Here is a 57,048-nt window from a genome sequence, read left to right as displayed (position 1 = left end):
AAGCTGGTGCGCGAGCCGATCGGCGGCGCCCACCGCAATCCGCGCCAGATGGCCACGCGCCTGAAGGCCGTGCTGCTCAACGAGCTCGACATGCTCGAGGCGCTGCCGGTCGAGGACCTGCTCGACCGTCGCTACCGTCGCCTGCGCAGCTACGGCGCATACGAAGCCGCCTGAGGTCTGTCGTCGTCCCTTCATCGGGACGACGTCTTCACGCCGGCACCGCCCGGCGGCCGGTATTACTCGCGCCCGGGCCCGGCCTGCCGCCGGGCGGGAGCGTTGCCATGGTCATCACCCGCGTCCGCGTGATGTCGGTTGCCAAGATCTTCGCCATCATCTCGGCCGTGTTCGGCCTGATCGCCGGCGTGCTGATGTTCCTGTCGTTCTCGGTCGGCGGCATGGCCGAAGCGGCGCACGCCGATCCCGGCCTGGAATGGGTGGCCGGCCTCGGCGCCCTGGCCATAGTCGTGCTGCCGATCTTCTACGGCGTGCTGGGCTTCATTGCCGGCGCGCTGTACGCGTGGATCTACAACGTTGCCGCGCGCTTCGTCGGCGGCATCGAGATCACGACCAGCGAAGGCACGACGCGCTGACGGCTCACCACGCGCGCAGGTACTGCTCCGGCGCGTGCAGCTCGGCGTCGAGTTCGCGCGCGGCGCGGCGCGGGAAGTACGGGTCGCGCAGCAGTTCGCGCGCCAGCAGCACCACGTCGGCATCACCGCGTTCGATCACCGATTCGGCGTGTCCGGGTTCGGTGATCAGTCCGACCGCGCCCGTCGCAATGGAGGCTTCGCGACGGATGCGCGCCGCGAACGGCACCTGGTAGCCAGGCTCGAGCGGAATCTTCGCCCCATGCAGCAGGCCGCCGCTGGACACGTCGATCAGGTCGACACCGCGCGCCGACACCAACCGCGCCAGTTCGACACTCTGCTCGACATCCCAGCCGCCGTCGGCCCAGTCGGTGGCGGAGATGCGCAGCCATAGCGGCAGTCGCTCCGGCCACACCTTGCGCACGGCGTCGAGCACTTCCAGCAACAACCGCGTGCGGTTTTCGAAGCTGCCGCCGTAGGCATCGTCGCGCTGGTTCGACAGCGGCGACAGGAACTGGTGCAACAGATAGCCGTGCGCGGCATGCAGCTCGATCAGGCGGAAGCCGGCGGCATGCGCGCGCCATGCGGCCGCGGCGAAATCGTCGACGAGGGTCTTCAATTGCGCTTCGTCCAACGCGGCCGGCATCGGCGAGGTCTCGCTGAAGGGCAGCGCCGAGGGCGCCACCGGGGTCCAGCCACCGTCGGCATGGCTCACCGTGATGCCGCCCAGCCACGGCGGCGCGACGCTGGCCTTGCGCCCGGCATGGCCGAGCTGGATGCCGGGGACGGCGCCCTGGCAGGACATGAAGCGGGCGATGCGCGACCAGGCTTCGGCCTGGCGGTCGTTCCAGATGCCGGTGTCGGCCGGCGAGATGCGGCCCTCGGCCGATACCGCGGTGGCCTCGGCGATGATCGCCCCCGCGCCGCCGACGGCGCGGCTGCCCAGGTGCACCAGGTGCCAATCGTTGGGCACCCCGTCGACCGCCGAGTACTGGCACATGGGTGCCACCACCAGGCGGTTGCGCAGGGTCAGCGAACGCTGCTGGAAGGGCTCGAATAACCTGGCCAAGACCGTCTCTCCACAGAATGTGCATGCGAAGGTGCATGCGGGTGCAGGCAAATGGTGCGTCCATTGCCTCGGCAACACAGCACCATCGGTAGGTTGCTGCATTCCAATGCCGTGGCACCATCGGCACATGCCCCCTTCACCCCCCTCCTCGTTGCCTGCAGCCCTGCATGACCGGCCCGACGCGCTGCTGTGCGTGGGCTACAGCGGCGGCTTGGATTCAGCCGTGCTGTTGCACCTGCTGGCGACCACGGCCGGCACTGCGACGCTGCGGGCGCTGCACGTGCACCACGGCCTGCATCCACAGGCCGACGCATGGGCGGAACACTGCGCGCGGACCTGCGCAACGCTGGGCGTGCCGCTGACGGTGGTGCGGGTCGACGTGGTCCGTGATGGCGATGGCCCGGAAGCGGCGGCCCGCGCCGCCCGCCATGGCGCCTTTGCCGAAGCGCTGGCGCCCGGCGAAGTGCTGGTGCTGGCGCACCACCGCGACGACCAGGCCGAGACGCTGCTCCTGCGCGCGCTGCGCGGCTCCGGCAGCGACGGCCTGGCGGCGATGCGGCGCTGGCGAGAGTTCGGCGTCGGCCGGCTCTGGCGGCCGCTGCTCGACCATGGCCGCAACGACCTGCTCGCCTACGCGCAGGCGCATGGCCTGGCCTGGATCGACGACCCCAGCAACAGCGACACGAGCTTCGACCGCAATTTCCTGCGCCAGCGTGTGATGCCGCTGCTGCGCGAGCGCTGGCCGCATGCCGATGCGGCACTGGCCCAGTCGGCGGCCCTGTCGGCACAGGCACGCGACCTGCTCGACGCCGGCGATGCCCAGGCCTTGGCCAGTGTCGCCACCGCCGATCCGCATTGCCTGTCGCGCCAGCGGCTGCTGGCGATGCCGGCAACGCGACGCGCGCGCGTGCTGCGGCGCTGGATCGCCGAGCTCGGCCTGCCCGCGCTGCCAGCCAATGGCGTTGCCCGCATCGAGTCCGAAGTGATCACGGCCGACGACGACGCACAGGCATTGTTCGCCTGGCAGGGCGCTGCCGTGCGCAGCTGGCGCGATCTGTTGCATGCCGATGCCATCCGCCCGCACATGCCGCTGGACTGGCGCAGTGCGTGGAGCGGACACGCGCCGTTGCCACTTCCCCACGGCGGGCAACTGAGCCTGGAGGGCGCAACGTCCCTCGACGGCGACGTGATCGTGCATGCCCGCCATGGCGGCGAGCGCTTCGTCCAGCCCGGCCGCAGCCATTCGCACGCGCTCAAGCATGTGCTGCAGGACCTCGGCGTGCCTCCGTGGCAGCGCGAGCGCCTGCCGCTGCTGAGCGATGCCGCCGGGCAACTGCTCGCGATTGCCGACCTGGCGTATTCGGCGCCGTTCGACGCCTGGCTGCGCCAGCGCGGGGCACGGCTGGTCTGGGGCGACCACTGACGCCACCCGCGCCCGCGAACCGCGCCACGCGGCACGCGCCCCGCAGCACATTGGCCCACCGTGGCAATTGACCCCCGCCGGGCCCGGTCGCAAACTTCGCCCATGTCGCGCAAAACCACCCAAGAAGCCGCATCCGCCTCACCCGTCAGCGATTTCGAGCAGTCGCTCGATGCGCTCGAACAGCTGGTCGAGAAGATGGAACACGGCGAGATGAGCCTGGAAGACTCCCTGGCCGCGTACGAGCGCGGCGTGGGCCTCTACCGCCGCTGCCAGAGTGCCCTCGAGCAGGCCGAGCTTCGCGTGCGCCTGCTCAGCGACCCGCAGAATCCGGCTGCCGCCGAGCCGTTCGCCGCACTGTCGCCGCAGGCGCCGACGCGGTCCGACTTCAGCGATGACTGACGTCGGCGATGTCTGACCTGACCGGCTGGCGCGAGCGCGCCGACGCCGCGCTCGCGCGAGCCCTGCCCGACCCTTCGCTGCCACCGCAGCGCCTGTCTGCCGCCATGCGCCACGCCGTGCTGCTCGGCGGCAAGCGCATGCGCCCGCTGCTGGTGTACGCCAGCGGTGTCGCGCTGGGCGCCAACGTCGAATCGCTGGATGCGCCGGCGGTGGCGGTCGAACTGATCCACGCCTATTCGCTGGTGCATGACGACCTGCCGGCGATGGACGACGACGCCCTGCGCCGCGGCCAGCCGACCGTGCACGTGGCCTTCGACGAAGCCACCGCGATCCTTGCCGGCGATGCATTGCAATCGCTGGCGTTCGAAGTACTGGCGGATGCGCCGGTCTCCGATGCCATCCGGGTTTCGTTGCTGCGCACGCTGGCCATCGCGTCCGGGGTCGGCGGCATGTGCGGCGGCCAGGCGCTCGACCTCGCGGCGACGGGCAACGGCACTGCGATATCCGTCGCCGATCTCGAACGACTGCACGCACTGAAGACCGGTGCGCTGATCCGCGCGGCAGTGCGCATGGGCGCGCTGTGCGGCGGTGCGTCTTCAACCGAACTCGATGCGCTGGACCGCTACGCCGATGCACTCGGCCTGGCGTTCCAGGTGCGCGACGACATCCTGGACATCGAGGGCAACAGCGCCACCCTCGGCAAGACCGCGGGCAAGGACGTGGCGCAGGACAAGGCGACCTTCCCGGCGTTGATCGGCCTGGAGGCATCGCGTGCCCGCTTGCAGGAACTGGGCGCGGCGATGACGGCCGCGCTGGCGCCGTTCGGCGCGCGCGCCGATGCGCTGGCCGCGTTGGGCCGGTTGGCGATCGAGCGCGATCGTTGAGGCGTCCCGGGTGCGGCCTGCGGCCTTACCCGGGCTACCGTCAGAGGGATGTGCGCGTAGCCCGGGTAAGGCCAAAGGCCGCACCCGGGGCCCCGACGCGCCGGCTTACTTCACCAGCCGCAACGTAAACGGATAGCGGTAAGCCACGCCCTCGTTCGACTTCACAGCGGCGATGATGGTGAACACCAGCCATGCCACGCCGATCACCACCCAAGCCGGGATCGCGATCAGGAAGCCGATGCCAAGCGTGATGAACACCAGCACCCACAGCGCGAAGAACACGATCGCCACGGTGATGTTGTAGTTCAGCGCTTCCTTGGCCTGGTCCTCGACGAAGGGCATGGTGTCCTTCTTCAGCAGCCAGATGATCAGCGGGCCGAGGAACGTACCCCAGCCACCGATGCCGGAGGTGAGCACCGCGCCGGCGATCGCCGACAGGTGCGCGAACATCGCCCACTGGCGTTGCTCGGCCGGGATGCCGCCGGCATGACTTTCCGGCGGCGGCGGCGGCGCGGAGTACGGGCTCGGATCGTTCGGGTTTTCGCTCATGACGGTCTGCTCCCTTGACTGTTGAAGGTCACTTTCCGCCCGCGACCGGGCCGGGTCAAGCCTGCCCCCGCCGCCTCACTCGACCGTTTCGCCCGCCACCGTCATCCGGCCGACCAGGATCGAGCCGGTGCGCAGGTGCGACCGCGGGTCGACGTCGCTGCCGACCGCCTCGATCGCGGCGAACATCGACTTGAGGTTGCCGGCGACCGTGATGCCGTCGACCGGGTACTGGATCTGCCCGTTCTCGATCCAGAAGCCGGCTGCGCCGCGCGAGTAGTCGCCGGTAACGGTGTTGACGCCCTGCCCCATCAGCTCGGTGACCAGCAGGCCGCGGCCCATCCCGGCCAGCATCGCCTCGAAGTCGCCGGCATTGGCCTCGACCTGGAGGTTGTGCACGCCGCCGGCGTTGGCGGTGGTCTGCAGGCCGAGCTTGCGCGCCGAGTAACTGCCCAGGATGTAACGCTGCAGCACGCCGCCCTTCACCAGCGGCGCCTCGCGCGTGGCCACGCCTTCGGCGTCGAACGAACTGGAGCGGAAACCGCGCTGCAGGAACGGCAGCTCGTCGATGGCGAACCAGTCTGGGAACAACTGCGTGCCGGCCGAGTCGACCAGGAAGCTGGCGCGACGGTACAGCGCACCGCCGGAGACCGCGCCGAGCAGGTGGCCGATCAGCGAACGCGACATCTCGGCGGCGAACAGCACCGGATACTCGCCGGTGGCGATCTGTCGCGGCTGCAGGCGCGAGGCGGCGCGCTGGGCCGCCTTGCGGCCGATGGTTGCCGCCGACTCGAGGTCGTCGGCGGACAGGCCGATGCTGTACCAGCCATCGCGCTGCATGGCGTCGCCGCGGCCGGCGATCAGGGCGCAGCCGAGGCTGTGCTGGGTGCTGCGCTCGCGGCCGATGAAACCGTGCGAGTTGGCATACACGCTGATGCTCTCGCCAGTGCCGACCGAGGCGCCATCGGAGTTTTCGATGCGCGCGTCGGACTCGCGCCCGGCCTGCTCGCAAGCCAGCGCCAGGTCGATCGCGCGGTCGGCGTCGATCACCCACGGGTGCCAGGAGTCGAACTCGCGCAGGTCGCGCGCCATCAGCGCGGCTTCGGCCAGGCCGGCGGCGGCATCGTCCTCGGTGTGGCGGGCGATGGCGCAGGCCTGCTCCACGGTGGCGCCCAGGCTGTCCTCGCGCAGGTCGGCGGTGCTGGCACTGCCCTTGCGCTGGCCGAAATAGACGGTGACGGCGATGCCGCGGTCGCGGGTCGACTCGACCGTCTCGACCTCGCCCATGCGGACGTTCACGTTGAGCCCGGATTCCTCCGAGCACGAGACCTCGGCCTGGGTGGCGCCGCTGGCGCGGCAGCGCTCCAGCAGGCGCTGCGACAGCTCCGCCAGGGACTCCAGGCGGGCATGGCTGTCACCCAGGGAAGCGGCGTATTGGGGAGTCAGTTCGTTCAATGGCTTATCCTTGTGGCCTGCCGTTCCAGGGGCCTGGCCCCGGAACCTGTTGTTGCAAGTGAAATTCAGGAAGAAGTGTCATGCGTGGTAGAGACGAAGAAACCGGCGAGTTCCTCAGCCCCAGCCGCAGCCAGAACCGGCGCGAGGCGCTGGAGGTGTTGGCCCTGGGCGAGAAGCTGGTGGCGCTGACCGAGTCGCAGCTGGCGAAGCTGCCGGTGCCCGAGTCGCTGCTGCCGCACATCCGCGAGTGCAAGCGCATCACCGCCAACATCGCCCACAAGCGCCAGCTGGCGTTCCTGGCCAAGCAGATGCGGCGCGAGGACGATGAAGTCCTGGACGCGCTGCGCGATGCGCTCGACGAGGACGGCGAGGCGGCGCGGCGCGAAGTCGCGGCCATGCACCGCATCGAAGCCTGGCGCGAGCGCCTGATCGCCGACGGCGACCCGGCCCTGGCGCAGCTGCTCGACGAATACCCGACGGCCGACCGCCAGCGCCTGCGCCAACTGGTGCGCAACACCATCGACGAGCGCAACCGCAACAAGCCGCCGCATTCGTTCCGCGAGCTGTACCGCGAACTGCGCGGGCTGATCCTGGGTGGTAACGGCACGGGTGGTGGCGACGCGGGCGACGACGAGTCCGACGACCTCGAATAACCGCAGCCTCCCTTTCACCGTTCGCCCTGAGCGTAGCGGCGCAGCCGCGAAGTCGAAGGGTCGCCGTGGCAGCGCTGCGTGGCCGGTGCTGATGCCCTTCGACTTCGCTGCGCTACGCTCAGGGCGAACGGCTGATTTGAGCAAGCGCGCTGTCATCACGCCTGCGTGCCACCCACCGTCAGCTGGTCGATCAGCAGCGACGGCTGGCCGACGCCGACCGGCACGCTCTGGCCGTCCTTGCCGCACACGCCCACGCCTTCATCCAGCGCCAGGTCGTGGCCGATCATCTTCACCCGCTGCATCGTTTCCGGGCCGTTGCCGATCAGCGTGGCGCCCTTCACCGGCGCGGTGATCTTTCCATCCTCGATCAGGTACGCCTCGGTCGCCGAGAACACGTACTTGCCGCTGGTGATGTCGACCTGGCCGCCGCCGAAGTTGACCGCGTACAGGCCCTTCTTCACCGAACGGATCATCTCTTCCGGATCGTGCTGGCCGGCCAGCATGTAGGTGTTGGTCATGCGCGGCATCGGCAGGTGCGCGAACGATTCGCGACGGCCGTTGCCGGTTGGCGCCATGCCCATCAGGCGCGCGTTGAGCGTGTCCTGCATGTAGCCGACGAGCACGCCGTCTTCGATCAGCGTGGTGCAGTGGGTCGGCGTGCCTTCGTCGTCGACGTTGAGCGAACCGCGACGGCCCGGCAGCGTGCCGTCGTCGACGATGGTGACGCCCGGCGAGGCGACGCGCTGGCCCATGCGGCCGGCGTAGGTCGAGGTGCCCTTGCGGTTGAAGTCGCCTTCCAGGCCGTGGCCGACGGCTTCGTGCAGCAGCACGCCCGGCCAGCCACTGCCGAGCACCACCGGCATGATGCCGGCCGGCGCATCGATCGCTTCCAGGTTCACCAGCGCCTGGCGCAGTGCTTCGCGCGCGAGCTTCTCGGGCTTGTCGCCATCGAGCAGTTCGGCATAGCTGTAACGCCCGCCGCCACCGGCGTAGCCGCTTTCGCGACGGCCGTTGTGCTCGACGATCACCTGCACGTTGAGGCGCACCAGCGGACGCACGTCGGCCGCCATCACACCGTCGCTGCGCGCGACCAGGATCGTGTCGACGCCACCGGACAGGCTCACCATCACCTGCTGCACGCGCGGATCGGCGGCGCGCAGCATGCGGTCGATGCGACGCAGCGCTTCGACCTTGGCTTCGTTGGCGTAACCGTCGATCGGATCTTCGGGCACGTAGAGTTCACGACCGCCGTTGCGCACCAGTGAGTGCGGTGCCTGGGTCGTGCCATCGCGGGCAATGGCACGCGCCGACTTCGATGCGGCCAGCAACGCCTGCGTGTTGATCTCGTCGGAGTAGGCGAAGCCGGTCTTCTCACCGCTGATCGCGCGCACGCCCACGCCCTGCTCGATCGAATGCGCACCGTCCTTGACGATGCCGTCCTCGACCGTCCAGCTCTCGCGGCGGGCGTGCTGGAAATACAGGTCGCCGAAGTCCACGCCCGGTCCGAGCAGCGTGCCGAATGTGCGTTCAAGGCCGCCGGCATCGAGCCCGGCGGGCAGCAGCAGGCGGGTTTCGGCGATCTGGATGGGCAGGGTCATCGGGTCGGGGGTTCCGGGCTGGGCGTGAGTCGAAAAACTGAGGTTATACGCTGGACTAGATGCGGGCGAAGTGTCCGTCTTCCAAGGCAGGAAGCACGGGGAGACCCGCAGGAGGGGCCCGAGGCCCCCGAAGTCCCGACCGGCTCAACGCGAGGGCGGGACCGTCGTCTGCGCCCTGCCCTGTTCGCTGCCGACCACTTCGACCTTGGGCTCTTTCCACGGCCCGGTCACGTGGTAGGTGCGCGAGGCCATCTGACCCAGCGGTTTCTGCAGCACCGCGTTGGCGGCGGCACCGATCGCCGCACCGACGGGACCTGCGGCAATCGCGCCGGCCACGGTCAAAAGGTTGCCTGCCTTGGGCCGCACTTCGATGGTCTGGTCGAAGCTCTGCGCGCGCAGGTTGGCGCTGCCGCTGATGCTGATCTGCGCGGCCGGGCCGTCGATGGAAATGGCATCGCTGTGGGCCGTGCCCGCGGTGAAGCGCACCTTGCCGCCGGCGCGGTTGAAGGCGAAACCCTTGGAGAAGAAATCGCGGAAATCCAGCATCAACCGACGCGGCAGCTGCGCCAGGCTGAGCAGGCCGAGCACGCGACCGGCGCCGGGCTCGACTTCGAGCAGGCGGCCGTCACGGATGTCGGCATCGAGCGAACCTTCCAGCGTGGCCAGGTTGAAATCGGCCGGACTGCCGTTCCAGCCGGCGGCGAAATGCATCGTGCCGACACCACCGGCGAGCTGCTGGCTCATGCCGAAGCCGCCGAGCAGCGCGCCCAGGTCCTTGCTGTCGATCTTCACGTCCATCTGCGTGCGCGCGGCGGTGCCCCGCCCGCTCCAGTCGCCGCTGATGTCGAGGCTCTGGCCGGGGCCGCGCATGCGCAGTTGTTCGAAGCGCATGCCTGTGCTGCTCGGGCGCGTGCGCAGGTTGGCTTCGCCGAGCTGCGCATCGGCGACGCGCAGTTCGGCGATGTCGATGGTCAGTGGCGGAATCTTCGCCGGATTGAAACCGTCATTGCCGGCTACGGGCGGTGGCGTCGGTGCCGGAGTCACTGGTGTCGCGACCGATGCAGCCGTGGCGCCGGTCGGCGTCTTTCCGCCAGGCGCCTTGGGCGAACGCCAGTACACGCGATCGAAGCGTCCGGCGATCGGCGCGCCATCGCCGGCCGGAATCAGCACGGCACCCTGCAGCGCCGCGCCTTCCACCTGCACCGCGGTGGCGCCCTGAGGCGCCGGCACCACCACCAGGTGGGTATCGGCGAACGCGCCGCCGATCAGGTTGAGCCGTTGCGCGGTGACGTCGATGCGCTGCAGCGCAAGGCCGCCGCCACTGCCGCCATACATCATGGCGACCCAGTCGATGGCATCGAGCACCGGCGCGCGTCCCGTTGCCACCAGTCCGTGCGCCGGAGGCGCTTCGTCGACGCGCGAGCTACCAAGAGCGATGCGCACGCCGGTCTGCGTCTTGCCGGTCGCATCCTCGCGGCTGCGCGCGCGCACGCCGAGCAGGTTGCCGAGGCTGACGCGGATGTCATCGCTGCCCATCGGCAACGGTGCATCGATCGAAGCGGCCAACGCATCGCTGGCCGGCTTGCGCAGCGGTGCCGGCAGGTTGAGCGCGGTGCCGACGAGGTCGGACCGCAGCTGCAGCGTCGTCGGCGCGGTGCGTCCCTTCGCCGCCTTGGCAATGTCGATGCCCACCGTCCAGCGCGAACGGCCATCGACATAGGGCTTCAGCCAGGCCATCTCCGGTGCCCGGTCGAGCAGGCTGGCGATGGTCATGTCGGCATCGAGCCCGGCCTCGAACACATGCGACTTGTCGCTGACGTACGGGTCGCCTGCAAGCAGCGTCAAGCGTGCTGGCTGGCCCTCCAGGCGCACGCGCAGGTCCTTGGCGCCGAAGCCGCCGTTCGCGTATTCGGCGCGGCCGTTGACCTGGTCGAAGGCCAGCTTCCAGCGCGGGTCGGCGAGCTTGGCGTCCTTGAGTTCGACCGTGCCGTTGATGGCGTTCACCGAACCGGGCGCCAGCGGCATCTTCATGTCGAAGCCGACCCGGGCCGCGCCACTGGCGACGACGTTGTTGAGCGTGTCGGCGTGATCGGCCTGCAGCGGGCTGTTGCGCAGCAGTTCCACCAGCTGCGCGGCATCGGCGCCGCCTTGTGCCTTGATCGTGAGCGCGCCACCACCGTAATGGTCGATGCCCGCGTGCACCTGGTCGATCTCGACGCCGGCCAGCTTGCCGCGACCCTCGATCGTGAAGCCATCGGCGATGAAGGCGACGTTGGCGCTGAGGCCTTCCACTGCAGGCCAGGCGGGCTGGAACTTCACCACGCCTTCTTCAATCTGCGCCACCGCTTCGAAACGACCGTTGCGGTCGCGGAACGGCCAGTCGTCCAGGTCGCCCGACACCACGGCGTGGCCGTTGCGGAGTACGCCGCCGACCAGGGCCGAGTCGAGCCATCCGGTCAGGCGCGGCGACATCTTGTGGTGGATCCAGAAGCCCCTGGCAACTGGGACCTGGGTCGGGTCGATATCGGCGGCAATGTCGATCCACGGGCGCGAACCATCGCCCTGCCACCACAATCCACCGCGCGCCTTCAGGCCGAAGTCTTCGCCCTTGATCGCCAGTGCCGGCGTGCCGACGCGCCAGCCGGCTCCCTCGCGCCAGCCGCTGACCAGGCCCTGCAGGGAAACGGTGTGGGCAACGCCAAATCCGCGCGGCCAGTCGAACACCATCGGCGACTTCGGATCGAGCACGAAGCTGAAACCGTCGGCATCGCCGTCGAACTCACCGGCCAGTCCACTCAGGCCGGGCGCGTTGCCGGCGGCCCCGAATCCAAACGCGGCGATGCGCGCATGCGTGCGCATCGGCCCGCCGCGCACGCCGGCCACTTCGATTCGTTGCAGCGACACCTGCGGCGTCGTGCTGTACAGCCACTGGCGAAGACCGGGGTCGAGGCGGTCGCTGAGCGCGGCGGCGGCGAGCAGCGGACCGGCGTCGATGCGATCGGCCATCAGTGCGTAACGGGCACCGCCGGCGACGGCCAGGCCGTCGAGTTTCTGCGCGTGGCCGGCACTGTCGATGCGCAGCTTCGGTGCGTCCGCGCGCCAGCCGCCATCGACCAGGCGCCAGCGCGCGCGGGCTTCCAGGTGCGGGAACATCACCCGCGGCACCGAACCGTCGGCCAGTGCCGCACCACGCAGGCCGACGCGGTCGAGCGCAGCGTCGACGATCACGTCGGTGATGCGGTGGCCACGCAGCTGCGCCCACGCTTCGGCGCGTCCCTGCCCGGACTCGCTACCGACGCCGGCCAGTTGCAGCAAGGGCCCCCAAGCCGCCAGGTCGGCGCGGCGCGTGCCGAGGTAGGCCCGGCCATCGCCCTGCTTGCGGTCGAAATCGAACACCGCGTCCAGCGGCGACATGGCGGCACCGGGCACGCCCACGCTCGGCCAGGCGCGCACGCCGGCGCGCACGCGCGGACCGTCGACACGCAGGCGCAAATCGATCCGCGGAATCCGCGCATCGATGCCCAGCTGCGGCGCCATGATCGTCAGCTTGCCGCCGATCACCTGCAGTTCGCCCAAACCTTCCAGCGCCGCCAGCGGATCACGCGAAGGCTGTTCCTGGCCCGGCAGGCCGCGCACCTTCCAGCGCGCGTCGTCGCCGCGCTCCAGGGTGAGGTCGAGGTCGCGCAGGCGCAGTTCCGAGAACGCATGGCCGGGAAGCAGGCCGGCATACACCGACACCAGCATCTCGGTGTCGCCGACGGTGAACGCCTGGTCGCCCGCGCCGACGCGCAGGTTGTCCAGTCGCAGCAACGGTCCACGCCGGGTCCAGTCGGTTTCGACCTTGTCGAACGACACCGGCCGGCCAGCACGCTCGGACAGCCATTCCGCGACGCGCTTGGGGTTGCTCTCCGCCAGCGGCAACAACTGGCTGGCGATCGCCAGCACCAGTGCGATCAGCACCAGCACCAGCGCGGTGGTATAGAGCAGGCCGCGGCGGGCGATGCGCAGTCGGCGGCGCATGGGCGTCGGCATCAACCGGCTCCGTGCGCGTGCTTGCCTGTCGCCCCGTCCCGGCCCAGGCGCTCGTCAGAGCAGGACAACATCGAACTGCTCCTGCGCATACTGGTCGTCGGCCTGGAAGCGGATCGACTTGGCGAGGAACTCCTCCAGTTCGGCCACCGCCGCCGACTCCTCGTCGGTGATGCGCGCGACCACCTTCGGCGAAGCGATCACCAGCAGGCGTTGCGCGTCGAACTGGCGCACCTGGCGGACGATGTCGCGGAAGATTTCGTACGTCACCGTCTCCGGCGTCTTCAGCGTGCCGCGTCCGCCGCATTCGTGGCAGGGCTCGGACAGCTGGCGCTCCAGGCTTTCCGTGGTGCGCTTGCGCGTCATCTCCACCAGGCCCAGCGGCGAGAACTCGTACACCGTGGTCTTGGCGTGGTCGCGGGCGAGCGACTTCTCGAGCTGCCGCAGCACCTGCCGCTTGTGCTCGGAGTCGGTCATGTCGATGAAGTCGATGATGATGATGCCGCCCAGGTTGCGCAGGCGCAGCTGGCGCGCCACCGACTGCGCGGCCTCGAGGTTGGTGCGGTACACCGTCTCCTCGAGGTTGCGCTGGCCGAGGAACGAGCCGGTGTTGATGTCGACCGTGGTCATCGCCTCGGTCTGGTCGATGACGAGGTAACCGCCGGACTTGAGCGGCACCTCCTTGTCGAGCGCACGCTGGATCTCGTCCTCGACGCCGTACAGGTCGAAGATGGGACGCGCGCCGGTGTAGTGCTCGATCTTCTCGTCCAGGCCCGGCATGTACTGCGCCGCGAACACGCGCAGGCGCTCGCAGGTCTCGCGCGAATCCACGCGCACCTTCTCGACGTCCTTGCGCATCAGGTCGCGGACCGCGCGCAGCGGCAGGTTGAGGTCTTCGTACACGCGTTCGCCAACACGGGCCGTGCGCGAGCGCTCCTCGATCAGGCCCCAGACCCGGCCGAGGTAGGCCACGTCCTCGGCCAGCTGTTCCTCAGGCTGGCCTTCGGCATTGGTGCGCACGATGTAGCCATGGCTGTCGCTGGACGGCGCCAGCGAGGTGATGTGCGCCTTCAGGCGGGCGCGCTCGGCCTCGTCCTCGATGCGCGCCGACACGCCGACCACGCGCGTGCGCGGCAGCAGCACCAGGTAACGCGAGGGAATGCTCAACTGCGTGGTGAGGCGCGCGCCCTTGCTGCCGATCGGGTCCTTGACCACCTGCACGATGATGTCCTGGCCTTCGCGCAGCAGTTCGGCGATGGGTCGTGTAGGCGCGGGCGGCAGCGGGGCCTCCTCGCCTTCGCTCGCTCCCTCTGCAACGGGCACCGGCTTGATGATGTCGGCCGCATGCAGGAACGCTGCGCGCTCCAGCCCGATCTCGACGAACGCCGCCTGCATGCCCGGCATGACCCGCTGGACCTTGCCCTTGTAGATGTTGCCGACGACGCCGCGGCGCCAGCCGCGTTCGATGTGCAGTTCCTGGAGCATGCCGTTTTCGACGACGGCAACGCGGGTTTCGCGGGGCGTAACGTTGACCAGTATTTCTTCGGTCACTTCAACACTCCGAACTGGCGCAGCAAGGTGGCGGTTTCGTACAACGGCAAACCCATCACGCCGGAGTAGCTGCCGGAAAGACGCGTGGTGAACGCCTCGGCCAGTCCCTGGATCGCATACGCGCCCGCGCGCCCGTGCGGCTCGCCGCTGGCAACGTAGTCGTCGATCTGCGCCGGACTGAGCTGCGCGAAGGTGACTTCGGAAATCGAGACGGCCTGCAGCTCGCGCGACGGCGAAACCAGCGACACTGCCGAGATCACCTGGTGGGTGCGTCCGGACAGTCTGCGCAGCATCGCCGCGGCATCGGCATCGTCGGCCGGCTTGCCGAACACTTCATCGTCGAGCACGACCTCGGTGTCGGAGCCGAGCACGACCGCGGTGGGGTTGCCGACCACCTTGAGCAGGCCGGCACCGGCCTTCTCGCGGGCGACCCGGCGCACATAGGACTCGGCCGGCTCGCCGGGCTGCGGGTGCTCGGGGATGTCGAGGTCGAGCACGCCGAACTCCAGGCCGGGCTGGCTCGACAGGAGCCGGCCCAGCAATTCGTGCCGGCGGGGGGATTTGGAGGCGAGGTAAAGCATCGGCGAAAGCATAACCCGCGCTGACTGCGCGGCAGCGCGCGCGGCGTCACTCAACCCCGACCAGGCTCACGAATCGTTCACTGCACCATCCAGACCCTAGCCCCAACCTCAAGGAGTTGTTCATGCACCTGACGTCTTCCCGCTTCGCCCTGCGCCCGCTCGTGCTGGCCGCCGCCCTCGCCTTTGGAGCCTTCCCCGTCGTGAGCCCCGCCCAGACCACCCCGTACGTTGCAACCGACGGAACCCTGCTGTCGGTGTCGGCCCAGGCCGAGGCCCGTCGCGCGCCGGACATCGCCACCCTCTCCACCGGCGTGGTGACCCAGGCCGCCGACGCCAATTCGGCGATGCGCGCCAATGCCGAGCAGATGACCAAGGTGGTGGCGGCGATCAAGGCCGCCGGGATCGCCGAACGCGACATCCAGACCAGTGGCGTCAACCTCAACCCGCAGTACAAGTACGGCGACAACCAGCCGCCGACGATCACCGGCTACCAGGCGCAGAACACGGTGAATGTCACGGTCCGTGACATCGGCAAGCTCGGCAAGATCATGGATGCACTGGCCGCCACCGGCGCCAACCAGATCAACGGCCCGACCTTCGACATCGACGACGCCAAGAAGGGCGAGGCCTACGACGAGGCGCGCCGCGCCGCGGTCGAGAAGGCGCAGACGCGTGCGCAGATGTACGCCAAGACGCTGGGCCTGAAGGTCCGCCGCATCGTCAGCATCAGCGAGGGTGGCAGCTTCGCGCCGCCGCGTCCGATGCCGATGATGGCCATGGCCCGCGGCAAGGAAGCCTTCGACACGCCGATCGCAGCCGGTGAAAACACGCTGTCGGTCAGCCTGGATATCGTCTTCGAACTGGGGAACTGATCATGACCCGCTCCGGCAAGACCACTCCGCCCGCCGCCGACCCACGTCCGGGCCAGAACCCGGGTTACCCCGAGCCGAAGCCGCGCGACCGCGAGGATGCGCAACAGCCGCATCCCAAGCGCAAGCCGGACCCGGATGAAGGTGGACTGGGACGGGAACCGGAAAAGTTGCCGGAGCGCTGATCGCCTCCACGCTGCAGACATCAGGCCCGCCTTGTGCGGGCCTGATTTTTTTTGCGAGTGATTCAACCCCGTTGCCGACACGGATGCGTTTGCCGCCAGTGCAGACCACACCAGGAGGCACCCATGTCGAATGCGATTTCCCTGCGCCACCAGGCCGGTTCGTTCCGTGTCGCCGACGTCGATGGCGGTCGCATCATCGCCAGCGCCAGTGCCATCGCCGTCAATGCGGTGGTGGTGATGCTGCTGATGATGCCGCTGGTGAAGTACGCGCCGCCGGTGCAGGAACGCGTCATCCAGGTCTTCGAACTCGTCCCGCGCAAGCCGATCGAGCCTCCGCCGCAGCCGCCGCAGGACGTCAGGATCGAACGCACGCCGCCCAGGCCGGAGCGCATGCCATCGCCACGGCTGGCGCCGGCGGAGACGACCGTCACCGAAGCCGTGGTCGACGCCCAGGCGGGCGATGAAGCGCTGCCGCCGGTTGAGCCCGGCACTCCGGACGGATCGCTGGGCGAGTCGTTGCCGCCTGCCAGCGGTTCGGTGCTGCAGGCCTTGTCGGCACCCGCACCGGCCTACCCGCGCGAGGCGGTGCGCGAAGGCCTGATGGGCACCGTCGAACTGGAAATCCTGGTCGGCATCGACGGCCGTCCGCTGGAGGTTCGCGTGGTGCGCAGCAGTGGCCATCGCGTGCTCGACCAGGCAGCCAGGCGCGCGGTGCTGGCGCAGTGGAGGTTCCAGCCGGCGTTCCGCGACGGCCAGGCCGTGCAGGCGCTGGGACGCGTGCCGATCGAGTTCAAGCTGGACCGGTGAGCGATGCGCCCGGGCTGCGATCCACGCAGTCCGGGCCGCAGGTCAGGCGCGGTGGTAGGGATGGTTCGCCAGCAACGCCGCCGCCCGATACAACTGCTCCGCGGCGACCAGCCGCACCAGCATGTGCGGCAGCGTCAACGGCCCCAGCGACCACGATTCGTCACCGCGCGCGATCACCTCCGGTGCGTGCCCTTCCGGACCGCCGATCAGGAAGGCCAGGTCGCGGCCCTGCCCGCGCCAATGCTCCAGGCGCTGCGCCAGCTGCTCCGACGACCAGGTGCGGCCGCGTCCGTCGAGGGTGATCACGCAGGCGTTCTTCGGCAATGCGGCCAGCACGCGCGCGCCTTCGTCCTGGGTGGCACGCGCGGCGTCGCGCCCCTTGCCGCGCAGGCCCGGTTCGATCTCGACCAGCTCCAGTGGCAGCCAATGGGACAGGCGCTTGCGGTATTCGCCGAAGCCTTCGGCCACCCAGCGCGGGGCATGCTCACCGACGGCGATCAATTTCGCTTTCATTGACGCGAATGTTACCGGTAGCGCGTCACGGTACCGCGCACTGACTCGGCGATGTCATCGTTCGGCCACGCCACGCACCTAGGTTGCAGGCTCCCCCAGCCCCGCAGGAGCCGCAGATGAATGCGTTGGATCTCTCCCGCCGCCAGGTCCTCAAAGGCGGCGCCGCCGCCATGGCCGTTGGCGCCATGAGCAGCCTTGGTGCCTTGTACTCGCGTCAGGCGCTGGCCGCCGGCGACCCGACCCGCCTTGCCCCGATTCCCGGCCGCTATGGCCCGCTCGCACCGGTCGCCGACCGCGCCACCGGACTGCCGTTGCTGCAGTTGCCGCGCGGCTTCAGCTACCGCTCGTTTGGCTGGAGCGGCGATGTGATGAGCGACGGCCAGCCCTGCCCCGACCGCCACGACGGCATGGCCGTGGTCGGCGTGCGCCGGCCCGGCTCGCGCCCGGACGACAAACACGACCACGGCAAAGGCCACGGTCACGAACTCGTGCTGATCCGTAACCACGAGCGCGGCGGCGCCAGCCCGATCAACGCACCGGGCATGTACGACCGCGGCGACATCGGCGGCGGCCAGGTGGCCGGCGGCGGCACCACCACGATGACCTGGCGCAACGGCGAATGGCGCAGCATCGAGGCGAGCCTCGGAGGCACGCTGGTCAACTGCGCCGGCGGCCCGACCCCGTGGGGCAGCTGGCTGACCTGCGAAGAGATCAAGACCGATGCGGTCTCGAGCACCGGCAAGAAGCACGGCTACGTGTTCGAAGTGCACGCCGAAGCCGAACGCACCAGCGGCCGGCCGCTGGTCGGGCTGGGCCGTTTCAGCCACGAAGCCGTCGCCATCGACCCGCGCACCGGCGTGGTCTACCTGACCGAGGACGACCGCAACAAGGCCGGCCTGTACCGCTTCATCCCCAACGACCGCGCCGGCCGTTACGGCTCGCTCGAACACGGCGGCCGCCTGCAGGCCGCGCGCGTGCGCCGCCACCCCAACGCCGACCTCACCGTCGCCGCGATCGGTGACGAGTACGCGCTGGAATGGGTCGACATCCCCGACCCGGACCTCGACAGCATCGTCGCCCCGTCCGGCTTCCCCGACATCTCCGCCGGCGAGACCCTGAGCGGCCCGTTCGCCCAAGCGTGGAGCGCGGGCGCACTGCGCATGAGCCGCGGCGAAGGCATCTGGCACAGCTACGGCAAGATGTTCATCGTCGACACCAGCACCGGCATCGACGCACAGGGCCGCAAGGGCCGCGGCAACGGCGCGGTGTGGGTGCTCGACCTGCTCACCCAGCGCATCCGCGCACTGTTCGTCAGCGGCCACCAGCTGGCCGCGCACAACCCCGACAACATCACCGTGAGCAGCCGCGGCGGCGTGCTGCTGTGCGAAGACGGCGGCGAAAGCCCCGACCAGTACGGCCCCGGCGCACGACTGATCGGACTGACCCGCCAGGGCGAGAGCTTCTGGTTCTGCAAGAACAACATCGAACTGACATCGACCCAGATCGCCAACGCCGGCAAGGTCATCCCCGAGGGCGACTACCGCGACAGCGAGTTCTGCGGCGCGTGCTGGGACCCTTCCAGCCAGACGCTGTTCGTCAACATCCAGACGCCGGGGATCACGGTGGCGATCACGGGGCCGTGGGAGCGCGGGCATTTGTAGAAGATCGACGTCCATGGATTCCCGCCTTCGCGGGAATGACGGTTTCAACGACGCTGGGTTCCCGCCTTCGCGGGAATGACGGCTTCAACGACGCTGGGTTCCCGCCTCCGCGGGAATGACGGGCAAGCGCCGAAGACCGGGAAATGAAGCGGCGGAGCGTTGGCCGACGGGTCGGGGATTGATCCGCAGCGGGACATGGATGTCCCGCGCCCCGCATCAGACAGGATGTCTGACTAAGGGGCGGAGCAATCCCCGGCCCGGCGGACAACGCCACGACGAAGACACTCGCCCAAAAGCAAAACGGCGCCACAAAGGACGCCGTTTCTTGAGTTCGAGAGAGAGATCAGCGACGCCGGCCGTAGCCAACCTCGTATTCCTCGTCCTCTTCCATGCCCGGCGGCTGGTCGCCGACCGTCCACAGACGCTCGAGAGCGTAGAACTCGCGAACGCGCGGCAGCATCACATGGACGACCACATCGCCCAGGTCCACGAGCACCCATTCGGCCTCGCGCTCACCTTCCACGCCCAACGGCTGCACGTCGAGGTTCTTGGCGAACTTGACGACCTCGTTGGCGATGGACTTCACGTGGCGCGTCGAAGTGCCCGAGGCGATCACCATGTAGTCGGTGACGCTGCTTTTGCCGCGCACATCGATCTCGACGACATCCTTGGCCTTCAGTTCCTCGACCGCGGCGTGGACCGTCTTGAGCAGGAGATCTACCGGCGGCGGCGGGTCGGGCAGGCGGGTCTTGATGACTTGTGCTTCGGTACTCAAGGGGCGATGGCTCTCGGCGCGGGGTTATGGAGATTATAACGGAGCGGGTGTGACGTCCCGGACGGCGTACAGCCCGTGACGGCGGATGTATTCGGCCACTGCCGCCGGGACCCAATCCTGCCAGGGCTCGCCAGCGGCGATCCGCCGACGCAGCTCCGTGGACGATTCCGGGCGCTGCAGGGCCAGCTCGAACACCGCGAAGCCCCCAGCAGGGGCTTGCGACAGCTCCAGCGCATCCCGCCAGCGCGGCGCGAGCTCCGCATGGACCCGCGGCGACTGCGCGCCGATGGCGGCCGCGTCCAGGTGCGATCCCGGCCGGGCCACGGCCAGGACGTGCGCGAAATCGAACAATTCCTGCCAGCGATGCCACGTGTGCAGTTGCAGCAGCGAATCGCCGCCGAGCATCCACACGATCGGCACGTCAGGGCCCAGCTCCAGACGCAGTTCACGCAAGGTATCGACCGTGTAGGACGGCCCTTCCCGCTTCAGCTCCCGGCGATCGACCTTGAGCCCCGGCTCGCCGGCCATCGCCAGATCGAGCATCCGCGCACGCGCCGAGGCATCGGCATGGGTCGCGTCCTTGTGCGGCGGGTCGGCCGCGGGAATCAGGTTGACCTGTGCCGCCAGCCCATCGCGCACCGCGCAGGCCACTGCCAGATGACCGCAATGGACCGGATCGAAGGTGCCGCCGTAGAAAACACGCAGCGTCATCGCCCGCCGCCTCAGCCGAGCGGGACGTTGAGCAGCTTTGCCGCGCGCGGCTCCGCCACCGCCAGCAGCAGGCGCTCCAGCGCGAGCCACGCGTCGGTCGGCTCCTCGCCGACGCGGCCGCGGCCCTTGGCGATGCGATCGACGCGACCGGCCTCGGCCACGAACGCATCCCAGCGCGGCGCAGCGTGGCGCTGCAGCGCGCGCCGGTACATCGGCTGCTTCGAATCCCAGATCCGCTGCGCCTTGAACTCGTTGACGAGGTTGCCGCCCTTGGCCTGCACGCGCGCCAGCGATGCGGCGCGTTGCAGTTCCATCACCACCATGCCGAGCAGCGCCGGCACGGCTTCGCCTTCGGCGCGCAGCCCGGCCAGCATGTGCGCGACCTGCGCGCCGCTGCCGTTCATCGCCGCGTCGACCAGGCGGAACACGTCGTAGCGCGCGGCATCGGCGACCAGTGCGGTGATCTTCGCGCTGTCGAGCGTGCTGCCATCGGACAACAGGGCGAGCTTGTCGATTTCCTGCGCGGCGGCGAGCAGGTTGCCCTCGACGCGATCGGCGAGGTTCTGCACGGCATCACGGTCAGCGCGCAGGCCGTGCTGGCGCAGGCGACGCTCGATCCAGTCCGGCAATTCGTGCGGCTTGACCGCCCAGGCTACTGCGATGAGCCCGATGCGACCGATCGCTTCGCTCCACTTGCCGCCGTGCTGCTTGCTCCACTCGCCGGCAGTGACCATCAGCACCACGTCATTCGGCGGATCGGAGCAGAAATCGCTGATGACTTCGGCGCCTTCCTTGCCCGGCTTGCCGCTGGGCAGGCGCACTTCGACCAGGCGCCGGCTGGCGAACAGGCTCGGCGCGCGGAAGCTCGCCGACAAACCATTCCAGTCCGGCTCACGCTGGTTGCCTTCGGCTTCGAAGACTTCGCGTTCGGCAATGCCCTGCCGGCGTGCGGCGGCACGCACCGCGTCGGCGGCTTCGAGCACGCGCAGCGGTTCGGGACCGGCGATCAGGTAGGCCGGACGCAGCGGCGGCGGCGTGGCCTGGTCGAGGCCAAGCTGGGCGACCAGCTGTTCCGGCTTCAGTTCCATTTCAGCAGCGCGGGTTCAGCGCGGCGTGCCGTCGACAGGCGTGCCGTCGAGAGGCGTGCCGTCGACGGGGGTTGCCGGCGCGGCTTCGGGCGTTGTTGCAGGCGGCGCTGTCGTGGGCGGCGTTGTCGTGGACGGCGCCGGTGCGGGCATCGCCGCCGTGTGGCGGGCAACGGCGTCGAGGCGACGCAGCACCGACGCGACCATCTCGCGGCGCATTTCGCCCTGCAGGATCTCGCGCTCGCCTTCGGTACCGATCGACTGCACCGGGTTGGACACGTAGTCGCGCGCCAGCTCGATGGTCTGGCGCGGCACCGGCGTGGAGCCATCGGGCTTGCGCACTTCGAACGTCACCGCATAGCGCAGCGAGTACTCCTGCGCGCGGCCGAGTTCGTCCAGTGCGATCGGACGGTCGCCCCACTGCTCGCCGAGCAGGTCGAGCACGGTGGCGTTGCCGGTGTCCTCGGTGGCCGGCGTGGCGCCGGCGCGGGTCAGTGCGTCGGCCAGCGATTCGGCCAACGGGCTGTACCGGTCTGCCGAGACCACGCGCACCGGCCCCATGTCGGCCGGCAACTCGAGGGCACTGCGCAAATGGAAGCCGCAGGCCGACACGGCCAGGGTGATGGCCAGCGCGGCGCTGGCGGGGATCATGCGACGGATCGAGTGACGGATCATGGGTGCAGTCTGGACGAGGGCCCTGTTGCCATCAATAGCGCGCGCTTGCCGGCGGCCGCCCATGCGAACGCCATTCAGCCAAGCCCCGACGGCCCGGATCGTCATCCGGCAACGATGTTCACGATCTTGCCCGGGACGACGATCACCTTCCGGACCGACAGGCCTTCCATGAACTTGGCCACGTTCGGCTCGGCCAGGGCCAGGCGCTCGGCGTCTTCCTTGCTGATGCTCACCGGCACGTCGATGGTGCCGCGCAGCTTGCCGTTGACCTGCACCGCGAGCGTCACCGCATCGCGCACCAGCGCGGCCGGGTCGGCGACCGGGAACGGCACGTCCTCCAGCAGCGTCTCGGCGTGGCCCAGTGCCTGCCACAGCGCATGGCACACGTGCGGCGTGACCGGGTTGAGCAGCAACACCATCGCCTGCAGGGCTTCATGGCGGACGGCACGGCCCTGGTCGCTCATGTCGTCGAACTTCGACACATGGTTGAGCAGTTCCATCAGCGCCGCGATCGCGGTGTTGAAGCTGTGGCGGCGGCCGTAGTCGTCGCCGACCTTCTGGATGGCCTCGTGCAGCTGGCGGCGCAGCGTTTTCTGCGCGGCGCCGAGCTGGGCCGCGTCCACTTCCGGATGGTCCGGCCGGGACACGTGCTCGAGCACCTCGCGCCAGAAGCGGCGCAGGAAGCGCGACATGCCTTCCACGCCCGCCTCGTTCCACTCCAGCGACTGTTCCGGCGGCGCGGCGAACATCGAGAACAGGCGCACCGTGTCGGCGCCGTACTTGCCGACCATCAGCTGAGGATCGACACCGTTGTTCTTCGACTTCGACATCTTCTCGGTGCCGCCGATCACCACCGGCTTGCCATCGGCCTTCAGCGTGGCACCGGTGATGCGGCCGCGTTCGTCGCGGATCACCTCGACGTCGGCCGGGTTGATCCAGTCCTTGGAGCCGTCGGCGTGGTCGCGGTAGAAGGTTTCCGCGATCACCATGCCCTGCGTGAGCAGGTTGATCGCCGGCTCGTCGCTGCCGACCAGGCCCTGGTCGCGCATGAGCTTGTGATAGAAGCGGAAGTACAGCAAGTGCAAAATCGCGTGCTCGATGCCGCCGATGTACTGGTCGACCGGCGTCCAGTACTTGGCACGCTCGTCGACCTGCTGCTCGGCGCCCGGCGAGGTGTAACGCGCGTAGTACCAGCTCGACTCCATGAAGGTGTCGAAGGTGTCGGTCTCGCGCTCGGCCGCGCCGCCGCACTGCGGGCAGGTGGTCTGGCGCCAGGTCGGGTCGGACTTGATCGGAGAAGCCACGCCGCTGAAGGCGACGTCTTCCGGAAGCACGACCGGCAGCTGGTCTTCCGGCACCGGCACATCGCCGCACTTGCCGCACAGGATCACCGGGATCGGGCAACCCCAGTAGCGCTGGCGGCTGACACCCCAGTCGCGCAGGCGGAAATTGACGCGGCGCTGGCCGCTGCCGTCGCCTTCGAAGCGCGTGGCCAGCGCATCAAGCGCCTGCTGGAATTCCATGCCGTCGAACTCGCCGGAATTCACCAGCCAGCCACGCTCGGTGTAGGCCGACTCCTCGGCGATGCGACGCTGGAACTCTTCCACGACTTGAACCGCCGCGGTGGTGTCGTAGACATCGACCGCGCCGGCGCCGCCGAGCGCGCTGCGCATCGGATCGTCGTGGCGCGACAGATGCTCACCGATCTCGGCCAGCGCGTCGCGCACCTGCGCCGGCACGATGACCATGCGGATCGGCAGCGCGTAACGCTGGGCGAACTCCCAGTCGCGCTGGTCGTGCGCGGGCACGGCCATGACCGCGCCGGTGCCGTAGTTCATCAGCACGAAGTTGGCGACGAACACCGGCAGCGCTTCGCCGGTGATCGGATGGATGGCGCGCAGGCCGGTGTCGCGGCCGCGCTTTTCCTGCGTTTCCAGTTCGGCTTCGGTGACGCCGCCCTTCTTCAGGTCGGCGAGGAACTCGGCCAGTTCGGCGTCCTTCTGCGCCGCCGCCAGGGCCAGCGGATGCTCGCCGGCGATCGACACGAAGGTCACGCCCATCAGCGTATCGGGACGCGTGGTGAACACGCTCAGCGGCGCGACGGCGTTGCCGTCCGCATCATGCACGTCGAAGCGGATCTCCAGGCCTTCGCTGCGGCCGATCCAGTTGCGCTGCATGGTCTTGACCGCATCCGGCCAGCCCGGCAATGCGTCCAGGCCGTCGAGCAGCTCTTGCGCGTAATCGGTGATCTTGAGGAACCATTGCGGGATCTCGCGCTTTTCCACCAGCGCACCGGTGCGCCAGCCGCGGCCGTCGACGACCTGCTCGTTGGCCAGCACGGTCTGGTCGACCGGATCCCAGTTGACCACCGAATTCTTGCGGTATGCCAGGCCCTTCTTCATCAGGCGCACGAACATGCGCTGCTCGTGCACGTAGTACGACGGCTGGCAGGTGGCGAACTCGCGCGACCAGTCGATCGCGTAGCCCATCTGCTTCAGCTGCGCCTTCATGTGGGCGATGTTGGCGTAGGTCCACTTCGCCGGCGCGGTCTTGTTCTTGATCGCGGCGTTCTCGGCCGGCAGGCCGAAGGCGTCCCAGCCCATCGGCTGCAGCACGTTGTGGCCGGTCATGCGCTTGTAGCGGCTGATGACGTCGCCAATGGTGTAGTTGCGCACGTGGCCCATGTGCAGCGCGCCCGACGGGTACGGCAGCATCGACAGGCAGTAGTACTTGGGCTTGTCCGAGCGCTCGTCGACCTCGAAGGCGCGGCTGTCGTCCCAGAACCCCTGGGCGGCGGCCTCGATGGCAAGCGGATCGAAGGCCCGGATGTCGGTGGCGTTCGGATCGGCGACGGTTTGAGCGGCTTCGACGTCTGTGGACACGGGGGGCAAGGGCAAGCTAGGGGAAGACCGCCAAGCCTACCGCAGTGCACAAATGGCCGCTATTCCGGGGCCGGCGGCATGGGCGCCCCGGAGACCACCGGACTGCATCGTGACCGGCCGCACGGCCGCTTTAGACCAATGGCCCAGGAGCCCGGCCTGCCCGCGCGGCTAGAGTAGGCCCTTCACCCGGGGAGATACCGAATGCGCCTGTCCACACTCGTTCTGTCCTTGAGCACGGCCCTGGCGGCCATGCCTGCCCTCGCCGCCAACGACAGCTATGCGCTGCAATGCGGCCAGCTGTTCGATGCCCGCGCCGGCAAAGTACTGGGCCCGCACACGATCATCGTGCGCGCCGGCAAGGTCGCCGAGGTGGCTGCTGGCGCGACCGACAGCGCCGGGCTGCCGCGCATCGACCTGTCTGGCCACACCTGCACGCCCGGCTGGACCGATCTGCACGTGCACCTGGGCAGCCAGTCCAGCCCGCAGAGCTACACGGAAGGCTTCCGCCTGGACGAGGTCGATTTCGCGTTCCGCTCGGTCGGTTTCGCCAACAAGACGCTGATGGCGGGTTTCACCAGCGTGCGCGACCTCGGCGGCGAGGTCAGTCCGCACCTGCGTGACGCGATCAACCAGGGCCTGGTCGATGGACCGCGCATCTGGGCCGCGGGCAAGTCGATCGCCACCACCGGCGGCCATGCCGACCCCACCAATGGCTACAACGATGCGCTCTCGCACCTGATCGGCCCGCCCGGCCCCACCGAGGGCGTGATCAACTCGATCGACGATGCGCGCCAGGCCGTGCGCCAGCGCTACAAGGAAGGCAGCGACGTGATCAAGATCACCGCCACCGGTGGCGTGCTGTCGTATGCCAAGTCCGGCGACGCGCCGCAGTTCACCGTCGAAGAGGTCAAGGCGATAGTGGATACCGCCAAGGACTACGGCTACCGCGTCGCCGCCCACGCCCACGGCGAGGAAGGCATGAAGCGCGCGGTGCTCGGCGGGGTGACCTCGATCGAACACGGCACCTACATGAGCCCGGAAGTGATGTCGCTGATGAAGCAGCACGGCACCTGGTACGTGCCGACGATCTACGCCGGCCGCTTCGTCGCCGACAAGGCCAGGATCGACGGCTACTTCCCCGAAGTGGTGCGGCCCAAGGCGATCCGCATCGGCGCGCTGATCCAGGACACCGCCGGCCGGGCCTACAAGAACGGCGTCAAGATCGCCTTCGGCACCGACATGGGCGTGGGCCCGCACGGCGACAACGCGCGTGAGTTCATCTACATGACGGAAGCCGGCATCCCGGCGACGGTGGCGCTGCAGGCAGCGACGATCCGCGCCGCCGAAGTGCTCGGCGTCGACGACCAGGGCGTGATCGAGGTTGGCAAGCGCGCCGACATCGTCGCGGTGCCCGGCAATCCGGTCGAGGACATCAGCGCGGTGATGAAGGTCGACTTCGTCATGAAGGACGGCAAGGTCTATCGCCAGCCGGGTTCGCAGCCCGCGCAGGCATCGGCGGCGCTGTAACGCTCGTCGTCCCGGCGAACGCCGGGACCCATTTTGACGTTGCGCATTTCCATTCAGAGCCCAACGTCCATGGATCCCCGCCTTCGCGGGGATGACGATGACGGCGTCAACGACGCCGCGACGCGCCCCACACGCACGCCAGCCACAGCGCCAGCAACACCCGCTGCGCAATCGGCCCCGGCAGCCACGCAGCCGGCATCACGCTGAGCACGATCGCCAGCGCCCCTGCCGCGATGAACAGCCACGCCCAACCGGCCCAGCCCCGTGCCCTGCGCACGCCCAAGCCCAGCAGCACCGCGCCCGGCGCGAACGACAGCCACCAAAGCAACCACGCCGTCGCGTGGCGCTGGCTGCGAGCGTTCTCCAGATCGGCGGGATCCAGTGGCCAAAGTCCCTGCGCCGCGAATGCCAGCGCCGAAATCGCCAGCATCCACACGCCAATCGCGGCACTGCGGCCTGCGTCGCCGGGCAGGCGCGCACGCAGGCGCACCGCGACCACCGCAGCGAGCAGCCCCGGCACGACGAAACACAGCAGGTTGAACGCGGCTGCCCCGGGCACGCCGCGTGCCCCCAGCAGCGCGACCGGGTGCTGCTGGTGCGAGAACGGCTCGAATGCGGCGGCGAAGGCGAGAATCGTGCCGACACAACAAAGCACTGCCAGGGTGCCGGCATGGCGATCGAACAACGTGGCGATACGGCCGTTTGCGTCAGGGTTCACGAGGGTCCGGCAAAATCGGAACGATGGCCCGTCATGCTAGCGTGCCGACCGCCCCGGAATGCTTGCCAAGCATCCCGCCCGCCCCCATCTCCTGCGACTGACCACCGAGCCGAGCCGAGCACCGCTGATGACGACCGACACCGCCCCCACCTACGTCTTCGACGCCACCGCCGACAACTTCGAAGCGCAAGTGCTGCAGAAATCGCTGCAGACGCCGGTGCTGGTCGATTTCTGGGCGGAATGGTGCGGCCCGTGCAAGACCCTCGGACCGATCCTCGAGAAGCTCGCCGCCGACTACCACGGCGCCTTCGAGCTGGCCAAGGTCGACGTCGATAAGGAGCCGCAGCTGGCCGGGGCGTTCCAGGTCCGTTCGATCCCGACCGTCTTCCTGGTCAAGGACGGGCAACTGGTCGACGGCTTCCCCGGCGCGCTGCCGGAAGGCCAGATCCGCGAATTCCTCAAGCACCACGGCGTGGAACCGGGCACCCCGGCGGAAACTGACGCCGTCGAAGCGCCGGCCCCGGTACTGGACCCGCACGAGGAAGTGGTGCGCCTGCGCGGCGAAGCCGCCGCCAACGCCGACAACGCCGAGCTGCGCCTGGAGCTGGCCCTGGCCCTGCTCAAGACCGGCGCCGCGCAGGAAGCCGAGCAGCTGCTCGATGGCCTTCCCGCCAACCTGGCCACCGACGACCGCGCCCAGCGCGCACGTTCGCGCCTGGAGTTCGCCTCCCTGCTCAAGGACGCGCCGCCGGTCGCGGTGCTGGAAGCCTCGATCGCCAGCAATCCCGACGACCTGCGCGCCCGCCACATCCTCGGCGCCCTGCACATCGTCGGCGGCAATGCCGAGGCCGGGCTGGAGCAGTTCCTCGAGATGCTGCGTCGCGACCGCACCTACTCCGACGGCCTGCCGCGCAAGGCCCTGATCGATGCGTTCCGTGTGGTCGAGGACGAGGACCTGGTCGGTCGTTATCGCCGCCGGATGTCGTCGCTGCTGTTCTGACGCAAAAGCCTCCCTCTCCCCTTGTGGGAGAGGGTGCCCCGAAGGGGCGGGAGAGGGAAAGCCTTTCTCAATACGCATCCGTATGGCAGGCTATCCGCCCCACCCGCCTCCCCCGGTCGCATGAAATCCAGCCACCTGCGCCTCGGCCTGAACCTCTGGCCGCCGTTCCTGTTCAGCGGCATCCGCGTCACCGCCATCGCCGCCGACTACCGCCATGCCCACGTCGAACTGCGCATGCGCCCGTGGAACCGCAACTACGTCGGCACCCACTTCGGCGGCAGCCTGTTCGCCATGACCGACCCGTTCTGGATGCTGCTGACGATGAACGCCCTGGGCAGCGAGTACTGGGTCTGGGACAAGGCGGCGGAGATCGAATTCGTGAAGCCCGGACGCGGCACGGTCCATGCCGACTTCCGCCTCGACGAGCGCACGCTCGTCGAACTGCGCCAGGCCACTGCCACCGGTGCCAAGACGCTTCGCTGGTTCAACACCGACGTCGTCGACAGCGACGGCGATGTCGTCGCACGTTTGCGCAAACAGCTCTACGTCAGGCAGAAACCCAAGCATCGCGACGCTGCGGAAGTGGCTTAAAACAAGCGTGTTTTGCCTGTTTTCGACATAAACTGACGCTGTGCGTCATCACATCCGTCTTCACATCCCAGATGTGAGGATGGCGTCGTGAGCTTTGCGAATTGACGGCGTATGCTCCCGTTTCGCGACAGGGGGACGCGATGTCCGGACCAGCATCCAACATCGACAACGCATCGCCATTACCGGAGATCACCGGCTTTCACCTGCACAAGGTGATCAACCACGGTGGCATGTCGACCGTGTACCTGGGCAACCAGCTCGCGTTGTCGCGCGAAGTCGCCATCAAGGTGATGCTGCCGCTTGCACTGGCCGACGAAGTCAGTCGTCGCCGCTTCGAGAATGAAGTGCGCACGATCGCGCGCCTCGAACACCCCAACATCGTCACCATCCACGAAGTCGGTCGCACCCGCGAAGGGCTGCCCTACTACGCGATGCCGTACTTGCCGCGCGGCCACCTTGGCCAGCGCGACCTGAGCAAGGACGAACCGCGCGCGGTCGAAGTCGCGCTCACGCTGCTGTCGGCGCTCGACTACGCGCACTCGCGCGGCGTCGTCCATCGCGACGTCAAGGCCGAGAACGTGCTGTTCGACGACAGCGAGCGCGTGCTGCTCGCCGACTTCGGCATCGCCCTGCGCCGCGGCTTCGGCCCTCGCGTCACCGCCGCAGGCCTGGCCGTGGGCAGCACCGCGTACATGGCGCCCGAGCAGGCACGCGGCGAAGACGTCGATGGCCGCGCCGATCTTTACAGCCTCGGCGTGCTGCTGTGGGAAATGCTCACCGGCCGCCTGCCGTTCGAAGCCGCCGACGCGCTGTCGATGGCGGTGATGCACGCGCAGGACCCGATCCCGAAACTCCCGCAACACCTGCATCACTGGCAGCGCTTCATGAATCGCGCGCTGACCAAGCAGGCCGCCAATCGCTTCCAGGACGCCACGCAGATGGCCAACGCCATCCGCGCCGTGCAGCAGCGCAAGCCGTGGACGGCCGCGCTGGAAGCATTCGAGCGGCTGCGCCCCTCCAAGCGCTGGGCGACACCGATGTGGGCGGCGCTGGCCGTCGCTGCGGTGACGCTGGTCGTGCTTGGTTTCAGCATCGGCCGCGATGACGACGACGGCACGGCAGCCGCGCCGACCGAGGCCGTGGCCACTGCACCGACGGCGACAACCACCGACGACCCGACCGACGCGATGCTGCAGCCGCTGCCGGAAGCACCGCTGCAGCGCGCGCTCGACGAAGCCCGCCAGCAGATCGCGCGCGGCCGCCTGACCGAGCCCGACGACGCCAACGCCTTCGACAGCGTGCTGCTGGCCTGGCACACCGACAGCACCCATCCCGACGTGAGCAAGGCGATCGACGACCTCACGTTCGCGCTGTCGGCGCAGATCGTTCGCAACGTGCGCGACGGCAAGGACACGCGTGCGCGCGAGCTGCTGACCTATGCCAACAACCTCGGCCAGCAGACCGGCACCGCCAGCTCGCCGGCCCAGTCGGATTTGCGCAACCAGGCCAGCAAGGCGCTCGACGCCCGCCTGGAACAGGCGGTCAAGCGACGCGACAAGGCCGAAGTGCAGCGCACGACCGCACTGGCCGGGCAGCTCGACCTGCCGCGCAAGCTCGACCCGCGCCTGCTCGCCCAGGCCAAGGCGCTGCCCAAGGGCCTGGCCCGCGGCGCCACGATAGATGTCACCTCCCAGGCCAGCGCCAAGGTCAGCGTGACGATGACGCCGCGCCCGGTGTCGCGCCGCGAGTACGCCCGCTTCGCCGCGTCCAACGGCCGCACGCCGACGCTGTGCCGCGAGCGCGCCTCGCTGCTGCGCGTGATCGATCCGCGCGACTGGCAGAAGCCGGGCTTCAGGCAGGAAGAGAACGACCCGGTCGTTTGCATCTCGCTCGATGACGCCCAGGCCTACGCGCAGTGGTACAGCGCCCAGACCGGTCGCCGCTATCGCCTGCCCAGCGCCGAGGAGGCTGCCCACCTGCGCAGCGACAGCGGCAACCGGGCGCTGTCGATGTGGCTGCGCGACTGCGGCAGCAACTGCCAGCAGCGCCAGGTGGCCGGCGAGTCCTGGCGCAGCCGCCAGGACCAGCGCACGCTGCTGGCCGAGCGTGGCTATGACGACGTCGGCTTCCGCCTGGTGCGCGAACGCTGAGCCACCCGCCCGGCCGGGGCAAGCCGTGGTGCCCTACAATCCGCGCCATGTCCGAGACCCTCCCCGGCGGCCGCGCCGCCCCGACCCGCCCCAGCCTGCAACGGCTGTTCCTCACCGGTCTGCTCACCCTGCTGCCGATCTGGCTGACCTGGGTCGTCGTCAAGTTCGTGTTCGTGCTGCTGTCGGACATGAGCGCGCCGCTGATCACGCCGGTGCTGCAGAACCTTGCCACCACTTCGCCACAGACGCTGTCGTGGCTGGCCGAGCCGTGGGTGCGGACGGTGCTGGCGATGCTGGCCACGGTCGCGGTGATCCTGTTCTCCGGCGTGATGGCCAGGCGCGTGTTCGGCCAGCGCATGCTGCGCTGGTTCGAGGCGCTGATCGATCGCATCCCGCTGGCCAGCACCATCTACGGCAGCGCGCGCAAGTTGCTCGACATCCTGCAGACCAAGCCCGACGGCACCCAGCGCGTGGTGCTGATCGACTTCCCGCACTCGCAGATGAAGTCGATTGGATTTGTCACCCGCGTGCTGCGCGAGCAGGGCACCGGTCGCGAGCTCGCAGCGGTGTACGTGCCGACCACGCCGAACCCGACTTCCGGCTATCTGGAAATCGTGCCGGTGGAGATGATCACCCCGACCGACTGGAGCGTCGACCAGGCAATGAGCTTCATCATCTCCGGCGGCGCGGTGTCGCCCGACACCATTCCGTTCTCGCCACCGACCCCGCCGCGCGCATGAGTTGCCGCGCATGAGCCTGCAGGGACGCACGCTGCACGATCGCGCGGTGTGGTTGTTCATCGTGCTGAGCGCGTTCTTCTGCGTCAACGCGGTGCTGGCCGAGTTCATCGGCGTGAAGATCTTCGCGCTCGAGGACACCCTCGGCATCGCGCCGCTGGAATGGAACCTGTTCGGCCAGACCGGTTCGCTGAGTTTCACTGCCGGCACGCTGCTGTGGCCGGTGGTGTTCCTGATGACCGACGTCATCAACGAGTTCTTCGGCCGTCGCGGCGTGCGCATGATCTCGTGGCTGGCAGCGGCGCTGATCGTGTACGGCTTCGTGTTCGCGTTCGCGGCCATCTCGATCGCACCCGCGGACTGGTGGATCAAGGCCGCGCAGCCGCAGGGAGTGAGCGATTACCAGGCCGCGTTCGCCGCCGTGTTCGGCCAGGGGCTGTGGACCATTGGCGGCTCGCTGGTCGCCTTCATGCTCGGCCAGCTGATCGACGTCGCCGTGTTCCACCGCATCCGCAACATCACCGGCGAGAAGTACGTGTGGCTGCGCGCGACCGGCTCGACCGCGGTGTCGCAGCTGGTGGACAGCTTCGTCGTGCTCTACATCGCCTTCGTGCTGGGGCCGCAGAAGTGGCCGACTTCGCTGTTCCTGGCGGTCAGCACGGTCAACTATGCCTACAAGATGCTGGCCGCGATCGCGCTTATTCCGCTGATCTACCTGGTACGTGCCGGCATCACGCGCTATCTGGGCGAAGCCCGGGCGCAGCAGCTGCGTGAGGAAGCGGCGCTGGTGTAGGCGCCGCCGGGCGAACGGCGTCACATTCCGTGACTTCCGACCTAAGCGCCCCCTGCCCGCGTCGGCCATGCTTGGCCATTCGGCCTTGCCCGGGGACCCCTGTATGCCGTTGCTGCGCCCGCTTGCCCTTGCTCTTGCCCTGACCCTCGCATCCGCCGCAGCCGCGCCGGCCGTCGCCGCCGACACGCCGGCAACCGCATCGCAGGCCGCGAAAGCCGCCCGCCTCAACGCGCTCTACGAGCAGTACTGGGAAGAGCTGCTCAAGCTCAATCCGCTGCAGGCGACGTTCCAGGGCGACAACCGCTACAACGACCAGCTCCCCAACACGCTGTCGGCGCACTACCGCCAGCAGATGCACGACTTCAACACGCGCTGGCTCAAGTCAGTGAAGCAGGCCGGCAGCGACGGCCTCGCCGGGCAGGAACTGCTGAGCTGGCAGATCTTCGTGCGCGACCGCGAGAAGGCACTGGAAGGCGAGCAGTTCCCGACCTGGCAGCAGCCGGTCAACCAGTTCTACAACTTCGCCGCCACCATTGCCCAGCTCGGCTCCGGCACCGGTGCGCAACCGTTCAAGACCACCGCCGACTACGACGCCTGGCGCAAGCGCGCCGCGCAGGTGCCGGTGCTGTTCGCGCAGGCCATCGCCAACAGCCGCGAAGGCATGAAGAACGGCGTGGTGCAGCCGCGTGCGCTGATGGTGAAGGTGATCCCGCAGCTCGATGCGCTGATCAAGGGCAAAGCCGAGGACACGCTGTTCTGGGGCCCGGTCAAAGCGTTCCCGACCGGCATCTCCGACGCCGACAAGCAGCGCCTCACCGCCGAGTACAAGACGATGATCGAAGGCCAGCTGATGCCGGCCTATCGTGAGTTGCGCACCTTCATCAACGATGTCTACCTGCCGGCCACGCGCACCACGTCCGGACTCGATGCGCTGCCCAATGGCGCCGCCTGGTATGCCTACAACGCACGCAGCACGACCACGACCAACCTGACCCCGGCGCAGATCCACCAGATCGGCCTGGACGAAGTCGCGCGCATCCACGGCCTGATCGGCAAGGTCATGCAGCAGGTCGGCTTCAAGGGCTCGATGAAAGAGTTCTTCAAGTTCATGCAGACCGACCCACGCTTCAGTTTCAAGGACGAGCCGGCACTGCTGGCCTACTACCGCGGCCTGGAAGCGAAGATCAACGAGAAGATCCCCGAGCAGTTCTCGCTGACGCCGAAGGCGCCGTTCGAGATCCGGCCGGTCGAGGCATTCCGCGCGCAGTCCGCAGCCGGCGGCTCGTACCAGCGCCCGAGCCAGGACGGCACCCGTCCAGGCATCTTCTACGTCAACACCTACGACCTGCCGACCCGCAAGACCTGGGACGCGGAGGATCTCTACCTGCACGAAGCGATTCCGGGCCACCACTTCCAGCTCGCGCTGCAGCAGGAGCTGACCAACCTGCCCAAGTTCCGCCGCTTCGGCAGCGAGACGGCCTTCAGCGAGGGCTGGGGGCTGTACGCCGAATCGCTGGGCAAGGACGTGGGTGTGTACGAGGACCCCTATTCCTACTTCGGCTATCTGCAGAACGAGCTGTGGCGCGCCATCCGCCTGGTCGTCGACACCGGCTTGCACAGCCAGGGGTGGACCCGCGAGCAGGTGATCGCGTACATGCTGGACAACTCCGCCGAGAGCGAGACACAGTCCACCGCGGAAGCCGAGCGTTACATGGCCATACCGGCGCAAGCGCTGGCGTACAAGATGGGCGAACTGAAGATCCAGGAGCTGCGCAACCGCGCCGAGAAGGCCCTGGGACCGAAGTTCGACGTGCGCCGGTTCCACGCCGAAGTCCTGAAGGACGGTTCAGTGCCGCTTGAGATTCTCGAGGGCAAGATCGACCGCTGGATTGCCTCGGAGAAGGCAGCCGGCTGAAGCAAGCCACACGGTTTCGTTTCGCAAGATCCGCATTCACCAGGAGATCCACCCATGAAGCTGCACCCGCTCCTGCTCGCCATCGCCGTCACTGCTGCGATCGCCGGCTGCAAGCCCTCCACCGAGACGGCCACACCCGCCACCCCCGCCGCTCCGGCCGCCACCCAGAATTCCCAGGCCAAGGCCGACCAGCTCAACAAGCTGTACGCCGACTACTGGGAAGCCAACCTCAAGCTCAACCCGATCGCGGCGACCTTCCAGGGCGACCCGCGCTACAACGACCAGCTGCCCGACTATTTCTCCGCGCAGTACCGCGAGCAGACCAAGCAGTTCGTCACCGAGTGGCTGGCCAAGGTCGAAGCCGTCGGCAGCGAAGGCCTGACCGGCCAGGACCTGCTGAGCTACGAGATCTTCGTCGAAGACGCCAAGGACACGCTGGAGTCGTTCAAGTACCCGGACTGGCAGCTGCCGATCAACCAGATGCATTCGCTGCCATCGCTGGTCGTGCAGCTGGGCTCCGGCACGGGCGCGCAGCCGTTCAAGACCGTCAAGGATTACGACAACTGGCTGGCGCGCGCGAGCAAGCTGCCAACGCTGTTCGACTCGGCCATCACCAGCATGAACGAAGGCGTCACCGCCGGCGTGGTGCAGCCCAAGGCGTTGATGATCAAGGTCATCCCGCAGCTTGATGCGCTGATCAAGGCCAAGCCCGAGGACACGCTGTTCTGGGGCCCGATCACGCAGATGCCAAAGGACTTCTCCGACGCCGACAAGAAGCGCCTGACCGATGCTTACCGGGCGATGATCGCCGACCAGGTGATGCCGGCCTACAAGAAGCTGCGCACCTACATCAACGACGAATACCTGCCCAAGACCCGCGACACGGTCGGCCTGGACAAGCTGCCGGGCGGCGCAGCGTGGTACGCGTTCAATGCCAAGCAGAGCACCACCACCGACCTGACCCCGGAGCAGATCCACAAGATCGGCCTGGACGAAGTCGCGCGCATCCATGGCGAAATCCAGAAGGTCATGACCGAGGTCGGCTTCAAGGGTTCGATGCAGGACTTCTTCAAGTTCATGCAGACCGACAAGCGCTTCGGCTTCAAGGACGAGAAGGCGCTGCTGGAGTACTACCGCGCTCTCGAAGCGAAGATCAACCAGAAGATCCCGGAGCAGTTCTCGCTGATTCCCAAGTCGCCGTTCGAGATCCGTCCGGTCGAGCCGTTCCGTGCGCAGTCCGCGGCCGGTGGCGAGTACATGACGCCGAGCGAAGACGGTACGCGCCCGGGCATTTTCTACGTCAACACCTACGATCTGCCGACGCGCAAGACGTGGGACGCGGAAGACCTGTACCTGCATGAAGCCATCCCGGGCCACCACTTCCAGCTGGCGCTGCAGCAGGAGCTGAAGAACCTGCCGGCATTCCGTCGCTTCGGCGGCGAGAGTGCGTTCGCCGAAGGCTGGGGCCTGTACTCCGAGTCGCTGGGCAAGGACCTGGGTGTCTACACCGACCCGTACAACTACTTCGGCTATCTGCAGAACGAACTGTGGCGTGCGATCCGCCTGGTCACCGACACCGGCCTGCACAGCAAGGGCTGGACGCGCGAGCAGGTGATCAAGTACATGCTCGACAACTCCGCCGAGAGCGAGACCCAGGCCACGGCCGAAGCCGAGCGCTACATCGCGTGGCCGGGCCAGGCCCTGGCGTACAAGATCGGCGAGCTGAAGATCAAGGAACTGCGTGCGAAGGCCGAGAAGGAGCTGGGCCCGAAGTTCGACATCCGCGAGTTCCATGCCGAAGTGCTGAAGGATGGCGCAGTGCCGCTGAACATCCTGGAAGGCAAGATCGACCGCTGGATCGCAGCCAAGAAGGGCTGAGCCCACCGTTCGTCCTGAGCGTAGGCCCAAAGGGCCGAAGTCGAAGGACCCCGCAGCACCCGAACAGGCCGGCTTCCCGCCGGCCTGTTTTTTTGTGTCCGCGAAACTGAATAGCCCCGCCACCAAATCGAGCTTGTATTCGAACTTTCAGTCGCAAAATACTGTGGTTCAGCAATGCCTTACGACAATAGCCCGATGCTCAAGCCCCGCACCCTCCTCCTGGCCGCCGCTGCCCTGCTGCCGGCCACGCCCGGCCTCGCCACGCGCAAAGCCGGCGAGCCCGCGGTCGTGAAGTTTTCGCCTCCGGCGGAAGCCGCATCGCTGCCGGCTTCGCCGCTGGCGCGCCTGGCGCCGGGTGCCGACCCGAAAGTGCTCGATCTGGCGCAGGCGGCGATGCAATGCGCACAGGCCAGCGGTGTCGGTGCGAGTGCGCGGCGGCTGGCCGTCATCGACTACAGCCGGCCGTCGCTGCTGCCGCGCCTGTGGGTGTTCGACCTCGCCGCCGGCAAGCTGCTCTACGAGGAAGTCGTGGCCCATGGCCAGGGCTCGGGCGAGAACATCGCGACGCGTTTTTCGAACCGCGACGGCAGCCACCAGTCGAGCCTCGGCTTGTTCGTCACCGCCGACACCTACACCGGCAAGAATGGCTATTCGCTGCGCATGCAGGGCCTGGAGCCCGGCGTGAACGATGCGGCGATGGCGCGCGCGATCGTCATGCACGGCGCACCGTATGTCGATGCGAACCAGGGCAAGCGCATGGGCCGTCTCGGACGCAGCTGGGGTTGTCCCGCCGTGCGCACCGCCGTGGCCAAGCCGATGATCGACCTGCTCAAGGGCGGCCAGTTCGTGTTCTCGTACTACCCCGACCAGGCCTGGCTGGCGCGCTCGGCGCTGCTCAACTGCCCGGCCGCGCGACGCCAGCACGATGCCGTCGTCCACCACGACACCGCGGATCGACCGGCATCGGGCTGATGATGCGCAGGCGCCTTCTTGCTGGCGCCTACACATGCGTGCGCTAGGCTTGTGTCACGTCAAAGAACGGATCGCCTGATGCTTCGCCTCGCCCCGAGCCTGCTCGCCGCCAGTCTGTCCCTGCTCCTGTGCGTGTCCGCCGTCGCCGCGGTGCCTTCGTGGGGCGCGCGCGAATCCAGTCCCGCCAACACACCGCCGGCGCAGCTCAAGCCCGGGCAGTGGATCTGGGGCGGCGACAACCGGGCCGGGCCGCTGGCCGTGGTGGTGAGCCTCACCGAGCAGCGCGCCTACGTCTACCGCAACGGCATCCCGATCGGCGTGAGCACGGTCAGCACCGGCCGGAAGGGCTACGAAACGCCGACCGGTGTGTTCACGATCCTGCAGAAGGACGAGGACCACCGTTCCAGCAAGTACAACGCGGCACCAATGCCGTACATGCAGCGGCTTACCTGGGACGGCGTCGCCCTGCACGCCGGTGGACTGCCCGGCTATCCCGAGTCGCACGGTTGCGTGCACCTTCCGTCGGAGTTCGCGCGGCTGCTGTTCGGATCTTCGAACATGGGCATGACCGTGGTGGTGTCGCAGGAAGGCAAGTCGCCCGAGGACATCGTCCATCCGGGCGCGTTGAGTCCGATTGATCCGCACACGGGCGCCGAGACCGGTATTCCGCCGCTCGAGAACGGCCAGAAGTACCGCTGGCGTCCGGAAGTATCGACCGAGGGCCCGGTGTCGATCCTGCTCAGCGGCGCCGACGAGCGCGTGATCGTCTACCGCAACGGCATCGAGATCGGACGCTCGCGAGTGCTGATCCGCAATCCCGAAAAACCGCTGGGCACGCATGCCTACATCGTCAAGGAAGGCTACCTGCCCGGCGACAACCCGCTGCTGCCGGGCACGCAGATGCCGAACTGGAGCGCGATCGGCATCCCGGGTGGCAGCGATCCCTCGGGCATGCTGCTGGGTCCGGAAACGATCAACCGGGTCGTGATCCCGCATGACTTCGTCGCCGCGGTCTTGCCGCTGCTCAGTCCGGGCGTGGTGATGCTGGTGACCGATGCGCGGATGACGGACGCCACCAGCGGTGGTGCGCCGGTGCAGGTGCTGGATTCGGATCCGCCGGAAAGCTGACCGCACAGACATGTCATCCCCGCGAAGGCGGGATCCATGGGTTCCCGCCTTCGCGGGAACGACGATCAAGAAAAAACCCCGGTCTCGCGACCGGGGTTTTTGTTTCACGCGTTAGCCGCTGCGATCAGCCGCTGAAGCCGCTGCGCGAACCGCGACCAGCGCTCTGGCCGCCGCTGCGGTGCTGCTTCGGACCGGCATGGGCGTGACGCGCTGCCGGCTTGCCGTGCGGGCGATGCGACGGCTTGCGCGGCTGGCTGGCGCCGCGCGGGTTCGGGATCGGAGCGTTCATCTGGATCGGACGGCTCGCTTCGAAGCCCGGCACCGAGACCAGCTCGATGTCGGCCTTGAGCATGCGCTGGATCTGGCGCAGCAGACCGCCCTCTTCCGGCGCGACCAGCGACAGCGCTTCACCGCTGGCGCCGTTGCGGCCGGTACGGCCGATGCGGTGCACGTAGTCCTCGGCGACCATCGGCAGGTCGTAGTTGATCACCAGCGGCAGGTCCGGAATATCGAGGCCGCGCGCGGCGACGTCGGTGGCGACCAGCACGCGGGCCTTGCCCGACTTGAAGTCGCGCAGGGCTTTCTGGCGCTGCGCCTGGCTCTTGTTGCCGTGGATGGCGACCGACGCCAGGCCCGACTCTTCGAGCTGCTCTGCAAGGCGGTTGCAGCCGTGCTTGGTGCGGCCGAACACGATCGCGCGATCGGTGTGGCGACCGGCGAGGATCGACACCAGCAGGTCACGCTTCTTGGCGACGTCGACCGGGTGGGCGCGATGCACGATGGTCTCGGCGATGGTGTTCTGCGCGGCGACCTGCACCTGCTTGGGGTGATGCATGAACTCCAGAGCGAGCTGCTTGAGCTGCGACTCGAACGTGGCCGAGAACAGCATCGTCTGGCGCTCGCGCGGCAGCTTGGCGAGGATGCGCTTCATGGCCGGCAGGAAGCCCATGTCGAGCATGCGGTCGGCTTCGTCGAGGACCAGCACTTCGATCGCGTCGAGCTTGACCGTGCCGCGCTCCATGTGGTCGATCAGGCGACCCGGGGTGGCGACGAGCACGTCGACGCCGCGGCGGAACAGCTCCACCTGCGGGCCCATGCCGGCGCCACCGAAGATGGCGGCGATGCTCAGGCGGACGTGGCGGGAATAGCTGCGCAGGCTCTCGGTGACCTGCACCGCCAGCTCACGCGTCGGCACCAGGATCAGTGCGCGCGGACGGCGGAAGCCGTTCGACGGGGTCTGCTTGGACATGCGCTGCAGCAGCGGCAGGCCGAAGGCTGCGGTCTTGCCGGTGCCGGTCTGGGCGCCGCCGAGCAGGTCGTGGCCGGCCATGGCCAGCGGGATCGCTTCGGCCTGGATCGGCGTGGGAACGGTGTAGTTCTGGTCGGCGAGCGCGCGCAGCAACGCGGGCGAAAGCCCGAGGGATTCGAACGTCATGTGGTGAAACTCCTTTGGCTCGCGACGCCCGTCCACGCCCACGCAAAAAACGCGGACGCGCGATCGATTGTCGCGTTGATGACTCCAGCGTTCCCTAGAACCGCGCTGTGAGCGATCGAATTGGACGGCTGCCGGATGCTCCGGGCCGTGTCTGCGCGACGAAAGACGTGCGGGATAAAAGCCGTGTTGACTGGCCCAATGTCTGGACCACGGCGGGCATACCTGGGAAACGTACCCTTGCGGGGAGGCAGCCGTGCGCTGAACGGGGCGGACTCTACGCGAAAGGCGGGGTTGGTGCCAGTCCGGCGGGCCGGCCGGTTAAGCCTCCCGGGGGCCAAAGCGGCCGCGAGGCGCCCACGGGGCGGTGGCGGCGCCATTTGGCCGTTTGTGCGACCCTTCGCCCAAGTCGCATCGGGACGGGATTCATGGAGCGAAATGCCGGATGGCTGGCGGGCCGGGTGCTGGTGGCCAGCGTGTTCATCGCCATGGGCAGCTACCGCCTGCTGGCCTGGGCGGGCGGGGAAGCCATCGGCAGCGCCGCCGTCATCGCCAGCACCGCCGAACTGCTGCTGGGCCTGGCGATGGCCGCCGGCTGGCAACTGCGGTGGACCGCAACCCTGGCGGCCGTGGCGATGCTGGTCGACGCCCTGGTCTCGCACCCGTTCTGGTCCTTCGAGGGCGCGCAACGCGGCGCGCAACTGCTGCATTTCATGAAGAACGTATCGATCATCGGCGGCCTGTTGCTGCTGGCATTCGCCAACCGCCACCGCCACCACTGAAGTCGCCACTTACAACCTCGCGAACACGATGACCACTTCCTTGCTGCGCCAGCGCGGCCACCAGGACAGCAGCCGCGTCTCCATGGTCGAGCTGTTCTTCGACCTGGTCTTCGTGTTCGCCGTCACCCAGCTGTCGCACGGCCTGCTCGCCGATCTGAGCGTGAAAGGCGCGATGCAGACGCTGCTGCTGTTCCTGGCGGTGTGGTGGCTGTGGATCTTCACCTCTTGGGTCACCAACTGGCTCGACCCCGAGCGAGCGCCGGTGCGGGTGATGCTGTTCGCGCTGATGCTGGGCGGGCTGCTGATGTCCTCGTCGATCCCGCAGGCGTTCGGCGAACGCGGCCTGGTGTTCGGCGTGGTGTTCGCATCGATGCAGGTCGGCCGCACCGTGTTCGTCGCCTGCGTCATGCGCGGCCACAGCCCGGTGCATTTCCACACGTTCGTCCGCATCGCCTCGTGGATGTCGCTGTCGGCGGTGTTCTGGATCCTCGGCGGCCTTGCCGACGGATCTTCGCGCGCCAGCTACTGGATCGCCGCGGTGGCGATCGAGTACATCTCGCCGGCCGTGTACTTCTGGGTGCCGGGACTGGGACGTTCGACCACCGCCGACTGGGACGTCGACGGCCATCACCTCGCCGAACGCTGCGGCTTGTTCGTCATCATCGCCCTGGGCGAATCGATACTCGTCACCGGCGCGACGTTCGCCGGCCTGGCCTGGACGGCCCTGACGGTCACCGCCTTCGTCAGCGCCTTCCTCGGCAGCGTGGCGATGTGGTGGATCTATTTCGACAGCGGCGCCGAACGCGCCAGCCATCGCATTTCGCATTCGGAGGATCCCGGGCGCCAGGCGCGGCTGATCTACACCTACCTGCACCTGCTGATCGTCGGCGGCGTGATCGTCTGCGCGGTCGCCGACGAACTGGTGCTCACCCACCCCGAGCACGCCACCGATGCCGGCCTGGCCGCGATCCTGGGCGGACCGGCGCTGTACCTGGTCGGCAATGCACTGTTCAAATGGGCCAGCTACGAGCGCCGTACGCCGCCGCTGTCGCACTGCGCCGGTCTGGTGCTGCTGGCCGCGCTTGCGCCCATGGCCATGTCGCTGCACCTGTCGGCGCTGGCCCTGGGCGTGGCAACCACTGCGGTGCTGGTGCTGGTGGCCGTGTGGGAAACGATTGCGCTGCGTCGGGTGCGTTGATCAGACCTCGAGCACCATCCCCGGCCTCGCAAGCACTGCCTGCACGCCATAACGCTCGCCGATTTCACCGGCCAGCGCCTCGCGCGCCTTGTCTTCGCCATGCACCAGCGCCAGCGGCGGATGGCCTTCGATGGCGCCGTACCACTCCATCAGGCCACGCTGGTCGGTATGTGCAGACAAGCCGCCGACGGTATGGCGCTGCGCATTCACGCGCACATCCGAGCCATGGATGCGCGCCCACGACGCACCATCGACCAGCCTGCGCCCGAGCGTGCCTTCGGCCTGGTAGCCGACAAACACCACATGCGTCTGGCGGCGATCGAGGCGGTGGCGGAAGTGGTGCAGGATGCGCCCGGCATTGGCCATGCCGGAGCCTGCAATCACGATGGCCCCGCGTTCGATGCGATTGATCGCCATCGACTCCTCGCGTGACGCGGTGATGTGCAGGTTGGGCAGGCGGAACGGATTGGGCTTGTCCTGCCAGACGCGCCGCGCGTCTTCGTCGAACAGGTCGGCGTTGCGGTCATAGATGTCGACCACCTTCGCCGCCATCGGGCTGTCGAGGAAGATCTGCCAGCGCGCCAGCTGCCACTCCTCCCAGTGCCGCGCGAACCAGTACAGCAACTCCTGGCTGCGGCCGACCGCGAAGGCGGGAATCAGGACGTTGCCGCCCTCGTTCCAGGCCGTGTCGAGGATTGTGCCCAGCTCGCGGATGGTCTCGACGCGATCGCGGTGCAGGCGGTCGCCGTAGGTCGATTCCATCAACACCAGGTCGGCGCGGTCGATGATCGCCGGGTCGCGCAGGATGGGCGTGCCCTTGGGACCCAGGTCGCCGGAGAACACCAGCTTGCGTCCATCGGCCCAGACCTCCACGCTCGATGAGCCGAGGATGTGGCCGGCCTCGCGGAAGCAGATGTCTATGCCCGGCAGCACTTCGCTGCGCTGGTCGTAGGGCAGCGTGCGCACCTGCTTCATCGCCGCCTGCACGTCTTCGCGCGTGTACAGCGCCAGCACTTCCGGCTCGCCCTGGCGGCGATGGCGGTTGGCACGCTCGGCGTCGCCTTCCTGGATCGAGGCGGCATCGAGCAGCATCACCGGCATCAGCTCGGCCGTGGCCTGCTGCGCGTATATCGGACCCTTGAAGCCGCGACGCACCAGCAGTGGCACGCGACCGATGTGGTCGATGTGGGCGTGGCTGATGACCAGCGCATCCAGCGCGGCCGGATCGAACGGGAACGACTCGTGGTTGCGCCGTTCAGCCTCGGGACTGCCCTGGATGAGGCCGCAGTCGAGCAGCAGCCGCCGACCGGCCGCTTCTACCTCGTGCAGCGAGCCGGTGACCTCGCCCGCCGCCCCATGGAAATGCACGCGCATCGCCGCATCCTTTGCCCGTCGTGGTGACAGGCGAAACCTAGCATGGGCGTTGGCAGGCGCCGTGACTGCCAACCGCCCCCACGACGGCGAACCCGGCCACAATCGTGGTTCTCCTGCTTTACCGCCCCACTTTGAGAAGTCCCCGATGACCAAGCCCCTGCTGTCCGCCGCGCTCGTCCTCATAGCCTGTGGGCCCCTTCACGCCGCCGAACACGTCGACCTGCTGGTGCGCGATGCGACCGTGATCGATGTCGTCGACGGCAAGCGCATCCCGCACCAGGCCATCGCCGTGCGCGATGCGCGCATCGTCGCCATCGTCGACAACGCCCGCGCCGGCCGCTACGACGCCGCACGGACCGTCGATGCCAGCGGCAAGTTCGCGATCCCGGGGCTGTGGGACATGCACGTGCATTTCGGCGGCGGCGAGGCCCTGATCGAAGAGAATCGCAACTTGCTGCCGCTGTACGTCGCCCACGGCATCACGGCGGTGCGTGACGCCGCCGGCGACCTCAGTCCCAGCGTATTCGAATGGCGCACCGCCACCGCCGCCGGCACGTTGCTGGGGCCGCGGATTTTCACCTCCGGCCCGAAGATCGAAGGCTACAAGTCCATCTGGCCCGGCGACCTGGAGATCGGTTCGATCGCCGAGCTGAACCAGGCGCTCGACAAGCTGCAGGGCTGGAAGGTCGACTTCGTCAAGATCACCGACAACACGCTCTCGCCCGAGCTGTTCATGGCCGCCGTGAAGGAGGCCGGGCGTCGCGGCCTGAAGACCTCCGCGCACGTGCCCTACCCGATCACCATCGACGAAATCAGCGCCGCCGGGCTGAGCTCGGTCGAACACATCGACTACGCCTTCAAGGCCGGCTCGCCGAAGGAGAAGGAACTGGGCGAAGCGATCGCCCGCGGCGAGATCACCAGCCGCGACGCATGGACGCAGTGGAACGCCACCTTCGACGTCAAGCTGGCCAAGGCCACCTACGCGCGCATGGCCAGGCGCGGCACGGCGGTGACGCCGACGCTCAACGGCAGCGAGGTCGTCGCGTACCTCGACCAGGACGACCACCGCAAGGACGACTACCTCAAGTACATCGGCCCGGGCCTGCAGGCGACCTACACCTGGCGCGTCGAACGTGCGGCCAAGGACGACGCCTCCGCCATTTCCGCGCGCCACCTGCGCTTCGAGCGCAACGCCTCGGTGCTGCCGCTGCTGCAGCAGGCCGGGGTGACGATCCTGGCGGGCACCGACGCCGGCTTCCTCAACTCGTACAACTACCCCGGCATTGGCCTGCACGACGAACTGGGCCTGCTGGTGAAGCACGGCCTGACGCCGCTGCAGGCGCTGCAGGCAGCGACCATCAACGGCGCCCGATTCCTCGGCCACGACGACAGCAACGGCACGCTGGCCTCGGGCAAGGCCGCCGACATCGTCCTGCTCGATGCCGACCCGCTGCTGGACATAGCCGCGACCCGCCGCATCGACACCGTGGTGATGAAAGGCCAGGCCTACGACCGCGGCGACCTGGACGCGATGCTGGCGGACGTGGAGGCGCGGGTGGCTGCCCAGCAGGCGAAAGCGAAGCCTTAAAAACGCGATGCGGTGGGGGCATACTTGGCCGATGAACCGCCCCGACCTGCTCGACGCCGCCGCCCTCGCCGCCCAGCCGGCGGACCGTGCCACTTCGCTCGCCGCGCGCTTCTACGCCGACCCGGCGACGGTGGCATTGGACCGCGAGCGGATCTTCGACCGCGGATGGCAGATCCTCGCCCACGTCTGCCAGCTGCAGAACGCCGGCGACCACGTCGTCGGTGACTTCAACGGCCTGCCGGTGATCGCCGTGCGCGGCGCCGACGGCGAGATCCGCGTCTTCCACAACGTCTGCCGCCATCGCGCCGGCCCGCTGGCCGCCTGCGACGGCCTGGCGGCCAAGTCGCTGCGCTGCCGCTACCACGGCTGGACCTACACCCTCGACGGCACCCTGCGCTCGGCGCCCGAGATGGGCACCGCGCCGGACTTCAACGTCGCCGACGTCAAGCTGCCGCAGCTGGCTGTGCGGGTGTGGCAGGGGCTGGTGTTCGCCGCGGTCGATGCCGGGCACGCCATCGACTTCGATGCGATGGTCGCCGGCATCGACGAGCGCGTCGGTGCCGATCGCCACCTCGAGCGTTACGGCCACCATCGCCGCGTCGGCTACGACATCAACTGCAACTGGAAGATCTACATCGACAATTACCTGGAGGGTTACCACGTGCCGCACGTGCACCCCGGGTTGAACAAGTTGCTGGACTACCGCAGCTACACGACCGATACCCACGAGTGGTACTCGCTGCAGTTCAGCCCGCTGGAAAGCGGTGACGACCTGTATGGCAGCGGCGATGCGCTGTACTACTGGATCTGGCCGAACACGATGCTCAACATCGTCCCCGGACGCCTGCAGACCAACCGCGTGATCGCCAAGGGCGTGGACAAGTGCCGCGTCGAGTTCGACTTCTACTACGCGATGGACGAGTCCGAGGAAGCCGCGGAGCGGCGACTTGCCGACCTCAACTTCAGCGACGAAGTGCAGTTCGAGGACCTCACCATCTGCGAGGACGTGCAACGCGGCATGGCGTCAGGTTCGTACCAGCCGGGCCGGTTGAACCCGCTGCGCGAGAACGCGGTGCACCATTTCCACGAACTACTGCGCCGCGTGTACCGCGAGGCCTGACCTGTCGTCATTCCCGCGAAGGCGGGAATCCATGGACGTTGGCCTTCAGCGCAAAAGCAATGGCTCCCGGCCTGCGCCGGGATGACGGAGCTTCGTTTCACAGGCTCTCTTCCGGCACCGTCGCGCTCGGCTCGGCCGGGCACTGCGTCCGCACCACCCTCGCCTCCCAGCGCCAGAAGCTCCACGCCACCAGCAGGAAGGCACTGGCCACGCCCACCATCCACAGCATGTGGTCGCTGATCCACGGCGACAGCACGCCGGCGATCAGCGCATTGAGCACCAGGCTGGTGAAGGCCTGCATCGACGAGGCCGAACCGCGCTGGCGCGGGTACATGTCGAGGATGGCCAAGGTGACGATCGGAAACACCAGGGCGATGCCGAAGGCATTGAGCATCATCGGCAACACCGCCCACGGCACCTGCGGCGTATCGGTCCACAGGTTGTAGCCCAGGTTGAGCAGCATCGCCACGGCCGAACAGGCAAAACCGATCGACACCAGCCGCTCGCCGCCGACCTTGCCGGCCGCGCGCCCGGACACGAACGCACCCAGCACCATGCCGCTGATCATCGGCACGAAGAACCAGCCGAACTGGCGCTCGTCCAGCTTGAGCACGTCGAGCACGAACGCCGGCGCCGAAGAGATGTACAGCCACAGCGCAGCAAAGTTGAACGCACTGGCCGCGGCCAGGCGCTGGAAGCGCGGGTTGATGACGATGGCGATGTAATCGCGCAGCAACCGGCGCGGCACCATCGGCAGGCGCGCCTGCGGCGGATGGGTCTCCGGCAGCGTGCGCCAGGTGAACACCAGCAGCACCAGCGAGAACGCCACCAGGAACCAGAAGATCGCCGGCCAGTGGCTCCAGCCGAGGATCCAGCCGCCGATCACCGGCGCAACCGCCGGCGCGACGCCGAAGATCATCGACACCTGGCTCATCAGGCGCTGCGCGTCATGGCCGTGCAGAACATCACGGATCACGGCACGGCCGACGATCAGGCCCACGCCCGATGACAGCCCCTGCAGCGCACGGAACACCAGCAACGTGGTCAGGTCGGTGGACAACGCACAACCAACCGAAGCCGCGGTGAACACCGTCAACCCGCCGAGGATGACGCGGCGGCGCCCGATCGCATCCGACAACGGCCCGTGCACGATGCTCATCGCCGCATAGGCGATCAGGTAGACGCTGATGGTCTGCTGCATGGCCAGCTTGTCGGCGCCGAACTGCGTGCCGATGGCCGGGAACGCCGGGAAGATCGTGTCGATCGAGAACGGTCCGAACATCGCCAGCCCGCCAAGCAGCAACGCCAGCAGGCGAATGGAAATGGACAGCGAAGGCGCAGGTGCAGCAGCAGTCATCAAAAATCCCGATAGTCACGTAGCCCGGGTAAGCGAAGCGCACCCGGGACCCCGCAAGCAGAACAAAAAATCAAGTACTCGCGTTCGAAGCCGCCGTATCGATCGGCACCTCATCCGGCGGTCCCTTGAGCTCGACCAGATTGCCTTCCGGATCGAGCAGATACTGCGACGGACCTTCGCCTTCGGCACCGTAGCGGCGGCCGAACTCGCCGATCTGAACGCCATGCGACAACAAGTACGCCACGATCGCGTCCCGGTCGAACGGATCGGCGCGCAGGCACAGGTGATCCATGTTGCGCCCTTCAAGCCCGGGCGCGGCACCGCCCATGCGTCCGATCTTGCCGGACACGGCCACCAGGTCGATCAGAGAATTCCCGGCGCGCAGCTGCACCAGGCCCATCGCATCGACCCGGCGCTCGACGTTGCAGCCGAGCACGTTGCAGTAGAACGCCTCCATCACCGCAGGGTCGCGCGCGCGCAGCACGACGTGATCGAGCTGCAACAGTCGGAACGGTGCATCACTCATCTCGTGCCTCCTGCGTACCGGCCGCAAAGAATACGCCCCGCGTGTGCACGCGGTGTGCGACCACAGGAATCCGGACCGCTACGGTTCCGCCAGCACGATGCCCGTGTCCGGTGCCAGGCCCACGCCTTCCAGTGGAACCCGCGCATGTCCATGAAGACCAGGCGGCCCCACAAGCGTCGGCGCAGCTCGACCAACCGCTCGGGATGGTCACGGCGGAAGGTCTCCGGCCACGACACCAGCAGCGCCAGCAGCACCGAAAAGAGCAGCAGCAGCGCGTACATGGGATCGCGCAGGCCAGCCACCAGGTAGTCGCTGGCCTGCATGTATTCGAGGATCGGCAGGCCAAAGCCGCGATAGAACCAGTAGTTGGCCCACAGCCCGAGGAACGAGACGAGCACGTAGGCCGCAGTGAACGGCAGGCTCGGCTCGCGCAGCATCCGCCGCCAAGCCAGCGTGACCCAGGGCGCGGCTTCGCGACGGGCGACGGGTTCTGCCGCCGTGACGGCTGCCGGATCGGTCTCGACGTTCATGGTCTGCTCGCTCCCTGATGACCGGCGCCGCCGGCGGCCCGCCCTGCGGCGGTTCCGGGCCATGGTAAAGCCAGGATCGGGAATCTGAACAGGGAACACGGACCCGGTCCACGGCGGCCGACGGCACCGGAATCGCCCCGACAGCGGCTATAATTCGCCGGTCAAGCACGCGGTGGGAGAAGCGGTCGGCCAGAACCATGGCCAGGCTGCTGCCGAAGGCGCAATCGCCCGTAATCGCTCAGGCCCCATTACCGCCGCGTGCCTAACAACTCTGGAGAGACCGGTTCAATCCGGCGCCGAAGGGGCACGAAGCGCACCCTCCCCCGCTGCCCAGCACACCGGGTGGCACGCTTCCAAACTCTCAGGCAAAAGGACAGAGGGGCGCCTTTCGTGCGGCATGCACGTGACCAACGGACGCCCCTGCCAATGAGCCAGACTTTGCCCGCTTCCCTGCGCGACCTCGAGCACCACGACGCGTTCCTCGAGCGCCACATCGGCCCCAACGACGCTGAAATCGCCCAGATGCTGAGCGTGGTCGGCTACGACTCGCTCGACGCGATGACCGATGCCATCGTGCCGGCAAACATCAAGTCGCCGTCGCCGCTGGCACTGCCGGCACCGATCACCGAGGTCGAGGCCATCGCCAAGATCCGCGCGATCGCCGACCAGAACCAGGTCTTCCGCAGCTTCATCGGCCAGGGCTACTACGGCACGCACACGCCCAACGTCATCCTGCGCAACATCCTCGAGAACCCGGCGTGGTACACGGCCTACACGCCGTACCAGGCGGAGATCTCGCAGGGCCGCATGGAAGCGCTGATCAACTTCCAGACGATGTGCGCCGACCTGACCGGCATGGAGATCGCCAACGCGTCCCTGCTCGACGAAGGCACCGCTGCCGCCGAGGCCATGACCCTGGCCAAGCGCTCGGCCAAGTCGAAGTCGAACGTGTTCTTCGTCTCCAACGGCGTGCACCCGCAAACGCTTGAGGTGCTGCGCACGCGCGCCGAGCCGCTCGACATCGAGCTGGTCGTCGCCGACGACGCCGAAGCCATCAGCATCGACAGCTTCGGCGTGCTGCTGCAGTACCCCAACACCTTCGGCCAGATCCACGACTACAAGGCGCTGGCCGATGCCGTGCACGCGCGCGGCGGCCTGGTCGCCGTGGCCACCGACCTGCTCGCCCTGACCCTGATCGCCGCGCCGGGCGAATGGGGCGCCGACATCGTCGTCGGCAACACCCAGCGCTTCGGCGTGCCGTTCGGTTTCGGCGGCCCGCATGCGGCGTTCATGGCCTGCCGCGACGCCTACAAGCGCTCGATGCCAGGCCGCCTGATCGGCGTGTCGATCGATGCCGAGGGCAAGGCCGCCTATCGCCTGACCCTGCAGACGCGCGAACAGCACATCCGCCGCGAGAAGGCCACGTCCAACATCTGCACCGCGCAGGTGCTGCTGGCGGTGATGGCGAGCATGTATGCGGTCTACCACGGCCCCGAGGGACTGGTCCGCATCGCCCGCCGCACGCATCGCCTCGCCGCGATCCTCGCAGGCTCCCTGCGCCAGGCCGGCCTTACCGTGGGCCCGGACTTCTTCGACACGCTGCATGTGGTCGGCGTCGATGCCGCCGCCGTCCACGCCAAGGCCGAAGCCGCGCGCATCAACCTGCGCCGCATCGATGGCAACAGCGTGAGCATCAGCCTCGACGAGACCACCACGCGCGCGGAGGTGATCGCACTGGCGGCGCTGTTCGGCGCCAGCATCAACGACATCGACGCACTCGACAGCGCCACTGCCGACGCACTGCCGGCCGGCCTCAAGCGCACCAGCGGCTTCCTCGAGCACCCGGTGTTCAACACCCACCACAGCGAGCACGAGCTGCTGCGCTACATGCGCGCCCTGGCCGACAAGGACCTGGCGATGGATCGCACCATGATCCCGCTGGGCAGCTGCACGATGAAGCTCAACGCCACCGCCGAGATGATCCCGGTGACGTGGCCGGAGTTCGGCAACCTGCACCCGCTGGCCCCGGCCACGCAGGCGCAGGGCTACAAGGAACTGATCGACGGCCTGGAAGCGATGCTGGTCGAGTGCACCGGTTACGACGCCGTCAGCCTGCAGCCGAACTCCGGCGCGCAGGGCGAATACGCCGGCCTGCTGGCGATCCGCGCCTACCACCGCTCGCGCGGCGAAGACCACCGCGACATCTGCCTGATCCCGGAATCGGCGCACGGCACCAACCCGGCCTCGGCGCAGATGTGCGGCATGCAGGTCGTGGTGACCAAGTGCGACGCCAACGGCAACGTCGACGTCGACGACATCCAGCGCGCCGCCGAGAAGTACAGCGAGCGCCTGGCCGCGCTGATGATCACCTACCCGTCCACGCACGGCGTGTTCGAGGAAGACATCGTCAAGATCTGCGAGATCGTCCACACGCACGGCGGACAGGTCTACACCGACGGCGCCAACATGAACGCCCTGGTCGGCGTCGCCAAGCCCGGCAAGTGGGGCTCGGACGTATCGCACCTGAACCTGCACAAGACCTTCTGCATCCCGCACGGCGGCGGTGGCCCGGGCGTCGGCCCGTGCGCGGTGAAGTCGCACCTGGCGCCGTTCCTGCCGCGCACGTTTGGCGGTGACGGTGACGTCGGCATGGTGTCGGCTGCCAGCTTCGGTTCGGCCTCGATCCTGCCGATCAGCTGGATGTACGTCACGATGATGGGCGCGGAAGGCCTGCGCAAAGCGACCCAGGTCGCCCTGCTCAATGCCAACTACATCGCCACCCGCCTGGCGCCGCACTACGAGACGCTCTACACCGGCCGCAACGGTCTTGTCGCGCACGAGTGCATCCTCGACCTGCGCCCGCTCAAGGACGCCACCGGCGTGTCGGCCGAGGACGTCGCCAAGCGCCTGATCGACTTCGGCTTCCATGCCCCGACTCTGAGCTTCCCGGTCGCCGGCACGCTGATGGTCGAACCGACCGAGTCGGAATCGCAGCACGAGCTCGACCGTTTCATCGACGCGATGATCCAGATCCGCGACGAGATCCGCGCGATCGAGGACGGCAAGCTGGACCGCGAGGACAACCCGCTCAAGCACGCGCCGCACACCGCCACCGCGGTCACGGCCAGCGAGTGGACCCACGCTTATCCGCGCGAGCTGGCGGCGTTCCCGCTGCCGTCGCTGCGCCTGCAGAAGTACTGGCCGCCGGTCGCGCGCGTCGACAACGTCTACGGCGACAAGAACGTCATGTGCGCCTGCATCCCGGTGGACGCCTACAAGGACGAAGTGGTCGAGGCGTAACTGCCCTTCGCTCCCGATCGTTACGCAACAAGGCCCCGCACTGCGGGGCCTCGTTGTTTGTGCGGCGTTTTACCGATGGCTCATCGTCGCCGCACCGCCGGTTGGCTGGCCAGCGCCATGCCCAGGCGTGCGGCGGACCGCGCGTTGTCGGCGATGTCGCAACGCGACACCGGCCACACCCGCGACAGGCGCATGCGGGCAATGCATGCAACGGCCTGCCAGCGATCACGGCGGTCGATGCCGGCGTAGACGCTGCTCGACTCGCCTGCAGGCGTGCGATGCGGCGAAGCACCACGACGCGTCCTCGCACCCGGCACGGCCAGCGCCGTGCGCGAGCGCGCCATGCGGAACTGCATGACCTGCTCATGGCTGGGATACACGCGCACGGTCGGGAGATCGAACACGCGTTCCGGTTCTGCGTCCATGGCCACGGCTGGCGCCTCGTCAGGCAGTGGCGTCAGCTCGGGCTCGAGCGTGGCGATCACGCGCACGCCGGGCAGGTCATGTATCGGCATCGTCTGGATCGGCCCATCTCCCACGGGCTGTGCAACCACGCGGGTCGCGATCGAATGAGTGGCAGCGATCATTGCCAGTGCGGAAACCAGGGTCATCACGTTCATGGTGTCATTCCTTTCTATTCGTGGCCGAACGGCGATGCCCTGCCCGCTTTCCCTGGGCCGGGGGCCGAAATGGCCATGCATTGGAGCGGTGAAGCGGTTAAAGGTGGCTCGGAATCAGGCTGGCGACATGGTCGGATCGAGCACCGACTGCACTTCGACGACGGCGTCTGCGGGGAATCCCGCACGTTGCGCGTGTTCGCGGATCAGCGCTTCGTCGCTCGCCAGGTAGACGCAGTAGGTCTTGTCGTTGGCGACGTACGAATGCAGCCACTGCACGCCGGTGCCGAGTTCGTCGAGCACCTGGTTGGAGCGTTGCGCGACATCGCACAGCGCCTCGTAGGGCTCCTTGCCGATGCCATTGATGTTTCTTTCGATGACGTACTTCCTGAGCATGGTGGTTCTCCGGTTGCGGCCTCAGGCCTGCGAAGCGACGGCGTGCGGTTTGACGGCATGCACGTTCACGCCATAGGCGTGCAGCCGGTTGTGGAACTTGCGGTCGACATCCGTGCCGACGAAGGACTCGAAGCGTTCGCAGACGCGGCCGTGCTGCAGGCCGCTGTCGGCGATCAGCTGCAGCAGCGCGGCCTCGGTCGATGCGCCGCCGATGCAGGCCGCCCACAGGTCGGCGTTGCCACGGGCCACCGCCGCCAGCTCGCGATCGACCGCGACGGCACCCAGGTACAGCGCCCCGCCGGGTCGCAGCACGCGCACGACCTCCGACATCAACCGGGGCTTGTCCGGTGCGAGGTTGATGACTCCGTTTGAGATCAGGATGTCGACACTGGCGTCGGCAACCGGCAGGTCCTCGAAGGTGCCTTCATGCAATTCCAGACGATCCAGCAGGCCCGCCTGCGCAGCAGCCGCCATCGCGCAGGCGCGCATGGCCGGAGTCAGGTCGACACCGATCACCCGCCCGCGCGGACCGACCGCGCGCGCCGCCAGCAGCAGGTCCATGCCCGAACCGCAGGCGTGGTCCAGCACGACGCCGCCGGCAGGGATCGTGCCAATCCGAAGCGGATTGCCGACGCCGGAGAAACGCTCGGTGCAGACCGCCGGCAGCGCCGCCAGCGCGGCGGCGTCATAGCCGAGCCGGTGCGCCGCGTAGGCCGCGCCGGTGTGGAAGTGAAAGCGGCTGGCCGGTTCGCGGGCGACCCGCTCATACACGACGCGGACCTGCTGGTTCAGCCGATTGCTGTCGATGGTGAGCGGACAACGGCCCATGACGGCCTCCCAGGTATCGCCGTCGTCGTATGCGTCGGCATGGGGGCCAATCTAGATAGCGCGCGTATCGATCGAATGTCCCTGCGCGGCGGGTTTGTAACAGCTGGTAACCACGGCCGATACTGTCGGCGCGGTTTTGGAGGCAGGAGCAGGTGATGGCGCATACGCCCTGTGTTCTGGTGGTCGATGACGACCAGGCGACCCGCGAGATGCTCGTGGAGGCACTGAGCACGCACGATTTCCGCGCACTGCAGGCCGCCGACGGCGCCGCCATGCGCGCCGAACTCGAACGCGAGGCGCCCGACATCGTCCTGCTCGACATCCGCCTCCCTGGCGAGGACGGCCTGAGCCTGGCACGCTTCCTGCGCGAGCGTTACGACGTCGGCATCATCATGGTCACCGGCTCCGGCGACGTGATCGACCGCATCGTCGGGCTGGAGATCGGCGCGGATGATTACGTCGCCAAGCCATTTGATCCGCGCGAGCTGCTGGCGCGCATCAAGAGCGTGCTGCGCCGCATACAGGCGCGCCCTTCAGAGGCCCCTGCCGCCAGCAGTCCTGGCCGCCGCGTCAGCTTCGGCCGCTGCACCCTGGACCTGGATTCTCACCAGGTGCTCGATGCCGACGGCACCGAAGTGATGGTCACGCACATGGAATTCGACCTGCTGCGCGTGCTGTACGAGCACCCCGGCAAGGCGCTGTCGCGCGACCAGATCCTGACCCTCACACACAATCGTGAATGGGAACCGTTCGACCGCTCGATCGACATCCGCATCGCCCGCTTGCGGCGCAAGGTGGAGATCGACCCGGACAACCCGCGCGCGATCCGCACCGTTCGCGGCGTCGGCTACATGTTCGTGCCCTCCACGTAACCGTCGCCGGCGGAATTGTTTCTGCCGCGTAACAGCGGCCCGCGCCCGTGTTGGGCGCTCCTATACTCGATCCACGCCTGCAGCGGAGCCACGCCATGAATCCCGGCGACCTGTCCAGCAATGCCCTCGCCGACGACCGCGAGCGCGCACTGCGCGACAGCGAACTGCGCCTGCAGCAGGTGCTGGACAACACCTCCGCGGCGGTCTTCGCCAAGGATCGAAGCGGCCGTTACCTGTTCGTCAATCGCGAGTTCGAGCGCCTCACCGGCCACAACGCCGCCGCGCTGATCGGACGCTCCGACCGCGACATCTTCCCCGCCGAACAGGCTGCCGGCCTGCGCCGCAATGACATGCGCGTGCTGCTGGAGGCGCGGGCGATGGAGTTCGAGGAGAGCGGCGTGTTCGCCGGCGAGCAACGCACCTACCTCTCGGCCAAGTTCCCGCTGCTGGATTGCGATGGCGCACCGTATGCCGTCTGCGGCATCGCCACCGACATCACCCGCCGCAAACAGATCGAAAGCGCACTCACCAGTTCCGCGCTGGCGGTGTCGAATGCACGCGGTCGCGATCTGTTCGTCGAGCTGTCGCGCTACCTTGGCGCGATCCTCGATGTCGAGGTCGCGTTCATCGCCGAGATGCGCGAGGAAGACCCGGGCATGATGCGCGTGCTCGCCTTCATCGCCGACGGTGCACCGCGGGGAACCTTCGAGTACGCGCTGGCCAACACCGCCTGTGACACCGTCGTCGGCCACGGCTTCCGCATCTACCCCGCCGGCCTGGGCAGCCTGTTCCCGCTGGACGACGACTTCATCGAACTCGGCGCCGAGAGTTACGCCGGCTACCCGCTCACCGATACCCAAGGTCGCCCGCTGGGATTGATATCGATCGTGTCGCGGCGCCCGCTGGAACAGGCCGAGTTCATCGAGTCGGTGATGAAGATCTTCGCCGTGCGCGCATCGGCCGAGATCGAGAGGCAACGCGGCGACGCAGCGTTGCTGGCCTCGCAGGTCAGCTACCGGCAGATCTTCGAGGCCAGCGAAGACGCGATTGTCGTCTACGACCCGGCCACCGACCGCATCGTCGACGTCAACCCGAAAGCCTGCTCGACCTCCGGCTACAGCCACGACGAACTGCTGCACATTGCCGTCGACAATCTCGGCTCTGGCGAGGCGCCTTACACCGGCGCCGACGCGGCCGCCCACCTGCAGGACGCACAGAAGCACGGTTCGGCCCGCTTCGAATGGCGCCGGCGCAACAAGGACGGCAGCCTGTACTGGGACGAGGTGTTCCTCAAGGCCGCCAGGATCGGCGGCGAGCCGCGGATCCTCGCCTTCACCCGCGACATCACCGAACGCAAGCTTGCCGAAGAGGCCGCGCAGCGCAACGCCGAGCACCTGCGCGCCACCGTCAGTGCCGCGCTCGACTGCATCATTGCCATGGACGAGCACGGCACGATCATCAAGTTCAATCCTGCCGCTGAAACCTGCTTCGGCTATCGCGAGCGCGAAGCACTTGGCCAGTCGCTGGCAGAGCTGATCATTCCCGAGCGTTACCGCGAACGTCATCGCCAGGGAATGCAGCGTTTCCTTGCCGGCGGCCCCGGCCCGTACCTTCAGCGCCGCCTGGAAGTGACCGCACTGCGCGCGGACGGCAGCGAGTTTCCGGCGGAACTGGCCATCGGCGTCGATGAGAGCCCGTCGGGCCGCATCTTCATCGGCTACTTGCGCGACATCACCGAGCGCATCGAGGCCGAGCAACGTCGCGCCCGGCTGGAGGCGCAGCTGCTGCAGGCGAAGAAGATGGAAGCGCTCGGCCACCTCACCGGCGGCATCGCCCACGACTTCAACAACCTGCTGGCCAGCATCATGGGTTACGTCGCGATGGCCAGCGAGCGCACGGCAGGTGGCGGCGATGCGCGTCTGGAGAACTACCTGGGCCACGCGCTGCAATCCTGCGAACGCGCACGCGACCTGATCCAGCAGATGCTCATGTTCAGCCGCGGACAGAAGGGCGAACCGCGCCTGCTCGACCCGGCGCAGTGCATCGAACAGAACCTTGCCGTGCTTCGCCCGAGCATTCCCTGCGAAGTGGACGTGCTGGTCGATACCGTCGCCGGGGCCGGCACCATCTGCTTCGACCCCGTGCAATTCGGCCAGGTCATGCTCAACCTGTGCCTGAATGCCTGCGATGCGATGCAGGGACGCGGTCGACTCGAGATCGGCCTGCATGAGGGGAACGAGGACGGCCGGCTGTGCAGCGCCTGCCAGCAGCCGGTGTCCGGGACCTTCGTCGAGATCGCCATCGCCGACTCCGGCCCCGGCATCGAACCGGCGGTGCTGGAACGCATCTTCGACCCGTTCTTCTCGACCAAGCCACCGGGCAAGGGCGCCGGAATGGGCCTGGCAACCGTGCACGGCATCGTCCACGAGCATGGCGGGCATCTGATCGTCGAATCCGAACCGGGACGCGGCACCCGCTTCCGCGTGCTGGTGCCGATCTGCAAGGCCGACGCCGACGAAGTCGTGCGCCAGCAGCGCGCGACCGCCCCGGCGACCCACCCGCGGCTGCAGGGTCGCGTGCTCGTGGTCGACGACGAGCGCAGCGTTGGCGAGTTCATGTGCGAACTGCTGTCGAGCTGGGGGCTGGAGGCCGACTTCGTCGCCGCGCCTGCGCAGGCACTGGAACGCGTCAAGCAGGCACCCGCGCACTACCAGTTGTTGATCACCGACCACTCGATGCCGTCGATCACCGGCATCCAGCTGGCGCAATCACTGCAGCCGG

The 57,048-nt window shown here is 68.1% G+C and carries 49 protein-coding genes and 1 riboswitch (2 of these 50 running past the window's edge); of the genes, 27 read left to right on the top strand and 22 right to left on the bottom strand.

All coding sequences use genetic code 11. The features are described 5' to 3' along the window. Together ACFOPO_RS03310 and ACFOPO_RS03305 are read left to right on the top strand one after the other, a co-directional pair. Positions 1–174, top strand: partial view of an acetyl-CoA carboxylase carboxyltransferase subunit alpha gene (locus ACFOPO_RS03310; RefSeq protein ID WP_386700817.1) — the 3' portion only. Its footprint begins 786 nt before the window's first position; 174 of the gene's 960 nt are visible here — the last part of the coding sequence; its start codon lies beyond the left edge, outside the window; its stop codon occupies positions 172–174. Between the two features lie 107 nt (positions 175–281). Further along, positions 282–590, top strand: a complete 309-nt coding sequence (locus ACFOPO_RS03305; protein ID WP_386700815.1) for a hypothetical protein — start codon at positions 282–284, stop codon at positions 588–590. A gap of 4 nt (positions 591–594) precedes the next feature. Here ACFOPO_RS03305 and ACFOPO_RS03300 read toward each other — a convergent pair whose 3' ends face one another. Then, positions 595–1,656, bottom strand: a complete 1,062-nt coding sequence (locus tag ACFOPO_RS03300) for an NADH:flavin oxidoreductase/NADH oxidase (protein WP_386700813.1) — start codon at positions 1,654–1,656, stop codon at positions 595–597. A 127-nt stretch (positions 1,657–1,783) separates the two neighbouring features. Between ACFOPO_RS03300 and tilS the strand changes: the two genes are divergently transcribed. The 3 genes from tilS (at position 1,784) to ispA (ending at position 4,362) form a co-directional block, all read left to right on the top strand. Continuing rightward, positions 1,784–3,079, top strand: a complete 1,296-nt coding sequence (gene tilS / locus ACFOPO_RS03295) for a tRNA lysidine(34) synthetase TilS (RefSeq protein ID WP_386700811.1) — start codon at positions 1,784–1,786, stop codon at positions 3,077–3,079. Between the two features lie 102 nt (positions 3,080–3,181). Beyond that, positions 3,182–3,478: an exodeoxyribonuclease VII small subunit gene (locus tag ACFOPO_RS03290; protein ID WP_386700809.1), complete on the top strand. Its 297-nt coding sequence runs from the start codon at positions 3,182–3,184 to the stop codon at positions 3,476–3,478. Then, positions 3,475–4,362, top strand: a complete 888-nt coding sequence (gene ispA / locus ACFOPO_RS03285) for a (2E,6E)-farnesyl diphosphate synthase (RefSeq protein ID WP_386701265.1) — start codon at positions 3,475–3,477, stop codon at positions 4,360–4,362. Before ACFOPO_RS03290 ends, ispA begins: the two co-directional genes overlap by 4 nt. Positions 4,363–4,467: 105 nt before the next feature. Here ispA and ACFOPO_RS03280 read toward each other — a convergent pair whose 3' ends face one another. Then, on the bottom strand, positions 4,468–4,911 hold the full coding sequence (locus tag ACFOPO_RS03280) for a DUF4870 domain-containing protein (protein ID WP_386700807.1): 444 nt from the start codon (positions 4,909–4,911) through the stop codon (positions 4,468–4,470). Between the two features lie 75 nt (positions 4,912–4,986). Beyond that, positions 4,987–6,363, bottom strand: a complete 1,377-nt coding sequence (gene pmbA, locus ACFOPO_RS03275) for a metalloprotease PmbA (protein ID WP_386700805.1) — start codon at positions 6,361–6,363, stop codon at positions 4,987–4,989. An 80-nt stretch (positions 6,364–6,443) separates the two neighbouring features. Between pmbA and yjgA the strand changes: the two genes are divergently transcribed. Further along, positions 6,444–7,016, top strand: coding sequence for a ribosome biogenesis factor YjgA (gene yjgA, locus ACFOPO_RS03270; protein WP_386700803.1), 573 nt, complete (start codon positions 6,444–6,446; stop codon positions 7,014–7,016). A gap of 155 nt (positions 7,017–7,171) precedes the next feature. Here the strand turns inward: yjgA and tldD are convergent, their stop codons facing one another. From tldD to ACFOPO_RS03250, 4 genes are all read right to left on the bottom strand, one after another. After that, a complete protein-coding gene (gene tldD / locus ACFOPO_RS03265; protein WP_386700801.1) occupies positions 7,172–8,614 on the bottom strand; it encodes a metalloprotease TldD in 1,443 nt (480 codons plus the stop codon). Between the two features lie 144 nt (positions 8,615–8,758). Further along, positions 8,759–12,646 (bottom strand): YhdP family protein, encoded by a 3,888-nt coding sequence (locus tag ACFOPO_RS03260; protein ID WP_386700799.1) that lies wholly within the window; start codon positions 12,644–12,646, stop codon positions 8,759–8,761. Positions 12,647–12,700: 54 nt separating this feature from the next. Continuing rightward, complete coding sequence (gene rng / locus ACFOPO_RS03255; RefSeq protein WP_386700797.1) at positions 12,701–14,194, bottom strand: ribonuclease G; 1,494 nt, start codon at positions 14,192–14,194, stop codon at positions 12,701–12,703. Then, positions 14,191–14,775: a Maf family protein gene (locus tag ACFOPO_RS03250; protein ID WP_386700795.1), complete on the bottom strand. Its 585-nt coding sequence runs from the start codon at positions 14,773–14,775 to the stop codon at positions 14,191–14,193. Before ACFOPO_RS03250 ends, rng begins: the two co-directional genes overlap by 4 nt. 122 nt (positions 14,776–14,897) lie before the next feature. On the opposite strand from ACFOPO_RS03250, the gene ACFOPO_RS03245 reads away from it, so the two are divergent. The 3 genes from ACFOPO_RS03245 (at position 14,898) to ACFOPO_RS03235 (ending at position 16,636) form a co-directional block, all read left to right on the top strand. Continuing rightward, positions 14,898–15,647 carry an SIMPL domain-containing protein gene (locus ACFOPO_RS03245; RefSeq protein ID WP_386700793.1) on the top strand — a complete coding sequence of 250 codons (750 nt, stop codon included), beginning with the start codon at positions 14,898–14,900 and terminating at the stop codon, positions 15,645–15,647. Positions 15,648–15,649: 2 nt separating this feature from the next. Next, positions 15,650–15,829, top strand: coding sequence for a hypothetical protein (locus ACFOPO_RS03240; protein WP_386700791.1), 180 nt, complete (start codon positions 15,650–15,652; stop codon positions 15,827–15,829). Positions 15,830–15,952: 123 nt separating this feature from the next. After that, complete coding sequence (locus ACFOPO_RS03235; protein WP_386700789.1) at positions 15,953–16,636, top strand: energy transducer TonB; 684 nt, start codon at positions 15,953–15,955, stop codon at positions 16,634–16,636. Between the two features lie 42 nt (positions 16,637–16,678). Here the strand turns inward: ACFOPO_RS03235 and rlmH are convergent, their stop codons facing one another. Beyond that, positions 16,679–17,149 (bottom strand): 23S rRNA (pseudouridine(1915)-N(3))-methyltransferase RlmH, encoded by a 471-nt coding sequence (gene rlmH / locus ACFOPO_RS03230; RefSeq protein ID WP_386700786.1) that lies wholly within the window; start codon positions 17,147–17,149, stop codon positions 16,679–16,681. A 116-nt stretch (positions 17,150–17,265) separates the two neighbouring features. Between rlmH and ACFOPO_RS03225 the strand changes: the two genes are divergently transcribed. Continuing rightward, positions 17,266–18,810, top strand: coding sequence for an alkaline phosphatase PhoX (locus ACFOPO_RS03225; RefSeq protein ID WP_386700783.1), 1,545 nt, complete (start codon positions 17,266–17,268; stop codon positions 18,808–18,810). A 343-nt stretch (positions 18,811–19,153) separates the two neighbouring features. On the opposite strand, the gene rsfS is transcribed toward ACFOPO_RS03225, so the two are convergent. The 5 genes from rsfS to leuS form a co-directional block, all read right to left on the bottom strand. Beyond that, the gene (gene rsfS, locus ACFOPO_RS03220) at positions 19,154–19,585 is read right to left on the bottom strand and encodes a ribosome silencing factor (RefSeq protein ID WP_241918867.1); all 432 of its coding nucleotides are present in this window, start codon (positions 19,583–19,585) and stop codon (positions 19,154–19,156) included. A gap of 33 nt (positions 19,586–19,618) precedes the next feature. Then, on the bottom strand, positions 19,619–20,296 hold the full coding sequence (gene nadD / locus ACFOPO_RS03215; RefSeq protein WP_386700780.1) for a nicotinate-nucleotide adenylyltransferase: 678 nt from the start codon (positions 20,294–20,296) through the stop codon (positions 19,619–19,621). A gap of 11 nt (positions 20,297–20,307) precedes the next feature. Next, positions 20,308–21,384, bottom strand: coding sequence for a DNA polymerase III subunit delta (gene holA, locus ACFOPO_RS03210; protein WP_386700777.1), 1,077 nt, complete (start codon positions 21,382–21,384; stop codon positions 20,308–20,310). A 15-nt stretch (positions 21,385–21,399) separates the two neighbouring features. Further along, positions 21,400–22,056, bottom strand: coding sequence for an LPS assembly lipoprotein LptE (gene lptE / locus ACFOPO_RS03205; RefSeq protein WP_386700775.1), 657 nt, complete (start codon positions 22,054–22,056; stop codon positions 21,400–21,402). A gap of 101 nt (positions 22,057–22,157) precedes the next feature. After that, the gene (gene leuS, locus ACFOPO_RS03200; protein ID WP_386701263.1) at positions 22,158–24,884 is read right to left on the bottom strand and encodes a leucine--tRNA ligase; all 2,727 of its coding nucleotides are present in this window, start codon (positions 24,882–24,884) and stop codon (positions 22,158–22,160) included. A gap of 255 nt (positions 24,885–25,139) precedes the next feature. On the opposite strand from leuS, the gene ACFOPO_RS03195 reads away from it, so the two are divergent. Next, a complete protein-coding gene (locus tag ACFOPO_RS03195; protein WP_386700772.1) occupies positions 25,140–26,465 on the top strand; it encodes an amidohydrolase family protein in 1,326 nt (441 codons plus the stop codon). A gap of 106 nt (positions 26,466–26,571) precedes the next feature. Here ACFOPO_RS03195 and ACFOPO_RS03190 read toward each other — a convergent pair whose 3' ends face one another. Further along, complete coding sequence (locus tag ACFOPO_RS03190; protein ID WP_386700770.1) at positions 26,572–27,183, bottom strand: DUF998 domain-containing protein; 612 nt, start codon at positions 27,181–27,183, stop codon at positions 26,572–26,574. Positions 27,184–27,310: 127 nt separating this feature from the next. On the opposite strand from ACFOPO_RS03190, the gene trxA reads away from it, so the two are divergent. The 9 genes from trxA to ACFOPO_RS03145 all read left to right on the top strand — a co-directional run bounded on the left by trxA (position 27,311) and on the right by ACFOPO_RS03145 (position 38,347). Further along, the gene (gene trxA, locus ACFOPO_RS03185) at positions 27,311–28,183 is read left to right on the top strand and encodes a thioredoxin (protein WP_386700768.1); all 873 of its coding nucleotides are present in this window, start codon (positions 27,311–27,313) and stop codon (positions 28,181–28,183) included. Between the two features lie 120 nt (positions 28,184–28,303). Next, positions 28,304–28,774, top strand: coding sequence for a DUF4442 domain-containing protein (locus ACFOPO_RS03180; protein WP_386700766.1), 471 nt, complete (start codon positions 28,304–28,306; stop codon positions 28,772–28,774). Between the two features lie 140 nt (positions 28,775–28,914). Continuing rightward, a complete protein-coding gene (locus ACFOPO_RS03175) occupies positions 28,915–30,924 on the top strand; it encodes a bifunctional serine/threonine-protein kinase/formylglycine-generating enzyme family protein (RefSeq protein WP_386700764.1) in 2,010 nt (669 codons plus the stop codon). 47 nt (positions 30,925–30,971) lie between these two features. Further along, entirely contained in the window at positions 30,972–31,664 is a 693-nt protein-coding gene (locus tag ACFOPO_RS03170) for a DUF502 domain-containing protein (RefSeq protein WP_386700762.1), read from the top strand. A gap of 10 nt (positions 31,665–31,674) precedes the next feature. Further along, positions 31,675–32,454: a queuosine precursor transporter gene (locus tag ACFOPO_RS03165; RefSeq protein WP_386700760.1), complete on the top strand. Its 780-nt coding sequence runs from the start codon at positions 31,675–31,677 to the stop codon at positions 32,452–32,454. 103 nt (positions 32,455–32,557) lie between these two features. Continuing rightward, positions 32,558–34,369 (top strand): DUF885 domain-containing protein, encoded by a 1,812-nt coding sequence (locus ACFOPO_RS03160; RefSeq protein ID WP_386700758.1) that lies wholly within the window; start codon positions 32,558–32,560, stop codon positions 34,367–34,369. 54 nt (positions 34,370–34,423) lie between these two features. Further along, positions 34,424–36,247: a DUF885 domain-containing protein gene (locus tag ACFOPO_RS03155; RefSeq protein WP_386700756.1), complete on the top strand. Its 1,824-nt coding sequence runs from the start codon at positions 34,424–34,426 to the stop codon at positions 36,245–36,247. Between the two features lie 195 nt (positions 36,248–36,442). Continuing rightward, positions 36,443–37,219 (top strand): murein L,D-transpeptidase catalytic domain family protein, encoded by a 777-nt coding sequence (locus ACFOPO_RS03150; protein WP_386701261.1) that lies wholly within the window; start codon positions 36,443–36,445, stop codon positions 37,217–37,219. A gap of 78 nt (positions 37,220–37,297) precedes the next feature. Further along, the gene (locus ACFOPO_RS03145; protein ID WP_386700754.1) at positions 37,298–38,347 is read left to right on the top strand and encodes a L,D-transpeptidase; all 1,050 of its coding nucleotides are present in this window, start codon (positions 37,298–37,300) and stop codon (positions 38,345–38,347) included. A 124-nt stretch (positions 38,348–38,471) separates the two neighbouring features. Here the strand turns inward: ACFOPO_RS03145 and ACFOPO_RS03140 are convergent, their stop codons facing one another. Continuing rightward, entirely contained in the window at positions 38,472–39,782 is a 1,311-nt protein-coding gene (locus ACFOPO_RS03140) for a DEAD/DEAH box helicase (RefSeq protein WP_386700752.1), read from the bottom strand. A 425-nt stretch (positions 39,783–40,207) separates the two neighbouring features. On the opposite strand from ACFOPO_RS03140, the gene ACFOPO_RS03135 reads away from it, so the two are divergent. Both ACFOPO_RS03135 and ACFOPO_RS03130 read left to right on the top strand, forming a co-directional pair. After that, positions 40,208–40,561 (top strand): DoxX family protein, encoded by a 354-nt coding sequence (locus ACFOPO_RS03135; protein WP_200606167.1) that lies wholly within the window; start codon positions 40,208–40,210, stop codon positions 40,559–40,561. Between the two features lie 28 nt (positions 40,562–40,589). Beyond that, positions 40,590–41,759, top strand: a complete 1,170-nt coding sequence (locus tag ACFOPO_RS03130; RefSeq protein ID WP_386700750.1) for a low temperature requirement protein A — start codon at positions 40,590–40,592, stop codon at positions 41,757–41,759. Here ACFOPO_RS03130 and ACFOPO_RS03125 read toward each other — a convergent pair whose 3' ends face one another. Continuing rightward, a complete protein-coding gene (locus ACFOPO_RS03125) occupies positions 41,760–43,133 on the bottom strand; it encodes an MBL fold metallo-hydrolase RNA specificity domain-containing protein (RefSeq protein ID WP_386700748.1) in 1,374 nt (457 codons plus the stop codon). A gap of 145 nt (positions 43,134–43,278) precedes the next feature. On the opposite strand from ACFOPO_RS03125, the gene ACFOPO_RS03120 reads away from it, so the two are divergent. After that, positions 43,279–44,721: an amidohydrolase family protein gene (locus ACFOPO_RS03120; protein ID WP_386700746.1), complete on the top strand. Its 1,443-nt coding sequence runs from the start codon at positions 43,279–43,281 to the stop codon at positions 44,719–44,721. 31 nt (positions 44,722–44,752) lie between these two features. Further along, positions 44,753–45,841 (top strand): aromatic ring-hydroxylating dioxygenase subunit alpha, encoded by a 1,089-nt coding sequence (locus ACFOPO_RS03115; protein ID WP_386700744.1) that lies wholly within the window; start codon positions 44,753–44,755, stop codon positions 45,839–45,841. Between the two features lie 97 nt (positions 45,842–45,938). On the opposite strand, the gene ACFOPO_RS03110 is transcribed toward ACFOPO_RS03115, so the two are convergent. The 3 genes from ACFOPO_RS03110 to ACFOPO_RS03100 form a co-directional block, all read right to left on the bottom strand. Further along, positions 45,939–47,198: a multidrug effflux MFS transporter gene (locus ACFOPO_RS03110; protein ID WP_386700742.1), complete on the bottom strand. Its 1,260-nt coding sequence runs from the start codon at positions 47,196–47,198 to the stop codon at positions 45,939–45,941. Between the two features lie 70 nt (positions 47,199–47,268). After that, positions 47,269–47,724, bottom strand: a complete 456-nt coding sequence (locus ACFOPO_RS03105; RefSeq protein WP_386700740.1) for a VOC family protein — start codon at positions 47,722–47,724, stop codon at positions 47,269–47,271. After that, complete coding sequence (locus tag ACFOPO_RS03100; RefSeq protein ID WP_386700738.1) at positions 47,721–48,254, bottom strand: hypothetical protein; 534 nt, start codon at positions 48,252–48,254, stop codon at positions 47,721–47,723. Before ACFOPO_RS03100 ends, ACFOPO_RS03105 begins: the two co-directional genes overlap by 4 nt. A gap of 261 nt (positions 48,255–48,515) precedes the next feature. Further along, positions 48,516–48,641: riboswitch (glycine riboswitch) on the top strand. Positions 48,642–48,680: 39 nt separating this feature from the next. Here ACFOPO_RS03100 and gcvP point away from each other — a divergent pair. Beyond that, positions 48,681–51,554, top strand: a complete 2,874-nt coding sequence (gene gcvP / locus ACFOPO_RS03095) for an aminomethyl-transferring glycine dehydrogenase (protein WP_386700735.1) — start codon at positions 48,681–48,683, stop codon at positions 51,552–51,554. A gap of 80 nt (positions 51,555–51,634) precedes the next feature. Here the strand turns inward: gcvP and ACFOPO_RS03090 are convergent, their stop codons facing one another. The 3 genes from ACFOPO_RS03090 to ACFOPO_RS03080 form a co-directional block, all read right to left on the bottom strand. After that, the gene (locus tag ACFOPO_RS03090; RefSeq protein ID WP_386700732.1) at positions 51,635–52,174 is read right to left on the bottom strand and encodes a hypothetical protein; all 540 of its coding nucleotides are present in this window, start codon (positions 52,172–52,174) and stop codon (positions 51,635–51,637) included. Positions 52,175–52,288: 114 nt separating this feature from the next. Next, positions 52,289–52,567, bottom strand: coding sequence for a DUF4242 domain-containing protein (locus ACFOPO_RS03085; protein ID WP_386700730.1), 279 nt, complete (start codon positions 52,565–52,567; stop codon positions 52,289–52,291). Positions 52,568–52,588: 21 nt separating this feature from the next. Continuing rightward, positions 52,589–53,395 (bottom strand): methyltransferase domain-containing protein, encoded by an 807-nt coding sequence (locus tag ACFOPO_RS03080; RefSeq protein ID WP_386700728.1) that lies wholly within the window; start codon positions 53,393–53,395, stop codon positions 52,589–52,591. A gap of 155 nt (positions 53,396–53,550) precedes the next feature. On the opposite strand from ACFOPO_RS03080, the gene ACFOPO_RS03075 reads away from it, so the two are divergent. Next, positions 53,551–54,267, top strand: coding sequence for a response regulator (locus ACFOPO_RS03075; protein ID WP_386700726.1), 717 nt, complete (start codon positions 53,551–53,553; stop codon positions 54,265–54,267). 95 nt (positions 54,268–54,362) lie between these two features. Further along, a protein-coding gene (locus ACFOPO_RS03070) for a PAS domain S-box protein (protein ID WP_386700724.1) crosses the window boundary here: on the top strand, positions 54,363–57,048 show its 5' portion. Its footprint extends 161 nt past the window's final position; 2,686 of the gene's 2,847 nt are visible here — the first part of the coding sequence; its start codon is at positions 54,363–54,365; its stop codon lies off the right edge, out of view.

This window comes from Lysobacter sp. GCM10012299 (assembly GCF_042649405.1).
In the GTDB taxonomy this organism is placed as follows: Bacteria; Pseudomonadota; Gammaproteobacteria; order Xanthomonadales; family Xanthomonadaceae; genus Lysobacter_J.
Note: the sequence above shows the minus strand (reverse complement) of the source record. Positions and strands in the feature narration are given on the sequence as shown.

Excerpts from the sequence above, each read along its gene's own strand:
- ACFOPO_RS03305 (WP_386700815.1), top strand. The coding sequence starts at position 282 with ATGGTCATCACCCGCGTCCGCGTGATGTCGGTTGCCAAGATCTTCGCC.
- tilS (WP_386700811.1), top strand. The coding sequence starts at position 1,784 with ATGCCCCCTTCACCCCCCTCCTCGTTGCCTGCAGCCCTGCATGACCGG.
- ACFOPO_RS03290 (WP_386700809.1), top strand. The coding sequence starts at position 3,182 with ATGTCGCGCAAAACCACCCAAGAAGCCGCATCCGCCTCACCCGTCAGC.
- ACFOPO_RS03280 (WP_386700807.1), bottom strand. The coding sequence starts at position 4,911 with ATGAGCGAAAACCCGAACGATCCGAGCCCGTACTCCGCGCCGCCGCCG.
- yjgA (WP_386700803.1), top strand. The coding sequence starts at position 6,444 with ATGCGTGGTAGAGACGAAGAAACCGGCGAGTTCCTCAGCCCCAGCCGC.
- tldD (WP_386700801.1), bottom strand. The coding sequence starts at position 8,614 with ATGACCCTGCCCATCCAGATCGCCGAAACCCGCCTGCTGCTGCCCGCC.
- ACFOPO_RS03260 (WP_386700799.1), bottom strand. The coding sequence starts at position 12,646 with ATGCCGACGCCCATGCGCCGCCGACTGCGCATCGCCCGCCGCGGCCTG.
- ACFOPO_RS03250 (WP_386700795.1), bottom strand. The coding sequence starts at position 14,775 with ATGCTTTACCTCGCCTCCAAATCCCCCCGCCGGCACGAATTGCTGGGC.
- ACFOPO_RS03245 (WP_386700793.1), top strand. The coding sequence starts at position 14,898 with ATGCACCTGACGTCTTCCCGCTTCGCCCTGCGCCCGCTCGTGCTGGCC.
- ACFOPO_RS03240 (WP_386700791.1), top strand. The coding sequence starts at position 15,650 with ATGACCCGCTCCGGCAAGACCACTCCGCCCGCCGCCGACCCACGTCCG.
- ACFOPO_RS03235 (WP_386700789.1), top strand. The coding sequence starts at position 15,953 with ATGTCGAATGCGATTTCCCTGCGCCACCAGGCCGGTTCGTTCCGTGTC.
- rlmH (WP_386700786.1), bottom strand. The coding sequence starts at position 17,149 with ATGAAAGCGAAATTGATCGCCGTCGGTGAGCATGCCCCGCGCTGGGTG.
- ACFOPO_RS03225 (WP_386700783.1), top strand. The coding sequence starts at position 17,266 with ATGAATGCGTTGGATCTCTCCCGCCGCCAGGTCCTCAAAGGCGGCGCC.
- nadD (WP_386700780.1), bottom strand. The coding sequence starts at position 20,296 with ATGACGCTGCGTGTTTTCTACGGCGGCACCTTCGATCCGGTCCATTGC.
- holA (WP_386700777.1), bottom strand. The coding sequence starts at position 21,384 with ATGGAACTGAAGCCGGAACAGCTGGTCGCCCAGCTTGGCCTCGACCAG.
- lptE (WP_386700775.1), bottom strand. The coding sequence starts at position 22,056 with ATGATCCGTCACTCGATCCGTCGCATGATCCCCGCCAGCGCCGCGCTG.
- ACFOPO_RS03195 (WP_386700772.1), top strand. The coding sequence starts at position 25,140 with ATGCGCCTGTCCACACTCGTTCTGTCCTTGAGCACGGCCCTGGCGGCC.
- trxA (WP_386700768.1), top strand. The coding sequence starts at position 27,311 with ATGACGACCGACACCGCCCCCACCTACGTCTTCGACGCCACCGCCGAC.
- ACFOPO_RS03180 (WP_386700766.1), top strand. The coding sequence starts at position 28,304 with ATGAAATCCAGCCACCTGCGCCTCGGCCTGAACCTCTGGCCGCCGTTC.
- ACFOPO_RS03175 (WP_386700764.1), top strand. The coding sequence starts at position 28,915 with ATGTCCGGACCAGCATCCAACATCGACAACGCATCGCCATTACCGGAG.
- ACFOPO_RS03170 (WP_386700762.1), top strand. The coding sequence starts at position 30,972 with ATGTCCGAGACCCTCCCCGGCGGCCGCGCCGCCCCGACCCGCCCCAGC.
- ACFOPO_RS03165 (WP_386700760.1), top strand. The coding sequence starts at position 31,675 with ATGAGCCTGCAGGGACGCACGCTGCACGATCGCGCGGTGTGGTTGTTC.
- ACFOPO_RS03160 (WP_386700758.1), top strand. The coding sequence starts at position 32,558 with ATGCCGTTGCTGCGCCCGCTTGCCCTTGCTCTTGCCCTGACCCTCGCA.
- ACFOPO_RS03155 (WP_386700756.1), top strand. The coding sequence starts at position 34,424 with ATGAAGCTGCACCCGCTCCTGCTCGCCATCGCCGTCACTGCTGCGATC.
- ACFOPO_RS03150 (WP_386701261.1), top strand. The coding sequence starts at position 36,443 with ATGCTCAAGCCCCGCACCCTCCTCCTGGCCGCCGCTGCCCTGCTGCCG.
- ACFOPO_RS03145 (WP_386700754.1), top strand. The coding sequence starts at position 37,298 with ATGCTTCGCCTCGCCCCGAGCCTGCTCGCCGCCAGTCTGTCCCTGCTC.
- ACFOPO_RS03140 (WP_386700752.1), bottom strand. The coding sequence starts at position 39,782 with ATGACGTTCGAATCCCTCGGGCTTTCGCCCGCGTTGCTGCGCGCGCTC.
- ACFOPO_RS03135 (WP_200606167.1), top strand. The coding sequence starts at position 40,208 with ATGGAGCGAAATGCCGGATGGCTGGCGGGCCGGGTGCTGGTGGCCAGC.
- ACFOPO_RS03130 (WP_386700750.1), top strand. The coding sequence starts at position 40,590 with ATGACCACTTCCTTGCTGCGCCAGCGCGGCCACCAGGACAGCAGCCGC.
- ACFOPO_RS03125 (WP_386700748.1), bottom strand. The coding sequence starts at position 43,133 with ATGCGCGTGCATTTCCATGGGGCGGCGGGCGAGGTCACCGGCTCGCTG.
- ACFOPO_RS03120 (WP_386700746.1), top strand. The coding sequence starts at position 43,279 with ATGACCAAGCCCCTGCTGTCCGCCGCGCTCGTCCTCATAGCCTGTGGG.
- ACFOPO_RS03115 (WP_386700744.1), top strand. The coding sequence starts at position 44,753 with ATGAACCGCCCCGACCTGCTCGACGCCGCCGCCCTCGCCGCCCAGCCG.
- ACFOPO_RS03110 (WP_386700742.1), bottom strand. The coding sequence starts at position 47,198 with ATGACTGCTGCTGCACCTGCGCCTTCGCTGTCCATTTCCATTCGCCTG.
- ACFOPO_RS03105 (WP_386700740.1), bottom strand. The coding sequence starts at position 47,724 with ATGAGTGATGCACCGTTCCGACTGTTGCAGCTCGATCACGTCGTGCTG.
- ACFOPO_RS03100 (WP_386700738.1), bottom strand. The coding sequence starts at position 48,254 with ATGAACGTCGAGACCGATCCGGCAGCCGTCACGGCGGCAGAACCCGTC.
- gcvP (WP_386700735.1), top strand. The coding sequence starts at position 48,681 with ATGAGCCAGACTTTGCCCGCTTCCCTGCGCGACCTCGAGCACCACGAC.
- ACFOPO_RS03090 (WP_386700732.1), bottom strand. The coding sequence starts at position 52,174 with ATGAACGTGATGACCCTGGTTTCCGCACTGGCAATGATCGCTGCCACT.
- ACFOPO_RS03085 (WP_386700730.1), bottom strand. The coding sequence starts at position 52,567 with ATGCTCAGGAAGTACGTCATCGAAAGAAACATCAATGGCATCGGCAAG.
- ACFOPO_RS03080 (WP_386700728.1), bottom strand. The coding sequence starts at position 53,395 with ATGGGCCGTTGTCCGCTCACCATCGACAGCAATCGGCTGAACCAGCAG.
- ACFOPO_RS03075 (WP_386700726.1), top strand. The coding sequence starts at position 53,551 with ATGGCGCATACGCCCTGTGTTCTGGTGGTCGATGACGACCAGGCGACC.